This window comes from Nocardioides cynanchi, from assembly GCF_008761635.1.
Classification (GTDB): Bacteria; Actinomycetota; Actinomycetes; order Propionibacteriales; family Nocardioidaceae; genus Nocardioides; species Nocardioides cynanchi.
In genome coordinates, this window is sequence record NZ_CP044344.1 from 331,329 (window position 1) to 387,995 (window position 56,667).

Here is a 56,667-nt window from a genome sequence, read left to right on the forward strand (position 1 = left end):
ACCGCTCGCACCCGACCTTCGCCGGGGTGGCCGGCTTCTTCACCGGCATCGCGTTCGTGATCGCCGTGCCCGGGGTCTACGCCACGCTGCTCAACGCCTTCCTGGGTGAGAAGACCGCCCAGCGCCTGTTCCCCTACGTGCTGATCGCCCTGCTGGTGCCGCTCGGGCTGCTGGTGCCGCGCAAGACGCGCCGCTTCGCTCAGCTGATGCTCGTGGGCATGGTGGCCACCGTGATCGTGGTGGCGGTCACCGCCGGCATGGTGCTGTGGTTCCTGATCTCGCGCGACAACTGAACGCGGTTTTCTCAGGGGCTTCACAGACGCGGCGCTGAACGACCCGCCACCTGCGCGCCGTACTTCTCCTTGCAACCGAACGAGGAGAAGAACCATGAAGATCCCCGCCATGATGGCCGTCGCCGCAGCCTCGCTGCTCACCCTGAGCGCCTGCGGCAGCAGCAGCAACAGCACGACCGCGTCGCCGCCCGCAGGAGGTGCCGGCAACGGCTCGCCCGCCGGGTCGGCCAGCGGCCTCCACGTCGCCTCCACGTCGCTGGGCAAGGTGCTCGTCGACGCCAAGGGTGACACCGTCTACATGCTCACCGCGGACAGTGCGGGGACCTCGACGTGCTCGTCGGCCTGCCTGACCTACTGGCCGCCCGTCGTGCCCGGCGCGGCAGCCTCGACCGTGACCGGCAAGGTCGCCAGCACCACGACCACCACGGGCGGCAAGATCGCCACCGTGGCCGGCTGGCCGCTGTACACGTTCGTCCAGGACCAGAAGCCCGGTGATGTCACCGGTGAGGGCATCTCGAACTTCGGCGGGGTCTGGTACGCCGTGTCCCCGTCCGGGCACCCGGTCAAGGCCGCGGGTGGCAGCTCGTCGAGCTCGACCTCGGGCTCCGGCCCGGCGTACGGCGGTGGCGGGTACTGAGATTCGTGGGGGCCCGCCCGTGGATGGGACACTGGGCGGGCCATGTCCCAGCCACCGACCTCCCCGTCCCCGAAGCAGCTCCCCCTGGTGATGTCCGAGCCGCGCGGCCGGGCCAAGCCGCCGCGCCACCTCGCCGACCTCACCCTCGACGAGCGCACGGCCCTGGCTGCCGAGCTCGGCCTCCCCGCCTACCGCGGCAAGCAGCTGTCCACCCACTACTTCTCGCGGCTGGTCGACGACCCGGCGGCGATGACCGACCTGCCGGCCGTCCAGCGCGACGAGCTGGTCGCCGCGCTGCTCCCGCCGCTGATGACCCCGCTGCGGACCCTCGAGGCCGACAAGGGCACCACCCGGAAGACGCTCTGGAAGCTCTTCGACGGCGCGCTGGTCGAGTCGGTGTTGATGCGCTACCCCGACCGGGTCACGATCTGCGTCTCGTCGCAGGCGGGCTGCGGCATGGCGTGCCCCTTCTGCGCGACCGGTCAGGGCGGCCTCCAGCGCAACATGTCGACCGCCGAGATCGTCGAGCAGGTCGTCGCCGGGGCCCGGTCGCTGGCCCGCGACGAGGTGCCGGGTGGCCCGGGCCGCGTCTCCAACGTTGTGTTCATGGGGATGGGCGAGCCGCTGGCCAACTACAAGGCCGTGATCGGCGCCGTACGCCGTCTCACCGAGCCGGCGCCGGGTGGCCTGGGCATGAGCGCCCGCGGCGTGACCGTCTCGACCGTCGGTCTCGTGCCGCGGATCAACCAGCTGACCGACGAGGGCATCCCGGTCACCCTCGCCCTCTCGCTGCACGCGCCCGACGACGAGCTGCGCAACGAGCTGGTGCCGATCAACACCCGCTACTCGGTCGCCGAGACAGTCGACGCCGCGTGGAACTACGCCCGGGTCACCAAGCGCCGCGTCTCGATCGAGTACGCCATGATGCGCGGCATCAACGACCAGGCCTGGCGTGCCGACCTCCTCGCCGACGTCCTGCTCGCCCGCGGGGACTGGGGCTGGGTGCACGTCAACCTGATCCCGCTCAACCCCACGCCCGGCTCGAAGTGGACCGCCTCCGACCCCGCCGACGAGCGCGAGTTCGTACGCCGCCTCGAGGCGCGCGGCATCCCGACGACGGTCCGCGACACCCGGGGCCGTGAGATCGACGGCGCGTGCGGGCAGCTCGCCGCGACCGAGGTCTGAACGGCTCCCCGGCCGGGCTCGCCGACGGACACCTGGTCGCTCCTACCTCAATGGGGCCGACCGGACCCATTGAGGTAGGAGCGCTCCACGCGCCGTCCGGACCGCACCGACCGATCCCGGTGGTCGACCACCGCTCACCCGCCCACCAGGGCGGCCGCCTCCTCGACGGTGTCGACCAGGTGCACGTGCGGCTCCATCGCCCGGCCGCGGGCCAGCGCCTGGAGCAGCGGCCAGGCCGGGTAGTCGACGGTCCAGTAGGAGCGCCCGACCAGCACCATCGGGGCCACCGACTCCGTGGCGGCGTAGTAGTTCTCGCAGGCATCCTGGAAGATCTCCTGCACCGTGCCGGCCGCGCCGGGCAGGAAGACGATCCCCGCGTCGCACACCTGGAGCAGGATCGCCTCGCGGGTGGCGTTGCGGAAGTACTTCGCGATCGCGGTGGCGAAGACGTTGGGCGGCTCGTGGCCGTAGAACCACGTCGGGATCCCGAGCGTCGGCGCGTCGCCCAGTGCGTTGACCGGCAGGGCGGCAGAGACCCAGGCATCGACGGAGGGTCGGAACGACGGTGTGTCGGCCAACCACGCCAGGGCCTCGTCGAGGGCCTCCGCACCGACGTGGGCCAGTCGCCCACCGAGGTTGGCCGCCTCCATCGCACCGGGGCCGCCGCCGGTGGCCACCGTGTGCGAGGCGCCGAGCAGGGATCCCAGATGGACGGCCTCGGCGTAGGCCCGCTCGCCGCGCATCAGCTCGTGCCCGCCCATCACCCCGACCAGGTGGCGGCCGGCGAGCCACGCGGTGAGGGCCTGGTCCACGGCGTGGTCGTGCAGCGCCTGGGCCAGGGAGTCGGCCGAGGTCGGCGGGCGCAACGACCACGCATAGGTGCGGGCGTCGAGCGAGTCGGCGTAGACCGGGGCGTCGTACAGCTCGGCGGCCGTGTAGAGCGTGGTCCGGTAGGGGTCGACCGGCAGGTCGTCGAGCTCGACCCGCGGCGCATCGGAGGTCGAGCCGACCCGGATCGACCGCCCACGGACCTTGCGCACGCCCAGACTCTAGAACGCGTGCGCCATCAGCTCCCCGAACAGCTCGTGCTCGTCGACCTCGAGACCCTTGCCGCGGAACCAGCCGCAGATGTTGGTGCAGTCCCGCATCAGGAAGTCCATGCCGTTCTGGTTGCCCACCAGATCGACGATCTGGGGCAGGTCGATGATCACCAGTCGCGGTCCTGCGGCCAGGATGTTGTACGCCGAGAGGTCGCCGTGCACGATCCCGGCCTGCACCATCGTGGCCAGAGCGTCCCGCAGCTGGTCGAAGTAGGACTCCAGCAGGGCCCGGTCCGGCCGGGTCTGCGCCAGCCGCGGCGCGGTCTCGCCGTCGTAGGTGATCCACTCCATCAGGATCTCGGTGCCGTCGATCTGCACGGGGTAGGGGACCGGCAGGCCGAGCCCGTGCAGTCGGTTCAGCGCGCCCCACTCCGAGATCGCCCACTCGCCGGCCGCGACCAGGCGGCCGAACGTGCTCTTGCGCTTGAGGGCGCGCTCGTCGCGGGAGCGCTTCATCGAGCGACCCTCGGTGTAGGCGGCCGAGCGGTGGAAGGTGCTGTGCTCCGGTGACCGGTAGCGCTTGGCCGCCATCACCACGGCGCGCTCCGGCTCGAGCGGGTCGGCGCGCTCCAGCAGGAACACGTCGGCCTCCTTGCCGGTCTTGAGGATGCCGAGCTCGGTGTCGATGGCGCCTTGCGAGGTCACCAGCCAGTCCGGGTGCGGCTCCGGGCCGCGGCTCAGCGGCTCGACGGAGAGCCACGTCGAGAAGCGCTGGCCGTCCGGCAGGTCGTCGTCGGGGAAGTAGGCGTGGAAGTCGAAGACGAACGACGGATCGAGGCCGCTGAGCGGGTCGACGTGGGTGTAGGTGTCGGTGAGAAAGCTGTCGAACGCCTCAGCGTTCGGGATGTGCTCCGATGTCATCGGTGACGGTGCTCCAGAGGTGAGAGGGACGGTCTGCGGGCAGGCCGAGGACAGTGATGGTCATGTCACGTCTCCTCTCATCGGGCACCGGAGATCACCGGGCGCTCCGAGTGTGACAGCGCGGGCTGCGGGTCGCAAACGGAATTCGACGTTCCGCTAGGTTGCGCAGGTGCTGACCCGCTGGCTGACCTGCTGGGCCGCCGCGGCGGTCGCCCTGGCCCTCCTCCTCGGCGGCGGGGCAGCCCCGACGGTGGCGACGGCCCCGTCCGCGGTCGCCGGGGCGCCGGGCATCGGTGACCCCTACTTCCCGCTCGACGGCAACGGCGGCATCGACGTGCTGTCCTACGACGTGCACGACGGCTACCGCTTCGGCGACCGGCGGATCCGAGGCTGGACCAGGGTCACGTTGCGCGCCACCGAGCGGTTGTCGTCCTTCGACCTCGACTTCCTGCTGCCGGTCTCGTCGGTCCGCCTCTCGACGGGCCGGGCCACCTTCGCCCAGCCCGACGGGCACGAGCTGGTGATCACCCCGGCGCATCCGATCCCGACCGGGGGCACGGTGCGGGCCCGGATCGCCTACTCCGGCCACCCCGATCGCCAGGGTTGGGAGGGCGAGCACAACTGGGTCGCCGACGACGCCGAGGTGGTCGCGGTCAACGAGCCGCACATGGCCGCCTGGTGGTTCCCCTCCGACGACCATCCGCTCGACAAGGCCCGGATGGACCTGCACCTCACCGTCCCGCGTGCCGACCGGGTGATCGCCAACGGCCGCCTCGTCGGGGTCCGCCGCGACGGCGCCCACACGACGTACCACTGGAGTGGCGGCGGCCCGATGGCGACCTACCTGGCCTTCTTCGCAGCCGGCAGGTTCGAGGTCCGGCACGGGGTCCACCGCGGGCTGCCGTGGTACGTCGCGGTGTCGCGCCAGCTTCCGACCGCCCGACGCCGGGCGGTGCTGCACGGACTGCTCCAGACCCCGCACATCGTGGGCTGGCTCCAGCGGCACCTCGGCCCCTACCCGTTCGCGGAGACCGGCGGCGTGGTCACCGAGCTGAACCCCGGCTTCTCCCTGGAGACGCAGACCCGCCCGACGTACCCGCTGGACGTCTTCGCCACCCTGATGGTCCACGAGCTGGCCCACCAGTGGTTCGGCGACTCGGTGTCGGTCCACCACTGGCGCGACATCTGGCTCAACGAGGGGTTCGCGACTTTCATGGAGGCCCTGTGGACAGAGAGCCACGGCGGTGTCAGCATCCGCCGCTGGCTGCACGAGACGTACGCCGCCAACCCTGACGGAACCGAGCTCTGGAAGCTCCGGATCTCCGACCCGGGGCCGGGGCACCTCTTCGACCAGGCGGTCTACGAGCGGGGGGCCCTGGCCCTGGCCGCCCTCCGAGAGCGGATGGGACACCCTGCGTTCGCCCGGCTGCTCCGCGCCTGGACGCGCCAGCACCGGCACGGCCACGGCACGACCGCGGCGTTCGAGGCGCTCGCCGTCCAGATCCACGGCCCCGGCCTGCGACCCCTGTTCCGGGCCTGGCTCGACGTGACCGGTCGGCCGGCGGACTCCGCCGCGGACGGGCTGTGAGGGACCCGCGCCGCTAGCCGATCAGCGGCGCGACGACCTTGGCGATCCGGCTCTCGCGACCCGTGCGCGCCTCCTCGGAGTCGGCCCAGGTCATCGCGCGCAGGCCGGCGTTGATGCCCAGCCAGCGCAGGGGTTCTGGCTCCCACGAGCGCGACCGGTGGTCGACCCAGGGGAGTCGGGTCAGCTCGGTGTCGCGCCCGAGGACGAGGTCGGCGAGGGTCCGCCCGGCGAGGTTGGTGGTGCTGACGCCGTCGCCGACGTAGCCGCCCGCCCAGCCCACGCCCGTGCTGCGGTCGAGGCCGACCGAGGCCGTCCAGTCGCGGGCGATGCCGAGCGCACCGCCCCAGGCATGGGTGACCCGGGCCGGAGCCACGGCCGGGAAGAGGTCGACCAGGGTGGCGTGCAGCGCCGCGAAGACGTGCTCGTTGCGGTCGAACCCCGGCCGGATCCGGGAGCCGAAGTGGTAGGGCGCCCCGCGCCCGCCGAAGACCAGCCGGTCGTCGGCGGTGCGCTGGCCGTAGATGATCAGGTGCCGGTGGTCGTTGAAGGTCTCGCGCCGGCGCAGCCCGATCTGCTCCCAGGTCGCCTCGGGCAGCGGCTCGGTGGCGATGATCAGCGAGTAGACCGGCACGATCTGACGGCGTTGCCCGGCCAGCGTCCGGGTGTAGCCCTCCGTGGCCCGGATCACGTGCGCGGCCCGGACCGTGCCGTGCCGGGTCTCCACGCGGCCCGGCGCGATCTCGGTGGCCGGGGTCTGCTCGTAGATCGTGCCGCCGCGCCGCTCGACCGCCGCCGCGAGGCCGCGCACGAGGCGGCCGGGGTGGATCGCGGCGCAGTCGGGGGTGTACGTCGCGCCCCGCACCCGGGTGGCGGCCAGCACGCTCGTGGCCTCGGTCTCGCTGAGCAGCCGGACCTGGTCCTCGCCCAGACCCCAGCTGCGGGCGTGCTCGACCTCCGCCTTCGCGCGCGCCAGCTGGGGGCCGCTACGGGCCAGCGCGATGGTGCCGCCCTTGGCCATCTGCGCGTCGATGTCCTCGGCAGTCGCGGCCAGGATCACCTCGTCCACGCTGTGCCGCATCGCGGCGTACTGCGCCAGGGCCGCGCTCCGGGACGACCGGCGGGCCAGGGAGTCCAGGGAGGAGGGGAAGAGGGCCGAGCACCAGCCGCCGTTGCGCCCGCTCGCGCCGAAGCCGGCGGTCTGCGCCTCGACCACCGCGATCCGCAGGGTCGGCTCCGCCCGGGCCAGGTAGAGCGCGGTCCACAGGCCGGTGAAGCCCGCGCCCACGATCGCCACGTCGACCTCGCGGTCACCGGGCAGGGGCGGCCGCGGGGTCCAGTCGTCGCCCGGCGTGGTCTGGTGCCACAGGGACAGGCTGCGCAGGTCGGGGGAGTCGGTGCTCAGCGCACACCCCACGAGTAGGTCTGCTTGCGCAGCTTGAGGTACATGAACGTCTCGGTGCCGACCACGCCGCTGATCCGGCGGATCTTCGACGAGATCACCTCCAGGAGGTGCTCGTCGCTCTCGCAGACGACCTCGACCAGCAGGTCGTAGGCGCCGGCGGTGATCACGACGTAGTCGACCTCGTCGAGGTCGGCGATCGCGTCGGCCACGGGCTCCATCGGCCCGTTGACCCGGACCCCGACCATCGCCTGTCGGGCGAAGCCCAGCTCGAGCGGGTCGGTGACCGCCACGACCTGCATCACGCCCCCGTCCACGAGGCGTTGGACCCGCTGCCGGACGGCGGCCTCGGAGAGACCGACCACCTTGCCGATCGCGGCGTACGAGCGTCGGCCGTCCTGCTGGAGCTGCTCGATGATGGCTTTGGATACATCGTCGAGGGCTGCCCGAGGCTGCTTCTTGGTCATGGACACCTATGCTGTCAGGCACTGGGGTGCGGGTCCAGCACCGTGTTACCGCAGGATTTCGTCGTGTCCGGGCAAATGAAACACGGAATCCCTTGTTACCGATGCCTGCGCATGACACGATCCGAACCGAATCGGCAGGCAGAGGCAGGAGTGCAGATGGCAGGCGGATCCGGGGGCGTCTCTCGCCGTACCGTCGTCCGAGGCGTGGGGGGAGCAGCCTTCGCAGGCGCCAGCCTGGCGGCTCTCAAGCTTCCCTTCTTCGGCGTCGGCGGCTCGCAGCAGGACCCCGCGACGTGCAAGGCGACCGACGTCTCGGCCACCGACAGGCGGTTGATCGTCTCCAACTGGCCGGCCTACATCGACCCCCCGCACAAGGCGGGCTCCACGCTGGCGGTCTTCCAGGACCGGACCGGCATCTCGGTGAAGTACAACGACGACGTCAACGACAACAACGAGTTCTACGCCAAGGTGAAGAACCAGCTCGGCGCCTGCCAGCCGGTGCAGCGCGACATCATGGTGCTCACCGACTGGATGGCGGCCCGGATGATCGGCCTGGGCTGGATCCAGCCGCTGGACGCGAGCAAGGTGCCCAACCTTCACAAGAACCTCATCCCGCGGTTGCAGGGCAAGGCCTGGGACCCGAAGGAGACCTACCACGCGCCGTGGCAGAGCGGCCTGACCGGGATCGCCTACAACGCCTCGAAGACCAGCGAGGTGAAGAGCTTCACCGAGCTGATGACCCGCTCGGACCTCAAGGGCAAGGTCACCCTGCTGACCGAGATGCGCGACACGATGGGCTTCATGCTCCGCACGGTCGGGGCACACCCGGACAACTTCACCGACACGCAGTGGCAGAACGCCATCGACTCCCTGCACAAGGCGGTGTCCGACGGCCAGGTCCGCTCGTTCAACGGCAACGACTACCTCAACGACCTCGCCTCCGGCAACACCCTGGCCTGTGAGGCCTGGTCGGGCGACGTGATCATCGCCCAGCAGGACAACCCCGACATCAAGTTCGTCACGCCCGAGGAAGGCCTCGCGCTCTGGGCGGACAACATGCTGATCCCCAACCTCGCCCAGCACGAGCTGAACGCCGAGGAGTGGATCAACTACTACTACGACCCCGTGGTGGCGGCCAAGCTCGCCGACTGGAACTACTACATCTGCCCGGTGCAGGGCGCGCAGGAGGAGATGTTGAAGCTCGACAAGCCGGCCGCCAAGAGCCCGTTGATCTTCCCCGACGACAAGATGCTGTCGACGACGTGGGGCTTCATGCCGCTCAACGACCAGCAGGAGCTCCAATACGAAAAGGACTGGACCAATGTCACTTCCGGCTGAGACCACCGAGGCGCCAGCGGCGGGATCGGCCGGCGCCGGCCTCGAGCTGCGCGAGCTGACCAAGGACTTCGGGACCTTCAAGGCGGTCGACTCCCTGGACCTCGACGTACCGAGCGGATCGTTCTTCGCGTTGCTCGGCCCCTCGGGCTGCGGCAAGACCACGACCCTGCGGATGGTCGCCGGCCTCGAGACGCCGACGTCCGGCACGATCCGGCTCGGCGAGCGCGACATCACGTTCGAGAAGCCCTATCGGCGTCCGGTCAACACCGTGTTCCAGAACTACGCCCTGTTCCCGCACCTCGACATCTTCGAGAACGTCGCCTTCGGCCCGCGCCGTCGCAAGACCGGCGACGTCGACCGCGAGGTCACCGCGATGCTGGAGCTGGTGGAGCTGACCAGCCAAGCCCGCAAGAAGCCGGCCCAGCTCTCCGGTGGCCAGCAGCAGCGGGTGGCGCTGGCGAGGGCCCTGATCAACAAGCCCGAGGTGCTGCTCCTCGACGAGCCGCTCGGTGCGCTCGACCTCAAGCTCCGCCGGCAGATGCAGATCGAGCTCAAGCGGATCCAGGACGAGGTCGAGACGACGTTCATCCACGTCACGCACGACCAGGAGGAGGCCATGACCATGGCCGACACCATCGCGGTGATGAACGCCGGGATCATCGAGCAGATGGGTGCTCCCGACGAGCTCTACGAGAACCCGCGGACCACGTTCGTGGCCAACTTCCTGGGCCAGTCCAACCTGATCGAGGGCACGATCCAGAGCCGCGACGGCGACCTGACGACGGTCGACATGCACGGCATCGCGATCTCGGTCCCCAAGTCCCGCACCCACGCCGAGGGCGACCAGGGCTGGGTCGGCATCCGGCCGGAGAAGGTCCTGATCGGTGACGAGGGAGAGGCTCTCGACGCGCCGGGCAACACCATCCCCGGTGGCGTGGTCACCGACGTCAGCTTCGTCGGCGTCAGCACGCAGTACCTCGTCCGGATGCCGTGGGGCCAGGAGCTCCAGGTCTTCGAGCAGAACACCGGACGCCGCCGGATCTTCCGGCACGGCGACAAGGTCGAGCTCTCCTGGCGGCCCGAGTACGCCTTCCTGCTCGACCACGACCAGGACGCGTCGGCAGGCTCCCACCTGGACGACGAATGAGCGAGACCGTCCGCAAGAAGGGGATCGTCGGCTACGTCCTGCTGGCGCCCGCCTTCGTCTGGCTGCTGCTGTTCTTCCTGATCCCGTTCTACTCGTTGCTGGCGACCAGCCTGTTCAACGCGAACGGCTCGGACTTCCGCGGCTACACGATGGTCTACCAGTGGAGCAACTTCTCCGGCGTCATCCGCGACTACTGGCCGCAGATGGCGCGGTCCCTGGTGTACGGCGCCATCGCCACCTTCCAGTGCCTGATCCTGGGCTACGTGCTCGCCTACGCGATCGCGTTCAAGGCCGGCCGCTGGAAGAACCTCATGCTGGTGCTGGTGATCGCGCCGTTCTTCACCAGCTTCCTGATCCGGACCCTGTCGTGGAAGCTGATCCTCGCCGACGACGGCGTGGTGGTGAACTCCCTGCATTTCGTGCACATCCTGGGCCCGAACGGCCACCTGCTCTACACGCCGTTCGCGGTCGTGATGGGGCTGACCTACAACTTCCTGCCCTTCATGGTGCTGCCGCTCTTCGCCAGCATCGACAAGATCGACTACCGGCTGATCGAGGCCTCGAACGACCTCTACGCCAACCCGGTGGTCGGGTTCTTCAAGGTCACCTGGCCGCTGTCGTTGCCCGGTGTCGTGTCGGGGACCCTGCTGACGTTCATCCCGGCGGTCGGTGACTACATCAACGACCAGCTGCTGGGGAGCACGCAGACCCGGATGATCGGCAACACGATCCAGGCCCTGTTCACCGAGGCGAACGACTACCCGGCGGCCGGTGCGCTGTCGGTGATCCTGATGGTGATGATCGTGGCGATGGTGCTGTTCTACGTGAAGCGCGCCGGGACGGAGGACCTGCTGTGAGGTGGCTGCGCAGCAGGATCGTGCTGCTCCTCGGCATCCTGGTCCTGGTCTACACGTTCGTGCCGATCTTCATCGTCGTGATGATGAGCTTCAACAAGCTCCCCAGCGAGCAGTCGAAGATCTACAAGTTCTACTCCTTCACCTGGGACAACTGGCTGCACCCCTGCGCCGCGGAGGGCATGTGCCACGGCCTCGTGCTCAGCATCAAGATCGGCCTGCTGGCCACCCTCGGTGCGACCATCCTCGGCACCCTGGCGGCGTTCGCCCTGGTCCGGCACGACTTCGCCGGGCGGTCCGCCACCAACGTGCTGATCTTCCTGCCGATGGCCGCGCCCGAGATCGTGATGGGCTCCTCGCTGCTCGCGCTGTTCGTGGCCGCGGGCTTCGCCGGACAGCTGGGCTTCTGGACCATCCTGATCGCCCACATCATGTTCTGCCTGTCGTTCGTCGTGGTCACCGTGCGCTCGCGGTTGGCCGGCATGAGCGACACCCTCGAACAGGCGGCGATGGATCTGTACGCCACACCGCAGCAGACCTTCTGGAAGGTCACCTTCCCCCTGGTCTTCCCGGGCATCCTCGGAGCGGCCCTGCTGAGCTTCTCGCTCTCCTTCGACGACTTCATCATCACCAACCTCAACGCCGGCACCACCACGACGTTCCCGATGTACGTCTGGGGTGTGGCCCGCAAGACCGTGCCCATGCAGATCAACGTGATCGGCACGATGATGCTGCTGGTCTCGGTGCTGATCGTGGTCGGCAGCGAGCTGCGCAGCCGGGCCCGGCAGAAGGCCCTCGCGGGCTGAGCGGGGCCGCGGCTTTCCCCGGTTCACCGGGGAAACCGTCGCTTCCCAGCCGAAATTTCGGCCGAGAAGCGACGGTTTCGGCCCGGTAGTTCCTCCCGGCAGCCGCCCTCAGACGACCGAGACCCCGCCTCGAAACACTCGGGGCGGGGTCTCGGGGTACGACGTCAGATCAGGTCGCCGGCCTTGGTCAGCACCTCGCGCAGGATCTGCTCCATCTCGTCGAAGTGCTCCTGGTCGCAGATCAGCGGGGGAGCGAGCTGGATCACCGGGTCGCCCCGGTCGTCCGCGCGGCAGTAGAGCCCGGCGTCGTACAACGCCTTCGACAGGAAGCCGCGGAGCAGCTTCTCCGACTCCTCGTCGTTGAAGGTCTCCTTGGTGCCTTTGTCCTTGACCAGCTCGATGCCGAAGAAGTAGCCGTCACCGCGCACGTCGCCGACGATGGGCAGGTCGAGCAGCTTGGTCAGCGTCTCGCGGAACGCGCCCTCGTTGTCGCGGACGTGCTCGTTGATCTTCTCCTTCTCGAAGATGTCGAGGTTGGCCATCGCCACCGCGGTGGAGACCGGGTGGCCGCCGAAGGTGTAGCCGTGCAGGAACGTCGTGTCGCCCTTGAGGAACGGCTCCATCAGGCGGTCGGTCGCGATCATCGCGCCGAGCGGGGCGTAGCCCGAGGTCAGGCCCTTGGCGCAGGTGATGATGTCGGGCTGGTAGCCGTAGCGCTCGGCGCCGAACATGTGACCCAAGCGACCGAAGGCGCAGATGACCTCGTCGCTGACCAGGAGGACGTCGTACTCGTCGCAGATCTCGCGGACCCGGTCGAAGTAGCCCGGCGGCGGCGGGAAGCAGCCGCCGGAGTTCTGCACCGGCTCGAGGAACACCGCAGCGACGGTCTCGGGCCCTTCGTTCTCGATCGCCACCGCGATCTCGTTGGCCGCCCAGAGGCCGAACTTCTTCTCGTCGTCCTCGAAGTACGGCGCGCGGTAGTAGTTGGTGTTCGGGACCCGGAACGTCGAGGGCACCAGCGGCTCGAACATCGCCTTCATGCCGGGCAGACCCGTGATCGACAGCGCCCCGTGGGGGGTGCCGTGGTAGGCGATGGCCCGGCTGATCACCTTGTGCTTGTGCGGCTTGCCTACCAGCTTGAAGTAGTTCTTGGCCAGCTTCCACGCGGTCTCGACGGCCTCGCCGCCACCGGTGGTGAAGAAGATCCGGTTGAGGTCACCGGGCGCGTAGCCGGCGACCCGCTCCGCGAGCTCGATGGCGTTGGGGTGTGCGTAGGACCACAGCGGCATGAAGGCCAGCTTCTCGGCCTGCTTGGCGGCCGCCTCGGCCAGCTCCGCCCGGCCGTGCCCGAGCTGGCTCACGAACAGGCCGGCCAGGCCGTCGAGGTAGCGCTTGCCGTCGGAGTCGTAGATGTAGGCGCCCTCGCCACGCACGATGATCGGCACGTCGGCGGACTGGTAGCCGGAGTGCCGGGTGAAGTGCATCCAGAGGTGGTCACGAGCCGCCTGCTGCAGGTGGGCGTTGTCGTAGACGTGTTCGTCCTGACCGAGCATGAGTATCGGTTCCTCGTCTGGGGGGTGCGGTTACGACCATGATCTAACCCGAACGGAGTTCCGGCAAGCGAATCCGTAGGTCTTGACCAACTTACTGACGGAATCCGAAGGTGTGTCGCCGTGACCCGCCGTACTGGTAGGAAGTTCCCATGACACGCTACGGCGCCCAGTTCGGTCCGGACATCACCTTCCTCGGCGTCCCGGCCGTCGACGTCGACGACACCGCCGCTCTGGCCGCGGCCGACGTGGTCGTCGTGGGGGCGCCGTTCGACGGGGGTACGTCGCACCGGCCCGGCACCCGGTTCGGCCCGATGGCGATCCGGCAGACCGACTACCTGCCGCAGGACGGGTCGCGCCCGCATCTGGCGCTCCGGGTCGACGCGCTCCAGGACGTCACCGTCGTGGACATGGGCGACGTCGAGATGCCGCCGGGCGAGATCGAGCGCGCGCTCCAGGCCCTCGAGGACGCCGTGTACGCCGTCGCCTCGGCCGGCGCGATCCCGCTGGTGCTCGGAGGCGACCACTCGATCGCCCTCCCGGACGCGACCGGGGTGGCCCGGCACCACGGGTTCGGCCGGGTCTCGATGATCCACTTCGACGCGCACGCCGACACCGGTGACATCGAGTTCGGCTCGCTCTACGGGCACGGCCAGCCGATGCGCCGGCTGATCGAGTCCGGTGCGCTGCGTGGCGACCGCTTCCTCCAGATGGGGTTGCGCGGCTACTGGCCCGGCCCCGAGACGATGGCGTGGATGGCCGACCAGGACATGCGGTCCTACGAGATGACCGAGATCGGCAGGCGCGGGCTGGAGGCCTGCCTCGACGAGGCCTTCGAGATCGCCCTCGACGACTGCGACGCGGTCTTCCTCTCGGTCGACATCGACGTCTGCGACCCCGGCCACGCGCCCGGCACCGGCACCCCCGAGCCGGGTGGGCTGTCGTCGCGCGAGCTCCTGGACGCCGTACGCCGGATCTGCCGGGAGCTGCCGGTCGCCGGCATCGACGTGGTCGAGGTGTCCCCGCCCTACGACCACGCCGAGATCACCTCCTACCTCGCCAACCGGGTCTGCCTCGAGGCGCTGTCCGGGCTGGCCGCGAAGAAGGTCGGGATCACCCACGACCCCGCCGGCCCGCTGCTCGAGGGTCGCTGATGTCCACGCTGTTCACCGGCGGCTCGGTCTTCGACGGCCGCCGCCACCTGCCGGGTTACGACCTGCTGGTCGACGACGGCACGGTCGTCGCCGTGCTCGGGCCCGACTCGGCGGGTGAGGACCTGAAGGACCACGACGTCGTCGACCTCGCCGGCGGCCTGGTCGCACCCGGCTTCACCGACGCGCACTGCCACCCGATCCAGGGCGGCCTGGAGCGGAGGCAGTGCGACCTGACCGGCGGGGCGAGCCGGGACGAGTACCTCGCCCTGGTCCGCGCGTACGCCGACCGGCACGACGGGCCGTGGATCCGGGGCGGTGGCTGGGCGATGTCGGCGTTCCCGGGCGGGACGCCGTCGGCCCTCGACCTCGACACCGTGGTGCCGGACCGTCCGGTCTTCCTGCCCAACCGCGACCACCACGGGGCCTGGGTCAACTCGCGTGCCCTCGAGCTCGCCGGCATCACCGCCGAGACGCCCGACCCGCCGGACGGCCGGATCGAGCGGCTCCCCGACGGGCGACCGCAGGGCACACTTCACGAGGGCGCGATGGACCTGGTGGCGAGGCTGCAGCCCGACCTCCCACCCGAGGCGTACGCCGAGGCGCTGGTCGAGGGCCAGCGCTACCTGTTCTCCCTCGGGGTCACGGCCTGGCAGGACGCGATCGTCGGCGCGTACGACGGCATGGCCGACACCGGGTCGACGTACCTGGACGCGGTCGCGAACGGCGACCTGCTCGCCGATGTGGTCGGCGCGCTCTGGTGGGAGCGCGGGCTCGGGCTGACGCAGATCCCCGACCTGGTGGAGCGCCGTCAGCGGCAGACCGGCGGTCGCTTCCGTGCCACCAGCGTGAAGATCATGCAGGACGGCGTTCTCGAGAACGGCACGGCCGCCCTCGGTACGCCGTACCTCGACCGCTGCGGGCACGCCACCGACAACGCCGGGCACTCGTTCGTGGACGGCGCCGAGCTGAAGGAGGTCGTGGCCGCGCTGGCGGCCGAGGGCTTCCAGGTGCACGTGCACGCGATCGGCGATCGCGGGGTGCGCGAGGCGCTCGACGCGTTCGAAGCGGCCCGGGCCGCCGGGCACGGCGAGGACCTGCGGCACCACATCGCCCACCTCCAGCTGGTGCACCCCGACGACGTGCCGCGCTTCGCCGCGGTCGGTGTCGCGGCCAACGCACAGGCGCTCTGGGCGTGCAACGAGGAGCAGATGACCGAGCTCACGATCCCGTTCCTGGGGCCCGAGCGCGCCACCTGGCAGTACCCGTTCGGCGGGCTCCACCGCTCCGGCGCGCGCCTGGTGATGGGCAGCGACTGGCCGGTCACCTCGCCCGACCCGCTCGCCGCGATCCACACCGCCGTCACCCGCACGTCGTACGGCGAGGAGGGGCCGGCCGGGCACGACCCGTTCCTCCCCGAGCAGGGGCTCGATCTGGCCACCGCGTTCGCGGCGTACACCTCGGGCTCGGCCTGGGTGAACGGGCGCGACCGGATCGACGGCGCCGGCGTGCTGGCCCCCGGCAATGTCGCCGACCTGGTCGTCCTCGACCGCGACCCCTTCGCCCACCCGACCGACGAGATCGGCGCGACCAGGGTCGTGTCGACCTGGGTGGTCGGGAAGGCCGTCTACGCGGTCTGAGTGGCCGGGTGCGTCTCCCCCACGAGGTCGGTCAGGACGGCGTGCACGGCGGCCGGGTCGCGGTACACGTCGGCCCAGAGGAACCGCACGACGCGCCAGCCCGCGCGCACCATGGCCGTGTAGCGGCGGACATCACGGTCGAACGGCGACCGGTCGCCGTGGTAGGCCCACGACTCCGCCTCGATCACGATGCCGAGGCGGACGTCGACCAGGTCGGCGGCGCCGATGAACTCCGCGCCCCCGATGTGGACCTGCGGCTCCACCGAGAGCCCCGGGACGTCGAGCGCGATCCCGCGGAGCATCGACTCGAACGGGTTCGCGGCACGCGGGTCCGCTGACTCGGCCACGCGTACGGCGCGCGAGCGGCCGGTCCGGGGCGACGCGCGGGCGGCTGCCACCAATTCGTTGCGGGTCAGCCCGCCCGAGCGGAGAGCGGAGTCTGCGACGGCGAGAGCCTGACCGAACCCCAACGTGCGGGCACAGTCCACGACGGTGCGCGCCGGGCCGGTGACGCCGTTCGCCACCTCCAGGTCGGTGAGGGTGCCCCAGAAGATCCGCACCCTTGCGCGATCGGCGGCGGAGACCTGGCCGGACCGCGGCACCGTGACCATCGGCCGCGTGGGCGGCACCGCGATCGCCCAGCCGTGGTCCAGAGCGGCGCTGAGATGGGAGCGTGCGCCCTGCACTGCGCGCACGGTTGTCTGGGTCGGGTCGAGGGCGGGCAGGGCCACCGTGCCGCGACCGAGTCGCCGCACGACGCCCTGCGCCACGGCGGCGCGCAGGGCCCGACGCGAGGTCAGGGCACGCAGGTCGGCGCTGGTGGAGACGCCGCCCAGCTGGGCCAGCGTCACCGCCACCTCCACCGGCGTCGTCATGAGCCCGAGGCTGCCACTGGTGCGCCCGTGCCGGCGCCCGTTCTCCACAGGCCCGGTGGTCGCCCACGGCGGCAGTTCGGGTGGGGGTTCGACGGCTGCAGCGTGGCACGAGGAACGCCAGGCGTGAACTGCAGCGCACGATGACCACAACAAGGCCCACCGGCGCGCCACGAGCGCGTTCAGCCCGCCGTACGACCCGGGTCTGACGAAATCCGTCGTTTCGTGGACCCGCCTCTACCGATTCCGTCGCCTGCTGGTTAGGCTCCCGCCCATGGCTGACGAGGCGTTCCGCAACATCGTCGACGGTGGTCCGGTCGACAGTGCGTCCGGGCAGACCTACGACATCGTGGACCCGACGACGGGCGAGGTGTACGCGACGGCGCCGCTGTCGGGCGCCGAGGACATCGACCGGGCCTACCGGGCGGCGGCCGACGCCTTCGAGGCGTGGGGTGACACCACCCCGAAGGTCCGGGCCCGCGCCCTGCTGCACATCGCCGACGCGATCGAGGCGCGGATCGACGAGATCAACGCCGTGGAGTGCCGCGACACCGGCAAGCCCCTCGGGCTGACGATGTCGGAGGAGATGCCTTACGCCTCCGACCACTTCCGCTTCTTCGCCGGCGCTTCGCGGGTGCTGGAGGGCAAGTCGGCGGGGGAGTACCTCGAGGATCACACGTCGTGGATCCGGCGCGAGCCGATCGGCGTGGTCGGCCAGGTGACGCCCTGGAACTACCCGCTGATGATGATGATCTGGAAGATCGCACCCGCGCTCGCAGCCGGGAACACGGTCGTGCTCAAGCCCAGCGACACCACCCCGGCAAGCTCCACGCTGCTCGCGGAGCTGTGCCAGGAGTTCCTGCCTCCCGGCGTGCTCAACGTCGTGTGCGGCGACCGGGACACCGGCCGTCTGCTCGTCGAGCACCCGACCCCGCAGATGGTCTCGATCACCGGCTCGGTCCGGGCCGGGATGGAGGTCGCCGGCGCGGCGGCACAGGACCTCAAGCGGGTCCACCTCGAGCTCGGCGGCAAGGCGCCGGTGATCGTCTTCGACGACGCGGACATCGAGAAGGCGGCCGAGGGCATCGCGATGGCCGGCTACTTCAACGCCGGCCAGGACTGCACCGCGGCCACCCGCGTGCTCGCCGGGCCCGGTGTCCACGACGACTTCGTGGCCGCGCTCACCGAGCAGGCGAGGAACACCAGGACCGGGCTCCCCGACGACGAGGACGTCCTGTACGGCGCGCTCAACAACCAGACCCAGCTCGAGCGGGTCGCCGGCATGGTCGACCGGCTGCCCGACCACGCCAGCCTCGAGACCGGCGGCCGTCGCCAGGGCGACCGGGGCTACTTCTACGAGCCGACCGTGCTCTCCGGGCTCCAGCAGGACGACGAGCAGATCCAGAACGAGATCTTCGGTCCGGTGATCACGGTGCAGCGGTTCTCCGACGAGGCCGAGGCGCTGCGCTGGGCGAACGGCGTCGACTACGGCCTGGCCTCCAGCGTGTGGACCCGCGACCACGCCCGCGCACTGCGGATGTCGAGGCACCTCGACTTCGGCGTGGTCTGGATCAACACCCACATCCCGTTCGTCTCGGAGATGCCCCACGGCGGGTTCAAGCACTCGGGCTACGGCAAGGACCTCTCGATGTACGGCCTGGAGGACTACACCCGGGTCAAGCACGTCATGAGCTACCACGGCGAGTGAGGACAGGCACTGTGAGCGCCACCGTCGACGTACTCGTCACCGGGCACGTCGAGGAGACCGACGCCGGCTCGTCGGTGCACCCCACGATCAGCCTGGTCCGTGACGCCGACCTGGTGCTGGTCGTCGACCCCGGCATCCTCTCCGACCCGTCCCTCCTCACCGATGCGCTGCGGGAGCACGGAGTCGGCGCCGAGGACGTCACGCACGTCTTCGTCACCCACCACCACGTCGACCACACCCGCAACGTCGGCATGTTCGCCCGCGCCGTCGTGGTCGACGTCGACTCGGTGTACGACGGGTCGCTGTGGCTCGAGCACGGCGGCGACGGGCATCAGCTCAGCGACCGCGTCCGGGTGATCGAGACGCCGGGGCACGCCGCCGAGTGCGCGGCCCTGGTCGTCGACACCGACGACGGCACCGTCGTGCTGACCCACGCGTGGTGGTTCGCCGACATGACGCCCGTGGAGGATCCTCTGGCGTGGGACCAGTCGGCGCTGGAGAAGAGCCGCGCGCGGATCCTCGAGATCGCGGACGTCGTCGTACCAGGTCACGGGCCGGCCTTCCGGCCGGCAGCCCGGCCGGAGTCACCCCAACCGAACGAAGGGACGTCATGAGGATCCTGCTGATCGGCGCCGGAGGTGTCGGCGGTGCGTTCACGGCGATCGCCGCGCGCCGCGACTTCTTCGAGACGATCGTGGTCGCCGACTACGACGTCGCGAAGGCCGAGCGTGCCGCAGCCACCGACCCGCGCTTCGTCGCCGCCCGGGTGGACGCCTCGGACGCGGCCTCGGTCACGGCGCTGTGTCAGGAGCACGCCATCACCCACGTGATGAACGCGGTCGACCCGGTCTTCAACATGCCGATCTTCGACGGAGCCTTCGCGGCCGGCGTCGACTACCTCGACATGGCGATGTCGCTGTCGAAGCCGCACCCCGAGGCGCCGTACGAGAAGACCGGCGTGATGCTCGGCGACGAGCAGTTCGCGGTCGCCTCCGCGTGGGAGTCGGCCGGCCGGCTGGCCCTGGTCGGGATGGGCGTCGAGCCCGGCCTCTCCGACGTCTTCGCGCGGTACGCCGGCGACCACGACTTCTCCGAGATCGACGAGCTGGGCACCCGCGACGGCGCCAACCTCGTGGTCACCGATGACGACGGCAACGAGATCTTCGCGCCGTCGTTCTCGATGTGGACCACGATCGAGGAGTGCCTGAACCCCCCGGTGATCTGGCAGGACGGCGCGTGGCACACCACGGCGCCGTTCAGCGAGCCCGAGGTCTTCGACTTCCCCGAGGGCATCGGGCCGGTCGAGTGCGTGAACGTCGAGCACGAGGAGGTGCTCCTGATGCCGCGCTGGGTCGACTGCAAGCGGGCGACCTTCAAGTACGGCCTCGGCGACGAGTTCATCAACATCCTCAAGGTGCTGCACACTCTCGGGCTCGACAGCACCGAGAAGATTCGGGTCAAGGGCGTCGAGGTGAGCCCGCGCGACGTCGTGGCCGCGGTGCTGCCCGACCCGGCGACCGTCGGGCCGCGGATGAAGGGCAAGACCTGCGCCGGGCTCTGGGTGACCGGGACCGGCAAGGACGGCCAGCCGCGGTCGACGTACTACTACCACGTGGTCGACAACGAGCAGACGATGGCGGAGTACGGCCACCAGTGCGTCGTCTGGCAGACCGCGATCAACCCGGTTGTCGCGCTCGAGCTGCTGGCCAACGGCACCTGGCAGGGCGCCGGCGTGCTCGGCCCGGAGGCCTTCGACGCCGTACCGTTCCTGGACCTGCTGACCGCGTACGGCTCGCCGTGGGGCGTGCAGGACGTGGGTGCCTGAGTGCCCGCAGCGGTGTCCGCTCGGGGACTGACCAAACACTTCGGTGACGTGCACGCCGTCGACCAGCTCGACCTCGACGTCGAGGACGGCGAGTTCTTCTCGATGCTCGGCCCGTCGGGATCAGGCAAGACCACCGTGCTGCGGCTGATCGCTGGCTTCGAGCGGCCGACCTCGGGCCGGATCCTGCTCGGCGACGACGACGTCACCGACCTGCCCCCGCACCTGCGCAACGTGAACACGGTGTTCCAGGACTACGCGATCTTCCCGCACATGGACGTGATCACGAACGTCGAGTACGGCCTGCGGGTCAAGAAGGTCGACCGCAAGCTGCGCCGCCAGCGGGCCGAGGACGCGCTGGCCTCCGTCCGCCTCGAGGGGTACGGCGGCCGCAAGCCGCACCAGCTCTCCGGTGGGCAGCGACAGCGGGTCGCCCTGGCCCGGGCCCTGGTCAACTGGCCGAAGGTGCTGCTGCTCGACGAGCCGCTCGGCGCCCTCGACCTCAAGCTGCGCCGCGAGATGCAGCTCGAGCTGAAGCTGATCCAGCGCGAGGTCGGCATCACCTTCGTCTTCGTCACCCACGACCAGGAGGAGGCGCTCTCGATGAGCGACCGGGTCGCGGTCTTCAACGAGGGCAGGGTCGAGCAGGTGGCCACGCCGGTCGAGCTCTACGAGCGCCCCGCCAGCTCCTTCGTGGCCGGCTTCGTGGGCACCTCCAACCGGATCGGTGGAGACGCGGCCGTGGCTGTGCTCGGGGTGGCCGGGGAGTACGCCGTACGCCCCGAGAAGCTGCACCTCGCCGGGCCCGGCAGCCCGCACGACTCCGACGAGATCGCCGCCCCCGGCACCGTGCGGGAGGTCGTCTATCTCGGCCCGAGCACGCACACGATCGTGGAGCTCGACGCCGGGCCGCGGCTCACGGTCTCCCGCCCCAACACCGGCGCCAGCGCCCACGACGCGCTCGAGGCCTCCGGCGCCCGCGTCGACGTGGTCTGGAACCGCGGCTCACAGATTTCTCTCTCGGGGCCCCACGATGACAACCAGGAGAAACCATGACCACGCGCATCCGATCCCTCGGCGCCCTGATCGGGGTCGCCGCGCTCGCTCTCGTCGCCGGCTGCGGCAGCCAGGGGAGCTCGACGTCCGGTACTCCCGGCGCCGGGGGCTTCACCCCGCCGAGCATCCCGATGAAGCAGTCCATGGGGAAGATGGAAGGTTCGGTGAACATCCTGGCCTGGCCGGGGTACGCCGAGGACGGCTCCAACGACCCCAAGGTCGACTGGGTCACGCCCTTCGAACAGCAGACCGGCTGCCAGGCCAACGTGAAGTACTTCGGCACCTCCGACGAGGCGGTCAACCTGCTCAAGACCGGCAACTACGACGTGGTCTCGGCCTCCGGCGACGCGTCCCTGCGGCTGATCGCGGGGGGCGACGTGGCCCCGGTGAACACCTCGCTGATCAAGGACTACAACCAGATCGAGCCGTTCCTGAAGGACAAGGCCTGGAACAGCGTCAACGGCCAGATGTACGGCGTGCCGCACGGCTGGGGCGCGAACCTGCTGATGTACCGCACCGACCTGGTCTCGCCGGCCCCGACCAGCTGGGGCGCGGTCTTCGACCAGTCGTCGACCTACAAGGGCAAGGTGACGGCGTACGACTCCCCGATCTACATCGCCGACGCCGCGCTCTACCTGATGAAGACCCAGCCCGACCTGGGGATCAAGAACCCCTACGCGCTGGACCAGACCCAGCTCGACGCCGCGGTCAGCCTGCTGAAGAACCAGCGCGCCAACATCTCGGAGTACTGGTCGGACTACCTCAAGGAGGTCTCGGCGTTCAAGAGCGGCGACTCGGTGATCGGCACGACCTGGAAGGTGATCCAGCAGGTGGCGGCCAGCGAGAAGGCACCGGTCAAGGCGATCCTGCCCACCGAGGGTGCCACCGGCTGGTCGGACACCTGGATGATCGGCGCGCACGCCCAGCACCCGAACTGCGCCTACGCGTGGATGTCCTACATCACCGAGCCGAAGCCGCAGTCGGAGGTGGCGCAGTACTTCGGTGAGGCGCCGGCCAACGGCCAGGCCTGCAAGCTCACCGGTGCCGCGTTCTGCAAGGCCTACCACACCACCGACCAGGCCTTCGCCGACAAGATCTGGTACTGGACCACCCCGATCTCGCAGTGCCTGGACGGCCGCACGAACACCACGTGCACCAACTACGGCGACTGGACCCAGGCCTGGACCGAGATCAAGGGCTGACCTTGGCGGTCACCACGACGGACCCCGCAACCCCCGCCCGGACCGGGCGGGGGTCGGTCCTGGCGCGCTCCTCGGGGCTGCGCACCGGGCTGCTGCTCCTGCCGCCCATGCTGTGGCTCGGGGTCGCCTACCTTGCTGCCCTGGCGGCGCTGTTCATCACGTCGCTGTGGGGGCAGGAGGACTTCACCGGCGCGATCGTGCGGGTCTGGACGCTGCAGAACTACCACGACCTCGTGCACATCTCGGTCTACCGGACCATCGCGTTCCGCACGATCGGGATCGCCGCCCTCGTCACGGTCGTGGACGCGATCGTCGCGTTCCCGATCGCACTCTTCATGGCCAAGGTCGCCTCGCCGCGGGTGCGCCGGCTGCTGGTGATCGCGGTGCTGATGCCGCTGTGGGCGTCGTACCTCGTGAAGGCCTACGCCTGGCGCGGGATGTTCTCGGAGGGTGGTCTGATCGACTGGGTGGGCAAGCCGTTCGGGCTGCACTCGCCCGGCTACGGCCTGGTCGCGACCACCATCACGCTGGCCTACCTGTGGCTGCCCTACATGATCCTGCCGATCTTCGCCGGGCTGGAGCGGGTGCCGAGCTCGCTGTTCGAGGCGTCCGGCGACCTCGGCGCGGGGGCGCTGACCACGATCCGGCGGGTGGTGCTCCCGATGGCGTTCCCGGCGATCGTGGCGGGCTCGATCTTCACCTTCTCGCTGTCGCTGGGCGACTACATCGCCGTGCAGATCGTCGGCGGGGCCAGCCAGCTGCTCGGCAACGTCGTCTACGACAACGTCGGCTCGGCCAACAACCTGCCGTTCGCCTCGGCGCTGGCGACCGTGCCAGTCGTGGTGATGCTGGTCTACCTCGCTGCCGCACGGCGTACCGGCGCCCTGGACAACCTGTGAGCGCCGCATGATCATCTCGCCGCGGCTCAAGGCCGTGCTCCGGATCCTGACCGCGCTGGTCGTGGTGGTGGTCTACGTGCCGCTCCTGCTGGTGATGGTGAACTCCTTCAACGTCGACCGGACGTTCGGCTGGCCCCCGCGCGGGCTCACGCTGCACTGGTGGAACGTCGCCTTCCACAGCTCGGGGGCCCGGCACGCGCTGCTGGTCAGCCTCGAGGTCGCGTCGCTGGCGACCCTGATCTCGCTGGTGCTCGGCACCTGCGGGGCCCTGGCGCTGCGCCGCACGCGGTTCTTCGGGCGCAACACCGTGTCGCTGCTGATCATCCTGCCGATCGCACTGCCCGGCATCGTGACCGGCATCGCGCTGAACAACGCCTTCCGCACGATGCTCGGCCTCCAGCTCGGCTTCCTGACCGTGGTCGTCGCGCACGCGACGTTCTGCATCGTCACCGTCTTCAACAACGTGCAGGCCCGCGTGCAGCGCCTGGGTACGTCGCTCGAGCAGGCCTCCGCGGACCTCGGGGCCGGGCCGTTCCGGACCTTCGCCCTGGTCACCTTCCCGAACCTCCGGTCGGCCCTGCTGGCCGGCGGGTTGCTGTCGTTCGGGCTGTCCTTCGACGAGATCGTGGTGACCACGTTCACCGCGGGCCCGCAGACCCAGACGCTGCCGATCTGGATCTTCCAGAACCTGTTCCGGCCCAACCAGGCGCCGGTGGTCAACGTCGTGGCCGCCGTGCTGGTGCTGGTCTCGGCCGTGCCCATCTATCTGGCGCAGCGGCTCTCCGGCGACACCGTCGCCCCCAGCGCCGCCACGCCCTGACGGGAGCGGCTCAGGGCCGTCGGAGGGCGTGGTCGCCGCGCCACAGGCCGGGCGCCTTCCCGTAGGTTCGCTTGAACGCCCGGCTGAACGCCTCCTCGGCGTCGTACCCGACCCGGCGAGCGACCGCAGCCACGCCGAGGTCGGTGGAGGCCAGGAGGTCCTGGGCGAGATGCATCCGCCACTCGGTGAGGTAGCGGATCGGCGAGCGGCCGAGCACCTGGCGGAAGCGGTCGTCGAAGCCGGACCGCGAGACCGCTGCCACCCGGGCGAGGTCGGTCACCGTCCACTTGCGCTCCGGTGCCGCGTGCAATGCGGACAGCGCCGGGTTGAGCACGGGGTCGTGCAGCGCGGCCAGCCAGCCCTGGTCCACGGCCGGTGCGGTGGCGAGGTGCTGGCGGAGCACCTCCACGAGCAGCATCTCGGGCAGCCGAGTCGGGATGGCGTCGGGTCCGAACGGCGCGACGTCGGCCTGGGCCAATGCGTAGTCGACGTTGGCGCGCACCCACGCGGCGCCGGCCGCACCGCTGGGCCGGACCACGAAGGCGGACGGGAACACCCGCAGGGACGGGTCGAAGAGCACGTCGTCGCTGTGCAGGTAGCCGCACACGACGTCGGTCAGGTCGCCGTCGGCGCCGGCCCGGAGCAGCGGCATCCGCGGCCACGGCGGGGCCGGCATGAAGGTCATGATCGGGACGGTCTCGCTCTCGCCGATGCCGCCCATGCTGTGCTGGTCGCCGTACGGGAGCACGATAACGTCTCCGGCCGAGGCCCAGTGCTTCTCCTGGTCCCCGACCTGGACCCAGCACGTGCCGCCGGCGACCACGTGGAACAGGATCACCCGGTCGGTTCCGGGCCGCAGGATGTGCGCGGTGGCGGGTCCCGGCAACGACTCGTAGGCCCATGGCTCCCGGTATTCGGCGCGCAGGAACACCGCTCCCTCGAGTCGGAGCCGCCGCAGGGCGGCCTCGAAGAGGTCGGGCAGTGGTGGGGTCAGGTCACTTCTGGTTGCCCGGTCAGCCGGCCCGGTCGCCGGGTCATGGCCTGCAGTCTGCTGCTGCACGAGGCTGATGGTGGCACAACGACAGTCGTGGTGCCTTCGAGAAAAGGAGAGCAGACATGGCTCTGTTCATGGATGTGCACACGTTGGACGGCCCGGTCGGCATCGCAGATGTCGCTCAGGCCCATGCGGCGGACGTCGCCACCCAGGGGCGCTACGGCGTCGACTACCAGCGGTACTGGGTGGACCAGGAGGCCGGCAAGATCTTCTGTCTGGTGGAGGCGCCGGACGCCGAGGCAGCGGCGAGCGTCCACCGCGAGGCGCACGGACTGGTGGCCGATGCCATCTTCGCCGTGGCCGAAGGCTCCTGACGGCATCCGCGATGGATCCCCTGCTGGAGCAGCTGGCCGGTGTCCGGCTGAGAGATCGCCTGGCCGAGGCCGAGGGGCTCCGACGAGGCCGTCGCCACGTCGCGGCTCGCCGGCTGGGACGCAAGGCCGAGGACGTCGCCCGTCGGGTGCGCGTCGCGCCGGCCCGCACCCTGTGAGGGCGCGGGCCGGTCACCGGCTCAGGCCAGGGCGTCGGCCAGGAGACGCAGGGTGGCCTCACGCGCCGGCGCCCGGTCGGCCGGGGTGCCGGCCACGGCACCCGCGACCGGGTGCAGCATGACCTCGTCGACGTCGTACGTCGCGGCGAGCTTGGCGACCTGCTCGGCCGCCTCGTCGGGGGTGCCGACGATCCACCTCGCGAGCATCTGGTCGGCCAGCGGGCGATGCTGCTCGGGCAGTCCGCGCTGCTCCGCCTCCTCGACCAGCAGCTGCGCGGCCAGGGTCCCACCGGTCCGCAGCGCGACCATCGACAGCAAGTTGGGCAGCACCAGCCGGTCCGCCTCCGCGCGGGTCGGCGCCACGGCCACGTTGACGGTGAGGAAGGTGCGTGGCTCCGGGTGCACCGCGCTGGGCCGGTACGACGACCGGTACAGGTCGAGCGCCTCGGCGGTGCCGCTGCCGGAGAAGTGGTGGGCGAAGACGTAGGGCAGCCCCTTCTCGGCGGCCAGCCGGGCGGAGTAGTCCGACGAGCCGAGCAGCCAGACCGTGGCCACCGAGGTGGCCCGCGGGGTGGCGTTGAGCGGGTGCATCCGGCCGTTGACCTGGAGGCCCGCTCCGCCCGGGGACATCATGGTCACGATGTTGTCGACGTACGACGGGAACAGCTCGACCGCCTCGTCGGTGACCCCGCCGGCGCCGTGCCGCAGGGCGTACGCCGTCACCGGGTCGGTGCCTGGCGCCCGGCCGATCCCGAGGTCGATCCGTCCGGGGTGCGCCGCCTCGAGCAGCGCGAACTGCTCGGCGATCACCAGGGGTGCGTGGTTGGGCAGCATCACGCCGCCCGAGCCGACCCGGATCCGCTCGGTGGCGGCGGCGACCATCGCGATCAGGACCGGCGGGTTGGTCGCGGCGACGGCCGGCATGTTGTGGTGCTCGGCGAGCCAGTAGCGCCGGAACCCCAGCTCGTCGGCCACCCGGGCCAGGCTCCGGGTCGCCGCGACGGCGTCACCCGTGGTCTGGTCGCTGCGGACGGGGACGAGGTCGAGCACGGACAGGGCGGGAGTGGTCACCCCGGGGAAACACCCCGGTCCCCGCCCCCATTCCTCCGATAGTCCGGCACGCCTGGCACCCACTTGGCCTCGCCGAGGGTGCGTAGCGTGCCGGACTATCGCGCTGTCAGGCGGTGGGGCCCTTGGTCCGGACGTCCGCCACGTGGGTCATCGCCTCGCGGAGCTCGGCCAGCCAGTCGTCCTCGTGCTGGGCGACCAGGCGGACGCACCAGGCGAGAGCATCGGCCCGAGAGCGGGCGACGCCGGCGTCGACGAGGGTGTCGAGCACCTGGCGCTGCGGCTGGCGCAGCCGGGTCATGGTGGGGGAGGCGAGGTGGGTGTAGAGCTCCTCGTGCTCACCGATCCGCACGCCCCAGCTGACGGTGCGCTCGTAGCGGTGCTGCGCCTCGCGGGCGATCGCGATCCGCTGCTCGCGGGTGTCCTCACGGAACGCGCTGGCCCGTCCGGCCCGCGCCCCCTCGGTCTCGGCCTCGGTCTGGCCCGGCTCCACGTCGGGGAGGTGGAGGGTCACGACGATCTCGTCGCGGTCGATGCTGATGTCGGCAGGCTCGGTCTGCCAGTCCTGGGGGAGACGGCCGGAGAACCAGCCCCTCACCCGTTCGAGCGCTTCGTTCGTAATCATGATTACATCATTACACAGCGACTCAAGTGGAGGACTACATCCGCTCCGGAGCCTCGATCCCGAGCAGCCCGAGCCCGGTCTCGAGCACGTCGAGCGTGACCCGGGCCAGCGTGAGCCGGGACGCCCGGGTCGGCTCGTCGGGGGCGCCCAGCACCGGGCAGTTCTCGTAGAACGCCGAGAACGCCTGGGCCACCTCGAAGAGGTAGCCGCACAGGCGGTGCGGCTCGAGCAGGTCGCCGACTTGCACCACCACGTCGCCGAAGCCGAGCAGGGCCAGCGCCAGGGCTCGCTCCGAGGGCTCGTCGAGCCGCACCGGACCGGGTACGGCGTCCCCGGCCGACCGCAGGATCGAGCGCACCCGTGCCGCGGCGTACTGGAGGTAGGGGCCGGTGTTGCCGGTCAGCGCCACCATCCGGTCGAGGTCGAAGACGTACTCGCTGTCGTGAGCCACCGACAGGTCGGCGTACTTCACCGCGCCGATGCCGACCTGCGGGGCGATCGCGGCCCGCAGCGCCTCGTCGAGGTCGGGCCGCGACTCGTCGACCACGGCTCGGGCCGCGGCCACGGCCTCCTCGAGCAGTGCCATCAGCCGCAGCGGGGCACCGGAGCGGGTCTTCAGGATCTTGCGGTCCGCGCCCAGCACGTTGCCGATCTGCACGTGCACCACCTCGACCGTCGGCGGCAGCCAGCCCGCCTTGCGCGCGGTGTCCCACACCATCTGCAAATGCAACGACTGCGGAGCCCCGATCACGTAGAGCATCCGCTCGGCGTGCAGGTCGCGCACCCGGTGCCGGACGGTCGCCAGGTCGGTGGTGCCGTAGCCGTAGCCGCCGTCGGACTTGCGGATGATCAGCGGCACCGGCTTGCCCTCCCGTCCGGTGTACCCGTCGAGGAACACACACAGCGCGCCCTCGCTCATCGTCGCGATCCCGGCGGCCTCGAGCTCGTCGCAGACCGCGGCCAGGTCGTCGTTGTACGACGATTCGCCGGCCAGGTGCTCGTCGCGCAGGCCGACCCCGAGCGTGCTGTAGATCGTGTTGAAGTAGATCTTCGAGAGGTCGACGAGCTCCTGCCAGAGCGTCAGCGTCTCGGGGTCGCCGGCCTGGAGCGCGACCACCCGCCGGCGCGCCCGGTCGGCGAACGCCACGTCGCCCTCGAAGGCCTCACGTGCCGCCTGGTAGAACGCGTTGGGGTCGTTGCGCAGCTGCGCAGCCTCGGGGGAGTCCTCGCCGACGTCGAGCAGGTGCTCGATCAGCATCCCGAACGGCGTACCCCAGTCGCCGACGTGGTTCTGCCGGACCACCTGGTGGCCGAGGTGCTCCAGGGTCCGCGCCAGCGCGTCGCCGACCACGGTGGTCCGCAGATGGCCGACGTGCATCTCCTTGGCCACGTTGGGCGCGGAGTAGTCGATCGGCACGACGAGCCGGTCCTGGGTGGGGACGCCGAGCCGCGGGTCGCGCGACAGGTCGTCGACGGCGCTGCCCAGCCAGGTCTCGTCGAGCCGCAGGTTGACGAACCCCGGGCCGCTCACCTCGGGCTCGTGGCAGACCCCGGTCACGTCGAGGTGCTCGACCAGCAGGTCGGCGACCTCGCGCGGCGGGCGCCCGAGCCGCTTGGCCAGCGCCAACGCGACGTTGGCCTGGAAGTCGGCGAACTGGCTCGGCCGCAGCACCGGGTCGGTGTCGGCGTACTCCTCGCCGAACGCCGCCACGAGGGCGGTCTGGACGAGGTCGTGGAGGGCCGAGGCCGGGCTGGTCACGGTCGTGACGCTACCGACCGGTCAGGCAGTTGCGGCAAACGCCTCCGCCACGACGTCGAACGCCTCCTCGAGCAGGTCGTCGGGGATCGACAGCGGGGGCAGGAAGCGGAACACGTTGCCCCAGGTGCCGCAGGTCAGCACGACGACTCCGTTCTTGTGGCAGTACGCCGCGACGGCAGCCGCGCGGGCGGCGTCGGGCTCCAAGGTGCCGGGCTTGCAGAGCTCGATGGCCATCATCGCGCCGCGGCCGCGGATGTCGGCGATCACCGGGTGGTCGGCGGCGATGGTGTCCAGACGCCGGCGGATCAGCGACTCGACCGCGCGGGCCCGCGCGCGGAGGTCGTGCGACCGCATCTCCTCGATCGCGCCGAGGGCCGCTGCGCAGGCGACCGGGTTGCCGCCGTACGTGCCTCCGAGGCCGCCGACGTGCACGGCGTCCATGAGCTCGGCGCGGCCGGTGACCGCCGCCAGCGGCAGTCCGCCGGCGATGCCCTTGGCGGTGGTGATCAGGTCGGGCACGACGCCCTCGTGGTCGCAGGCGAACCACTCGCCGGTGCGGCAGAAGCCGCTCTGGATCTCGTCGGCGACGAAGACCACATCGTGGTCGCGGCACCACGCGGCCAGGGCCGGCAGGAAGCCCTCGGCCGGTACGACGAAACCGCCCTCGCCGAGGATCGGCTCGATCACCACGCAGGCGAGGTTGTCCGCGCCGACCTGCTTCTCGAGCTGGTCGATCGCCCGGGCGGCGGCGTCCTCGCCCTTGATGCCCGCGGTCTCTCGGAAGGGGTAGGACATCGGCAGCCGGTAGACCTCGCCCGCGAACGGCCCGAAGCCGTTCTTGTACGGCATGTTCTTCGCCGTCATCGCCATGGTCAGGTTGGTGCGCCCGTGGTAGGCGTGGTCGAAGACCGCCACCGCGTCGCGTCCGGTCGCGACCCGCGCGATCTTGACGGCGTTCTCGACGGCCTCGGCGCCGGAGTTGAACAGCGCCGACTTCTTGGCGTGGGCGCCGGGGGTCAGCTCGGCGAGCGCCTCGCAGACGTCGACGTAGCCGTCGTACGGCGTGACCATGAAGCAGGTGTGGGTGAACGCCGCGACCTGCTCCTGCACCCGCCGCACCACCTCGGGCGCCGCGTTGCCGACCGTGGTGACCGCGATCCCGGAGCCGAGGTCGATCAGGGAATTGCCGTCGGCGTCGAGCAGGATGCCGCCCCCGGCGGCCTCGATGAACACCGGCAGCGTCGTGCCGACCCCGTCGGCGACGTACTTCTGCTTGCGCGCCAGCTTCTCGGCCGAGCGCGGGCCGGGGATCTCGGTGACCAGGTTGCGATGCTGGGCCAGGCTGGCGCTGGTCGGGGTCGTGATGCTCATTCCGCCACTCTAGGGGTCGACGTTCTGCGGAACCAGTCGGAGAGAGCGCCGCTCGCAACGGTTTCGGCCATGCGTCAGCGCACCAGCCGGTGCAGCGCCAGCCGGGCCACCGGGAGGTACGACGCGACCAGCGGCGCGAAGCCGGTCACCCGGAGCCAGGTGCGCGAGCCGGACCCCTGCGCTGCGACGCCGTGCGTCATCCGGAGCCGGGCCACGCGGAGGCCGCGGACCAGCGGCGGCTGGGGCTGGACGACCCACGACCACTCCCGGGTGTCCTCGCTCCAGGCGACCACCCGGAAGTCGACGGCGACCCCGAGGGGACCGTGCACCCGGCCCGTCTCGCCACCCGAGAGCCGCTCCACCCCGACCTCGACGCTGCGGATCTGCGGCGCCCACGTGTGCCAGAGCCCGGGTCGCGCGTACCTCTCCCAGGCCTCGTCCGGCGGCAGCGGACCCGAGGCGGAGACTCCCAGCGTCGTCATGTCCCCAGCATGGGGCAGACTTCGGGCCATGGCGCTGGCGACCTACAAGGACCTCTGCATCGACGTCAACGACGCCCGGCTGGAGGGCACGTTCTGGGCCGGGACGCTCGGGTGGCAGCTGGAGATGCACGACGACGGCGACGCACATCTGCGCGACTCCGACGGTCGCATCCAGCTGTGGCTCAACCAGGTGCCGGAGCCCAAGACGGTGAAGAACCGCATCCACATCGACGTGAACGCGACGTCGCTGGAGGAGGTGCTCGACCTCGGCGCCACCGTCGTCCAGGAGCAGGCGCGCTGGACCACCCTGGCCGACCCCGAGGGCCACGAGGTGTGCGTGTTCGTCCGCGAGGCGCCGGTCACCTCCCGCACCTACGAGCTGATCTGGAACTGCGCCGAGGGCGCCCGGGCCAGCCACGACAACGCAGCGTGGTGGGGCGAGGTGCTCGGTGCGGTGGTCGTCGACGACGACCGCGGGTTCTCGTGGATCGAGCAGATCCCGGCCTGCCCCTGGGAGTCCTTCGACTGGGCCGGCGTGGCCGAGCCCAAGACGGTGAAGAACCGCGTGCACATCGACGTCGCGACCGACGACCTCGACGCCCTCGTCGCCCGGGGCGCCACCGTGCTGCGCCCGAAGGGCGACGACGGCCTCCGGTGGACCGTGCTCGCCGACCCCTGGGGCAACGAGTTCTGCGCCTTCACCGACTGACGGGCCTCACCGGTCAGGGTGTGTGGCGCAGTCGCACCGACAGGCAGGTGACGCAGCCCTCGAGCTTCTCGTACTCCGAGATGTCGACCGCGACGACCTCGAGGCCGCGCGCGGTCAACAGCTCTCGGGTGCGCGGGGCGGAGGCACCCATCAGCACGAGGTCGTCGCCGAGCAGGACCACGTGGGCCCCCGGCTCCTCCGGCACCTCGAGGAACGACGGCCACCGGGTCGCGTCGTCCACCAGCGGCGGATAGCCGATCACGGTGCCGTCGGGCAGCGCCGTGACCGCCGACTTGAGGTGCAGGACCTTGCGGACGGGCACACCGACCACGCGCGCGCCGTACGGCCCGAGGTACGCCGCCAGCTGCTCGACCCCGGCCTCGTTGGTGCGCCCGCCGAGCCCGACCCACACGGCGCCTCCGTGCTTCAGCACGTCGCCCCCGTCGAGCGTGCCCGGCGCCTCGATCGCCACCACGTGGTAGCCGAGGTCGCGCAGCACCTGCTCGGTCCCGGCCGTCTCGGGTTTGCGCTCATCGGCCCCGGGCCGGGTGATCACGGCCAGCTCGCCGTACATCACGACGGTGTCCTCGACGAAGACGCTGTCAGGGCAGTCGTCGGCCGGCGGCACCTCGATGGTCTCCCAGCCGGCGTCGTGGAGCGCGCCGACGTAGCCGTCCCACTGGGCCCGGGCGAGGTCGAGGTCGACCGACGTCCGCTCCAGATGGGTGACCAGGCCCTCGGCCAACCGGGGCGAGGGACGGCGGACCAGGGCGCGGTGGGCTTCCATGGCCGGAGTCTAGGAGTTCCCCCTGCCGACGCAGCCCGAGCCGCCGGCCAGGTCCAGGGTGGCCAGGCACGTCATCGTGGAACCATGAGCCCATGACCAGCCGCCGCGACGTCACCGTCCTGGGCTCGACCGGGTCGATCGGCACCCAGGCGCTCGACCTGGTGCGGGCCAACCCCGACCGCTTCCGCGTGGTCGGGCTCACCGCCGGCGGGAGCAACCGCGAGCTCTTCGACGCCCAGGTGGCCGAGTTCGCGCCGGCGTTCAGCGGTCTGGGCGAGGCTGCCTCCAGCGAGGCTGCCTCGCGACCGACGGACGTGGTGCTCAACGGCATCACCGGCGCGGTCGGGCTGCGGCCCACCCTGGCCGCGCTCGACGCCGGCAACACGTTGGCGCTGGCCAACAAGGAGTCGCTGATCATGGGCGGCCCCCTGGTGCTCGAGCGTGCGGAGGCCGGCCAGATCGTGCCGGTCGACAGCGAGCACAGCGCGCTGGCGCAGTGCCTGAGGGCCGGCAGCAGCGACGACGTACGACGGCTCGTGCTGACCGCGTCCGGCGGCCCGTTCCGCGGCCGCAACCGCGCCGATCTCGAGCAGGTGACCGTGGAGGAGGCGCTCCAGCACCCGACGTGGGCGATGGGTCCGGTGATCTCGATCAACTCCGCCACGCTGGTCAACAAGGGGCTCGAGGTGATCGAGGCGCACCTGCTCTTCGGCATCCCGTTCGACCGGATCGAGGTGGTCGTCCACCCGATCTCGGTGGTCCACTCGATGGTGGAGTTCGTGGACGGCTCCACGGTGCTCCAGGCGAGCCCGCCGACCATGCTGATCCCGCTGGCGGTGGGCCTGGCCTGGCCGGACCGGGTCCCGGACGCCGCACCGCCGGTCGACTGGACCTGCAGCAACACGTGGGAGTTCTTCCCCCTCGACGACGAGGCCTTCCCGGCCGTCGGCCTGGCCCGCCGCGCCGGCGAGATGGGAAGCACCGCACCCGCGGTCTTCAACGCCGCCAACGAGGTCGCGGTCGAGGCGTTCCGGACCGGTCGCCTCCGGTTCGTCGACATCGTCGACACGATTGCCGCCGTGGTGGGGAGGCACGACGTACCCTCGGAGCAGACACTGACCGTCGACGACGTGCTCGCCGCCGACGCCTGGGCGCGTGACGAGGCCGTCCGCGTGATCGAAGGGAAAGCATGACCGCCGTCTGGTACGTCGTGGGGGTCGTGGCGTTCTTCGCCGCGATCCTGGCGTCGATCGGCCTGCACGAGCTCGGCCACATGATCCCGGCGAAGGCGTTCGGCGGAAAGGTCACCCAGTACTTCATCGGCTTCGGCCCCACCGTCTGGAGCCGGCAGCGCGGCGAGACCGAGTACGGCGTGAAGGCGATCCCGCTCGGCGGCTACGTCAAGATCGTGGGGATGCTCCCGCCCGACGCGGAGCACCTCGGCGAGGTCGAGTTCGACGCCGACGGCAACCGCGTGATCAAGGTCCGCAAGTCCAACACGGGGTTGTTCGCCCAGCTCGTCTCGGACGCGCGGGCCGCTGAGTGGGAGACGATCACCGCCGCCGACTCCGACCGCCTGTTCTACAAGATGGCCTGGTGGAAGAAGGTCGTGGTGATGGCCGGCGGACCCACGGTCAACATCGCGATCGCGTTCTTCATCTTCCTCGGCCTGTTCATGACCTTCGGAAACCCCCAGGACGAGCACATCCACACCACCGTCGACACGGTCTCGGCGTGCGTGATCCCGGCCACCCGCACCACCGACGTCTGCCGCAAGACCGATCCGGTCAGCCCGGCCCGCCGCGCGGGCCTGGAGCCCGGTGACCGGTTCGTGGCCTTCAACGGGACGCCGGTGACCAGCTGGACCCAGCTGCAGACCCTGATCCGGGGCAACGCCGACGGCACCGCCACGATCGTGGTCGACCGGGCCGGGCAGCAGCTCACGCTGCACACCAACACGCTGGTCACACCCCGGCCCACCGACGTCAACGACCCGACCAAGCTGACCCCGGTCGGCTTCCTCGGGGTGGCACCCACGACCAGCCTCGGGCACGGCGGCCCGCTCTACACGGTGCAGGCGATGGGCGGCTTCGCCCAGAAGTCGCTGAGCGCCCTGGGCACGCTGCCGGTCAAGGTGTGGGGAGTGGGCGAGGCGATCGTCGGGGTCAAGGCGCGCGACGCCAACGGCCCGGTCAGCATCGTCGGCGGCGGCCGGCTGGCCGGCGAGACGGTCTCGGCCAAGGACTTCCCCCTGAAGGCCAAGGTCGTCGACCTGCTGGGCCTGATCGCGGGCTTCAACTTCTTCATCGGCCTGTTCAACTTCGTGCCCCTGCTCCCGCTCGACGGCGGCCACATCGCCGGGGCCCTGTGGGAGGCGGTCCGCCGCGGGATCGCCCGCCTGCGCCGGCGGCCCGACCCCGGGTACGTCGACGTGGCCCGGCTGCTTCCGGTCGCCTACGTCGTCGCCAGCTTCCTGCTGGTGATGGGCGTCGTCCTGATCATCGGCGACCTCGTCGTACCGGTGCACCCTTCCTGACTTCGCCCCACCACCGCACGGCACCTACGCTGGAGACATGACCGCCGTCAGCCTGGGGATGCCCGAGGCACCCCCGCCCGTCCTCGCGCCCCGCCGCAAGACCCGCCAGATCAAGGTGGGCAAGGTGGGCGTCGGCAGCGAGTCGCCGATCTCCGTGCAGTCGATGTGCACGACCCTGACCTCCGACGTCAACACCACGCTCCAGCAGATCGCCGAGCTGACCGCGGCGGGGTGCGACATCGTGCGGGTGGCCTGCCCCAGCCAGGACGACGCCGACGCGCTGCCCGAGATCGCGCAGCACAGCCAGATCCCGGTGATCGCCGACATCCACTTCCAGCCGAAGTACGTCTTCGCCGCGATCGAGGCCGGCTGCGCGGCGGTCCGGGTCAACCCCGGCAACATCCGCAAGTTCGACGACCAGATCAAGGAGATCGCCCAGGCCGCCAAGGACCACGGCACCTCGATCCGGATCGGCGTCAACGCGGGCAGCCTCGACAAGCGGGTGCTGGAGAAGTACGGCAAGGCGACTCCCGAGGCCCTCGTCGAGAGCGCGGTCTGGGAGGCCGGCCTGTTCGAGGAGCACGACTTCCACGACTTCAAGATCTCGGTGAAGCACAACGACCCGGTGGTCATGGTGCGCGCCTACGAGCTGCTCGCCGAGGCGGGGGACTGGCCGCTGCACCTCGGCGTCACCGAGGCCGGCCCGGCGTTCCAGGGGACGATCAAGTCCGGCGTCGCCTTCGGCGCGCTGCTCAGCCAGGGCATCGGCGACACCATCCGGGTCTCGCTCTCCGCGCCCCCGGTCGAGGAGGTCAAGGTCGGCATCCAGATCCTGGAGTCGCTCAACCTCAAGCCACGCCGGCTCGAGATCGTCTCCTGCCCCTCCTGCGGTCGCGCCCAGGTCGACGTCTACAAGCTGGCCGAGGAGGTCACCGCCGGGCTCGACGGCCTCGAGGTCCCGCTCCGGGTCGCCGTGATGGGCTGCGTCGTCAACGGTCCTGGCGAGGCCCGCGAGGCCGACCTCGGCGTGGCGTCCGGCAACGGCAAGGGCCAGATCTTCGTCAAGGGCGAGGTGATCAAGACCGTGCCCGAGTCCCAGATCGTCGAGACCCTGATCGAGGAGGCCATGCGCCTCGCCGAGGGCATGGAGCCCGTCGACGGCGCGGGCGCCAGTGTCTCGGTCAGCTGACCGCCCGCCCACCCGGGCGCGCCTCCTCGGCGTCCTCGGTACGGCGTTCGCGGTGCTGGGCGTCACCCTCACCCTGACGCTGCACCCGGGGCCCGCCGACCGCGCCACCCCGACGGCCTCGGTCACCCCGCCGGTGGGGCACGTCTTCGTGATCAACATCGAGAACAAGAGCTTCGCCCGTACTTGGGGCAGTGGCTCGCCCGCGCCGTACCTCGCGAAGCGGCTGCGCGCCCGCGGTGTGCTGCTGACCCGCTACTACGCCACAGCCCACCACAGCCTGGGCAACTACCTCGCCCAGATCTCGGGCCAGGGCCCGGACCGCGCCACCCAGGGCGACTGCGTCCGTTACACGCCCTTCCGGTCCACGGGGCCCGTCGTGTCCCCGCAGCAGGCGGTCGGCAACGGCTGCGTGTACCCACGCTCGGTCCGGACGCTGCCGCGGCAGCTGACCGCGGCCGGGCTCGGCTGGAAGGGCTACCTCGAGGACAGCTCGCGCCCGTGCCAGCACCCGCAGCCCGGAGCCACCGACCCGTGGTTCCGGGCGACCGCCGCCAGCCAGTACGCCACCCGCCACAACCCGTTCGTCTACTTCGCCTCGATCACCTCCCGACCGGCCTACTGCCGGGCCCACGTGGTCGGCCTCGGCCGGCTGGAGGTGGACCTCCGGGCCGCTTCGATGACCCCGGCGCTGTCCTACATCACCCCCGACCTGTGCCACGACGGCCACGACGCGTCGTGCGCGGACGGCGGCCCGGGAGGGCTGAAGGCGGTCAACGGCTGGTTGAGGACGTGGGTGCCGCGGATCCTGCACTCGCCGGCCTACCAGGCCGACGGCATGCTCGTGATCACCGCCGACGAGTCCGACGGGGTCGACCAGGACTCCTCGGCCTGCTGCGGCGAGGGACCGGGCCCCAACGCCGCGCGGCCCGGCATCAAGGGGCCCGGGGGCGGCCGGGTCGGGGCGCTCGTCCTCTCGCCGTACGTCGTACCGGGGACGACCAGCAAGCTCGGCTACAACCACTACGCCCTGCTGGCCACCATCGAGGACCTCTTCGGGCTCGACCGGATCGGCTACGCCCGCACCGTGCCGCGGACCTTCGGCAGCGACGTCTTCGGCGCCCCGTGAGCCCCCGGTGAGCGGGCGGAGCCGGCGGGCGTGACCAGATGGCGCGTCGACGGGTGACTTATCGGCGCCGCTGACCGATAGTTCACCTGTGACCGTTTCCCGAAGGACCCTCCTGGGCGCCGCTGGCGCCGCCGGTGCGCTGACGGCGACGGGCGGCTACCGGCTGCTCGGCGACAGCGCGGACGCCGCCACCGCCCTGCCGCTGCCCGGCGACTCGGGCATCGAGCACGTCGTGGTGCTGATGATGGAGAACCGCTCGTTCGACCACTTCCTGGGCTGGCTCCCGGGGGCGGACGGCCAGCAGGCCGGTCTCACCTACGTGGACCGCTACCGCGTGCCGCACGACACCCACCACCTGACGGTCACCTCGAGCTGCGGCTTCCAGGACCCCGACCACAGCTACGAGGGCGGCCGGATCGAGCTGAACAAGGGCGCGTGCAACGGCTGGCTGCGGGCCGGCCTCAACGACAGCATGTCGATCGGCTACTACGAGCAGGCCGACCTCCAGTTCCTGGGCCAGGCGGCTCCGGACTGGACCACCTGCGACCGCTACTTCGCCGCCACCATGGCCGAGACCTACCCCAACCGTTTCTACATGCACTGCGCGCAGACCGACCGGCTCCACAACAACACGACGTTCTCCTCGATGCCGACGATCTGGGACCGGCTCAAGGCCAAGGGCGTCTCGGGCACCTACTACTACAGCGACGCCCCGTTCGCGATCCTGCTCGGCGCCCACTCGCCGGCCCGCTCCCTGGTCGGCGACCCGCTGGTCTCCGCGGTGCCGGGCACATTCTTCGGTGACGCCGCGACCGGCAACCTGCCGGCGGTGTCCTTCGTCGACCCGTCGTTCAACGGCGAGGACAACGGCACCTCGAACGACGACCACCCGCACGCCGACATCCGGGCCGGCGAGGCGTTCATGAACCAGGTCTACAACGCGGTCCGCAACGGCCCCGACTGGGCGAGCACGGTGCTGGTGATCACCTACGACGAGTGGGGCGGCTTCTTCGACCACGTGCCGCCGTCCCACACGTGGGACGTCTCCAAGAAGACCAGCCTGCGTGGTTTCCGGGTCCCCACCGTGGTGGTCTCCCCGTTCGCCCAGCGCAACCACGTCGCCCACGAGACCCTCGACCACACCTCGATCCTGAAGATGATCGAGTGGCGCTGGGGGCTCGCGCCGCTCACGGTGCGCGACGCCCACGCGATCAACCTGGCCCGGGTGCTCGACTTCACCCGAGACCCGGCGGCCGCCACACCGTCCTACACCGTGGCGCCCTTCGACCCCGTCACCGGCGGCTGCGCGACCGCGGCAGCCGAGTCGGGCGTCGAGGCCCGGGAGTGGAAGCCGTTGATCAAGCTCGCCAAGGCACACGGATGGAAGGTCGGTTGATGAGGTCTCGTCGGACCATGGCCCTGCGCTGGATCCCGGCCGTCCTGGCGCTCGGGGTCGGCGTCGGGCTGAGCCCGTCCGTCGCCTCGCAGGGCGCCCCGGTGACCGCGTCGAAGGGCCAGGCCGCGCCGAGGCTGCCGCGACCGACGTACGTCCCCCCGGTCAAGCACGTCTTCGTGGTCAACATCGAGAACAAGGGGTACGACGAGACCTGGGGACCCACCAGCACCGCGCCCTACCTCGCGCACAAGCTGCGCAAGAAGGGGGTGCTCCTCAACTCCTACTACGGCACCGCGCACAACAGCCTGCCCAACTACCTGGCCCAGATCTCCGGCCAGGCCCCGAACGCCGCCACCCAGGGTGACTGCCAGACCTACACGCCGTTCGTGGCGAGCGGGCCGGTCCAGGCGCCGCAGCAGCAGGTCGGGGCCGGCTGCGTCTACCCGCGGAGCGTGCGCACCCTCCCGCGCCAGCTGACCAACCACGGGCTGACCTGGAAGGGCTACATGCAGCAGGCGCGCGGCAACTGCGTGCACCCCAAGCTGGGGGCGGTCGACACCACCCAGCACGCGACCAAGGGGCACAACTACGCCGTGCGGCACAACCCGTTCATGTACTTCCGGTCGATCACGAGCCGGAGCTACTACTGCCGGCACCACGTGCGCCGCCTCGGTGACTTGAAGGCCGATCTGAAGCACGTGCGGACCACCCCCAACCTGACCTACATCACCCCCGACCTGTGTGCGGACGGCCACGACAACCCGTGCGCCAACGGCCAGCCCGGCGGCCTGGTCCAGGTCAACGCCTTCCTGAAGACCTGGGTCCCGCGGATCCTCGCGTCACCGGCGTTCCGGAAGAACGGCATGCTGGTGATCACCGCCGACGAGTCGGACGGTCCGGTGCAGGACTCCACGTCGTGCTGCGGCGAGCCGAGCGGTCCCAACACCACCGCTCCCGGGATCCTCGGGCCGGGTGGGGGCCGGGTCGGCGCGCTGGTGGTCTCGCAGTGGTCGTCGCCCAACACGTTCAGCTCCACGCCGTACAACCACTACGCGCTGCTGGCGTCGCTGGAGGAGATCTTCGGTCTCGCCAAGCTCGGCCTGGCCGGTCAGGCGGGTCTGGACCGCTTCGGGCTCGACGTCTACAACACCACCTGGTGGACCCCCTGATCCGGCTGCCGTCGGGTCCGGCTCGCGCGTAGGCTCCTGACGTGTCGTTGTCCCGGTCCCGCGCGCGACAGGGCGTGAATGTGCTGGGTCCCACGGACCTGGCCGACTTCGTCGCGCTGGCCGGTCGCCACCCCGTGGTCAACGCCTTCGCCGAGTACCGCGCGCGCAGCACCCACCTCGAGCCGCGTCTGCTGGCCGGCGAGATCTGGGGACGGTACGACGCCGGGGAGCTGGTCGCCGCCTGCCACGTCGGGGCCAACCTGGTGCCGGTCGAGTGCACCGAGGACGACGCCCACGCCTTCGCGGAGCGGGCCCTGACCCGGCCGCGCTCGGTGGTCACCATCGTCGGCCTCCAGGACCAGGTCTGGCCGATGTGGGACTGTCTGTCGGACACCTGGGGTCCCTCGCGCGAGGCCCGCTGGGACCAGCCGCACCTCGAGCTGGCCCGGGCGCCGCTGGTCGCCCCCGACCCGCTGGTCCGCCAGACCACGCCCGACGACTTCGACGCCCTCTACCCGGCCTGCGTGGCGATGTACACCGAGGAGGTCGGCGTCGACCCCGAGGCCGAGGGCGGTGCCCCGATCTACCGGTCCCGGGTGCGGCAGCTGATCGGGCTCGGCTGGTCGTTCGCCCGGATCGAGCAGGGCCGGGTGGTGTTCAAGGCCGAGATCGCGCACGCGACGCCACGGGCCGCCCAGATCCAGGGCGTCTGGGTGGCGCCCGAACGCCGCGGCCAGGGGCTCGCCGCCGCCGGTGTGGCCGCCGTCGCAGCGGCGTGCCGGCGCGAGATCGCCCCGGTGGCCTCGCTCTACGTCAACGTGTGGAACGAGCCCGCCCAGCGGGCCTACGCCAGGGTCGGCTTCGAGCAGACCGGCACCTTCGCCACTATCATGTTCTGATCTCGGAACCAGGTCGCCCAGAGGTTTCACCGCACGTTCACCGGGCACGCCGCTCCGAGCCATCTCGGACCCGGAGGTTGTGCACATGACCACGAAACCCTTCTCTCGTCTCGCGCTGGCAGCGGTCTCGGCGGCCGGCCTGGCCCTCGCCGTGGCGCCGACCGTCCAGGCCGCGTCCCGGCCCGCCGCGCCGGCATCGGCCCACCCGGCATCGGCCCACCCGGCGCCGGGCCGACCCTCGACGCTGCCCGGCGGCTACCAGCACCTGGTGGTGATCTACGAGGAGAACCACTCCTTCGACAACCTCTACGGCCACTGGGGTAACGTCCGCGGCCAGCACGTCGACGGCAGCAGCGACGCGACCACCGCGCAGCAGACCCAGGTCGGCCAGGACCGTACGCCGTACACCTGCCTGCCCCAGGACGACGTCAACCTGACCTCGCCGCCGCTGACCAGCACCTGCTCGGACGCGACGCACGGCATCGCCGCGAGCCACTTCGCGAACTCGCCGTTCTCGATCGACGACTACATCCACCCGTCCGACACCACCTGTCCGGCGCCGGGTGTCTTCGCCCCGAACGGCGTCCTCAAGGGGTCCGGCGACCCGGGCGGCTGCACCCGCGACCTGGTGCACCGCTTCTACCAGGAGCAGTTCCAGATCGACGGCGGCCGGCAGGACCGCTACGTCACCGGCTCGGACGCGGTGGGGCTGAGCATGGGCTCCTACGACACCACCCGGCTCCCGATCTACTCCTACCTGCACGGCAAGGGCGCCCCGAAGTACGTCCTGGCCGACCACTTCTTCCAGGCGGCCTTCGGCGGCTCGTTCCTCAACCACCAGTGGCTGATCGCGGCGCGCAGCCCGCTCGACACCGACAAGACCGCCACCTACAACAAGCTCCCGGACGGGACGCCGGATCCGGCGTCGTTCGCCAAGAACGCCGTGCTGGACAGCAACGGGATGCCCACGTCCTACCCGCAGTACCACGCGACCGGCCCGGTCGTGGACGGCGCGCTCACGCAGAAGTGCGCGGACGGCCAGAACCACTACGCCCAGGCCTGCGGCGACTACGCGGTGAACACCATTCAGCCGGGCTCGGCGCCGCACGGGGGTGGCGCGTACCTGCCCCTCATCGACGACACGGCGTACCCCAACATCGGCGACGAGCTGAGCGCCCAGGGCATCAGCTGGAACTGGTACTCCGGCGGCTGGGACGCCGCCGCGTCGGGCCACCCGGGGCCGCTGTTCCAGTACCACCACCAGCCGTTCAACTACTTCGCGAACTATGCTCCCGGCCAGCCGGGCCGCGCGCACCTCCAGGACGAGACGAAGTTCATCTCCGCCGCCAGGTCCGGGAACCTGCCGACCGTCTCGTTCGTCAAGCCGTACGGCGCGGAGAACGAGCACCCCGGCTACGCGAGCGAGTCCGACGGCTCCGACCACCTGGTCGACCTGCTGAAGACGATCGAGAACGGGCCGCAGGCGGGCAACACCCTGGTGGTGGTGACCTATGACGAGTTCGGCGGGCAGTGGGACCACGTCGCGCCGCCCACCGTCGACGCGTGGGGGCCGGGTACCCGGATCCCGGCGCTGGTGATCAGCCGCTCGCTGAAGCACTCGGGCGTCGACCACACATCGTACGACACGACGTCGATCCTGGCCACGATCGAGCGCAGTTATGGCCTCGCGCCGCTCTCGTCGCGGGACGCGCAGGTCAACGACCTGTCGCACGCCGTCGCCGTGGGCGGCCGCTGAGCCCATCCCGGGCCGAGCCCGCCCCGGTCACGCACCGGGGCGGGCTCGGCTGCAGCGCGGCTGCGTCGCGAGGGTTCCGGCTGGCTACGCTGAGCCGGTGAAGCTGCCTCGCGACGTCGCTGCCCTGGTCGGGATCTTCGCCGTCAGCGGGGTGGTCCACCTGGTCAGGCCCCAGGTCTACGAGCCGCTGATGCCCTCGTGGGTGCCGCGCCATCGAGAGGTGATCCTGGGCAGCGGGGTGGCCGAGCTGGCGTGCGCCGCCGGGCTCGCCGTCCCCGCCTCCCGTCGTACGGCGGGCTGGGCGAGCGCCGCGCTGCTGCTCGGGGTGTTCCCGGGGAACGTGAAGATGGCGCTCGACGCCCAGCGCTCCCGCCGTCCGGGACGCCGGACGACGGCGCTGAAGATCGGCACGCTGCTCCGGCTGCCGCTGCAGTGGCCGATGATCCGGGCGGCCCTGCGCGCGGCGCGGAACTGATCCGAAACCGCTTCGCGGAGCTCGGAGACCCGCCCGTAGGCTGACGCCCATGACCGGCACCGTGCTCCGCATGTCCAGCCTCTTCGTCCGCACGTTGCGCGACGACCCGGCGGACGCCGAGGTGCCCAGCCACCGGCTCCTGCTGCGGGCCGGCTACATCCGCCGCGCCGCGCCGGGGATCTACACGTGGCTGCCCCTCGGGCTGCGGGTGCTGCGCCGGATCGAGGAGATCATCCGCGACGAGATGGACGCGATCGGATCGCAGGAGCTGCTGTTCCCCGCGCTCCTTCCCCGCGAGCCGTACGACGCCTCCGGGCGCTGGACCCAGTACGGCGCCGGGATCTTCCGGCTCAAGGACCGCAAGGGCGGCGACTACCTCCTCGGCCCCACCCACGAGGAGATGTTCACCCTCGTCGTGAAGGACCTGTACTCCTCCTACAAGGACCTCCCGCTGTCGATCTACCAGATCCAGACCAAGTACCGCGACGAGGCGCGGCCCCGGGCCGGGCTGCTGCGCGGGCGCGAGTTCGTCATGAAGGACGCCTACACCTTCGACATCGACGACGCCGGCCTCGACGCGTCGTACCAGAAGTTCCGCGACGCCTACATCAGGGTCTTCGACCGTCTGGGCTTCGACTACGTCATCGTCAAGGCGCAGTCGGGGGCGATGGGAGGCTCGAAGTCCGAGGAGTTCCTGGCCACCGCGGCGGTCGGCGAGGACACCTACGTGCGCTGCACGAACTGTGACTACGCCGCCAACGTGGAGGCGGTGTCGGTGCCGGTGCCCGCCCCGGTGGCCTACGACGACGCGCCCGCGGCGCATGCCGAGCAGACACCGGACACCCCGACCATCGAGACCCTGGTCGACCACCTGAACGAGAAATACCCCCGCGACGACCGGCCCTGGCACGCCGGCGACACGCTGAAGAACGTGGTCTTCTCGGTCCGCCGGCCCGACGGCACGGTCCAGGCACTGGCGATCGGGTTGCCCGGCGACCGCGAGGTCGACGAGAAGCGGCTCGAGTCGCAGCTCGGTGAGGGCGCCGTGTTCGAGCCCTTCGGCGAGGCCGACTTCGCCGCCCGCCCCACGCTGAGCAAGGGCTACATCGGGCCCGGTGCGCTGGGGGAGGACAAGCCCGCCGGGGTGCGCTACCTGGTCGACCCGCGGGTCGTGGAGGGGACCCGCTGGGTGACCGGCGCGGACGTGTCCGGCAGCCACGTGCTCGACCTCGTGGCCGGTCGTGACTTCACCGCGGACGGCGTGATCGAGGTCGCCGAGGTGCGCGACGGCGACCCCTGCCCCAACTGCGACGGCGGGACCCTCGAGTCCGCCCGCGGCATCGAGATGGGCCACATCTTCCAGCTCGGCCGGCTCTACGCCGACGCGCTCGGGCTCCAGGTGCTCGACGAGAACGGCAAGCTGGTCACGGTCACGATGGGGTCCTACGGCATCGGGCCCTCACGGGCGGTCGCGGCGATCGCCGAGGGAACGCTCGACGACATCGGGCTGTGCTGGCCGCGCAACGTCTCGCCCGCCGACGTGCACATCGTCGCCACCGGTAAGGACGACGCGATCTTCGAGGCCGCATCGACCCTGGCCGACGACCTGCGCGACCGTGGCCTCACGGTGCTGTACGACGACCGGCCCAAGGTCAGCCCGGGCGTGAAGTTCAAGGACGCCGAGCTGATCGGCGTCCCGACGATCGTCACCGTCGGCCGCGGTCTCGCGGACGGGGTCGTCGAGGTCAAGGACCGCCGCAGCGGCGACCGGAACGACGTACCCCTCGCCGAGGCCGCCGCCCACCTCGCCGCCCTCACAGGCCGCTGAGTCGGCACAAACAGACACCGGCACGACGCCGAGTCGGCAGAAACAGGCAGCAGTACGAAGCCCAGTCGGCACAAACAGACAGCCGTAAGACGCCGAGTCGGCACAAACAGACAGCTGTACGACGCCGAGTCGGCACAAACAGTCTCCAACCACTGCTTCGTGGCGCCGACTCAGCGGCTTCGGCGCGCCCCTTTGCGCCGACTCGGCACCATTGGCGCGCCCGTTCGCGCCGACTCGGCACCATTGGCGCGCCTGTTTGCGCCGACTCAGCGGCTTGGGCGTGCCTGTTTGCGCCGACTCGGCGGGGGAGGGTGAGGTGAGGCTACGGTCGGGGCGTGGACCTGGATGCGGTGATCTTCGACTGGGGCGGGACGCTGACCCGCTGGCACGACGTCGACTTCCATGCGGAGTCGATGGCCCTGGCCGCGGCGGCGGTCGACCACGGGCTCGACGTGGCGGCGGCGAGCGCCCGGCTGCACCAGGCCGGCCAGGTGGTGTGGGGTCGTTCGCGCGACCACCAGCAGAGCGCCACGGTGGCCGACCTGTTCGACGAGGCGGGGCTCGGTCACGACCCCGAGCTGCTGACGGCCTACCGCGAGTTCTGGGAGCCGCACACCCTGACCGATCCCGAGGTCGGACCGATGTTCGAGCGGCTCCACGCGGCCGGGCTCCGCATCGGAGTGCTCTCCAACACGATCTGGCCGCGCGCCTGGCACGTCGAGTTCTTCCGGCGGGACGGGGTCTACGACCTGATCGACGGCGACGTCTACACCAGCGAGATCCCGTGGACCAAGCCGTCCACGCACGCCTTCGGGGCAGCTCTGGACGCGGTCGGGGTGACCGACCCAGCGCGGGCCGTCTACGTCGGCGACCGGTTGTACGACGACATCTGGGGAGCTCACCAGGCGGGCCTGCGCGCGGTCCACATCCCGCTCAGCACCATCCCGGCCGAGCAGGTCGGCCACACCGAGGGAACCCCCGACGGAGTGGTCCACTCGCTCGCCGAACTACCCGCTCTGCTGGAAAGTGCAACCTTTCGCATTGCAAGAACATGAGGCACGAAGGATCAGACAGGCACCCGATGCTCGTTGCATGATTGTGCACAGATGGTCGCGGGGCACCCCCCTTGCTCTCCGACCGTGGTCGATTCCCCCCAATCGGCCTCAGCGATCTGGTGCTCCGGGGGATGTCTCGGGAGTTCCTCGGAGCACCAGACGCCCACCTCGGCGGTGGGTGTCTCTCGATCAGCTGCCGGGGAACTCGGTGTCCATCCCCGGCAGCGGTTCGGGTGAACCCCCGAAGCCCAGCTCGGACGTGGCCGTCTCGACGAGCGCGTCGACCGCCCAGGTGCGGTTCGTCCCGGTGCTCGCGGCGACCAGCACGCCGTACGACGTGAGGCAGGCGCGCTCGACGCGCAGCGCCTCGGCCGAGATCTCCGTCGGGGTGGTGAGGGCGCGGCTCACCCGATAGGCGGGCTCGGCCGGCACCGGGTCGGCACCGGTCGAGGTGATGGTGGCGGTCAGGTCGTCGCGACGCCCCGCATGGACGGCGTACGCCGTGCTGATGGCGGCCCGCAGGACCGGGGCGGGCAGGCCGGCCGCACGGCCGCCGAGCACCCCGAACACGTACACCGCGGCATGCTCGGCGGCCAACGTCTGCTGGAGGGCGTCGAGCTCGCTCATGCTGCGGCCTGGAGCTCGGGCTGCATCCGGATGCCGGCGGCCACCGAGGCGAGCACCCGAGCCAGGTCGCCGTCGCGGCACGTCTCGGCCCAGTGCGTGAAGCGGACCACCGCCCGACGCTCCCGGAGCACGGTCTCGGTCGTGGTCAGCGGGTGGGTCCGTCGCGTCGACGGGGGCTGCCCGCCCAGGGCGAGCAGCTGGGTCCGGTGGCAGGCGACGAGGGAGGCGGCGCGTCGGGAGCCCGAGAGCCCGATGATCAGCGAGGCCAGCTCGGCCCGGGCAGCGGCCAGCACGGAGGCGTCGGGATCGGGGGTCGAGGACGCGGCCGGACGGGTCGGCGGTGCCGGGTCGAACCGGCAGCCGGCCAGCAGGCTCGCGGCGCCGACGGTGGCGGTCAGGCCGGCTCCCGACAGCAGCCCGCGACGCGACAGCGGGATCCCGGACACGTCCGCGACCCTATCTCCGCGGGCAGTCCGGGCGTCCGGGCGGCGCCCCGAGCCGGTGGTCCGGGGTCGCCCGTGTCACCCGCTATCGTGAAGGCCGACAACAGCACAAGGAGGCCGCGACGTGAGCCCGCTCAACCCGGACAGCTCCCGGATCAACGACGTGCTCCGCGACCCCCTGGCCACCCTCGACCTCGACCTCGAAGCGGTGGAGCTCAGCCCGGCCGGCAAGTTCCGGATGCTCCGCATCGCCGTCGACAAGGACGGCGGGGTCACCCTCGACGACATCGCCGAAGCGACGAAGGCGGTCTCCGCGGCCCTCGACGAGTCCGACCTGATGGGCGAGACGGCGTACACCCTCGAGGTCACCTCCCGCGGGGTCGACCGCCCGCTCAGCGAGCCGCGCCACTGGCGGCGCAACCACGACCGGCTGGTCAAGGCGACGCTGGCCGACGGCTCGCAGCTGACCGGTCGGGTGGGAGCCAGCGACCACGACGGGGTCACCCTGGACGTGTCCGGTGTCGAGCGCCGGCTGGCGTACGACGACATCGCCAAGGCCCTGGTCCAGGTCGAGTTCAACCGGAAGACGAAGGAGTCCTGATGGACATCGACCTGAGCGTCCTGAGGATGCTGGAGCGCGAGAAGGAGATCTCCTTCGACGTGCTCGTGGGGGCCATCGAGCAGGCGCTCCTCACGGCGTACCTCAAGACCCCCGGCGCGCAGGAGAAGGCCCGAGTGGTGCTCGACCGGCACAGCGGGCACGTCACGGTGTTCGCCGCCGAGCTCGACGACGAGGGCAACCAGATCGCGGAGTACGACGACACCCCCGACGGCTTCGGGCGGATCGCCGCGACCACCGCGAAGCAGATCATGCTCCAGCGCCTGCGCGACGCCGAGGACGACATCCGGTACGGCGAGTTCTCCGGCAAGGAGGGCGACCTGATCTCGGGTGTCATCCAGCAGGGCCGCAACCCCGACGACGTGATGGTCGACCTCGGCAAGCTCGAGGCGCTCCTGCCCCTGGGGGAGCGGGTCCCGGGGGAGAAGTATCTCCACGGCGAGCGGATCAAGTGCCTGGTGATCTCGGTGCGCAAGGGCATGCGCGGACCGCAGATCACGCTCTCGCGCTCGCACCCCAATCTGGTGAAGAAGCTGTTCGCGCTCGAGGTGCCCGAGATCGCCGACGGCACCGTCGAGATCGCCGCCATCGCCCGCGAGGCCGGTCACCGCACCAAGATCGCGGTGACCACCCAGGCGCCGGGCGTCAACGCCAAGGGCTCCTGCATCGGGCCGATGGGCCAGCGCGTGCGCCAGGTGATGTCGGAGCTGCACGGCGAGAAGATCGACATCGTCGACTGGTCCGAGGACCCCGCCGAGATGGTCGCCCACGCCCTGTCGCCGGCCCGCGTCTCCCGCGTCGAGATCGTCGACGCGGAGGCGCGCTCGGCCCGGGTGATCGTGCCGGACTTCCAGCTCTCGCTGGCGATCGGCAAGGAAGGTCAGAACGCCCGGCTCGCCGCCCGCCTCACCGGCTGGCGCATCGACATCCGCTCCGACGATGAGCCGGCCAGCGAGGCGTGAGCGTGTCGAGACCCGGTGAACGTGCGCAGGCGGGCCGGCGCGTGGTCTCGACTCCGCTCGACCACCGGGGCGGCGGGGTCACGACTCCGCTCGACCACCGAGGCGGCGCGGTCACGACCCGGCTCGACCACCGAGGTCGGGTGGACGACCGACCGGGCGTCCTCCGATGAGGCTGCTCGGCGTCCTCGGCGGCATGAGCTGGACCAGCACCGAGGCCTACTACCGGCTGCTCAACCTCGGCGTCGGCGAGCGCCTCGGGGGTCTGCACTCGGCGCGGATCGTCCTGCACAGCGTCGACTTCGACGAGATCGCGGTCCGGCAGCACGCCGGCGACTGGGAGGGTACGGCGCAGGTGCTGGCCGAGGCCGCTGCCGGGCTGGCCGCGGCCGGTGCCGACGGTCTGCTGCTCGCGACGAACACGATGCACAAGGTGGCCGACGTGGTGCAGGAGGCGTCCGGGCTCGAGCTGCTGCACATCGCCGACGCCACCGCTGCCGCGATCTCGGCGCGGGGGCTGACCCGGGTCGGGCTGCTGGCCACCGCCTTCACCATGGAGGAGACGTTCTACGTCGAACGCCTGGCCCGGCACGGCATCGAGGCGCTGGTGCCTGACCCGGTCGGGCGGGCCGACGTGCACCGGGTCATCTACGACGAGCTGGTGCGCGACGTCGTACGACCGGAGTCGCGGGAGCGCTACCGCGAGGTGATGGCCGACCTGGTCGGCCGTGGCGCCGAGGGGATGATCCTGGGCTGCACCGAGGTGGGGCTGCTGGTCGGCCCGGACGACACGACCGTGCCGACGTTCGACACCTGTCGCCTGCACGCGGCTGCGGCCGTCGACTGGATGCTGGCCGAGACCTCAGCCTGACTCGCCACCGATCCAGTCCACCTCGAGGGCCGGCACCGACGCGACGCCCGGCCAGTCGGGGAAGTCGAAGACCGCGACCATCACCTGGAGCGGGTACGTCGGGGGGTTGCGGCAGGTGCGGACCAGCTCGCCGTCGACGGAGAACTCCGCGACCTGCTCGTCCCAGCGCACGGCGTACTCGTGCCACTGGCCGACGTCGACGGGCAGGCGCGGCGCCTCGAAGTCGTGCACCAGCCGTGGGTCGTTGAGCCGCTTGATGCCCATGCCGACCTGTGCCGACCGACGCGGCTCGCGGTCCTTGCCGAAGACCTCGACCAGGCACAGCTCGCCGGAGTCCTCCGGGGACTCCTCGAAGCCACTGAGCCAGACCGCCGCCATCGACCGGTCCGAGAGCTCCATCCGGCAGACCACGGCCAGGGACCCGCTCCGCGGCAGCCAGCCCTCGAGGCGCGGCTGCTCCTCGCGGACCTGCTGCGTCTCGAGGAACCGCTGCCCACCGACCGGGCTGCCCACCGGGCCGGAGTGTGCTCCCGAGGCGATGCCCGAGACGCGAAGCGGGGTCGGGTGCAGGTCGGGGCACCACAACGGCTGGTCGGGAGGGATCCACAGGCGCAGCCGGCCGCCCGCGACCCGGTGCCGGGCCCGCGTCGCCGCCCGGGAGCTCCAGTGCGGGAGGTAGTGGGGGTCCCACACGCCCGGATCGAGCTCCGTGCCGTCGAAGTCGTCCCGGAAGGGGCCCATGGGCGAGACCCTAGGGGCAGCACCGGGGCGCCGCCACCAGCCGGTTCGGGGAATAGCCGTGCGGCGCGGTAGGGTTCTGCCCAGTGGTTCGCGCAACGATTCCTCCTGCCGTCACGGCCCCCAGTGGTCCGGTCCGCACGTGCATCGGGTGTCGGGAGCGGGCCGCGAAGAGCGAGTTGTTGCGGGTGACCGCCGGCTCGGATGCCTCCGGCCGACCAGCCGTGGTGCCCGATCCAGCAGCCACCCGGCCCGGACGAGGGGCGCATCTGCACCCCACGACCGTGTGTTACGACCTCGCCGTACGTCGTCGAGCTTTCGGCAGGGCCCTCCGGGCCACCGTCGGGTTGGACAGCGCACCGGTGGCGTCGTACCTCGCCTCGCTGGACACACCAACCGACCGATGACCGACTGATCAGGACTGGAGCATCAGCTCATGAGCACTCGATGAGTAACTCCCGATGAGTTTGCAACACCCACCAACGGTCTGAGATCCACCCCCGGACATCCCCGGGGAAGCGGGTCTGGGGCCAGAAGGAGAAACGTGGCCAAGACCCGAGTACACGAGCTCGCCAAAGAGTTCGGTGTCGAGAGCAAGTTCGTTCTCGAGAAGTTCAAGGAGATGGGGGAGTTCGTCAAGTCGGCGAGCTCCACTGTCGAGCTGCCCGCCGAGATGCGCTTCCGCAAGGAGTACGGCGACGGCCTGAAGGCCCAGCAGGCCAAGGCCGCGCCTCCCGCGAAGCCCGCCGAGGCCCCCGCAGCCACCACGACGCCGACCACGTCCGAGGCGCCCGCCGCGTCGGTCGACGGCGCCCAGGTCGCGCAGACCGCGGCCGAGTCCGCCCCGGCGCCCGCCGCCGGTGGCCCGAAGCCCGGCCCGAAGGCGGCCCCCGCCCCGGCCGAGCCCGAGGCGCCTGCGGCGTCCTCCGAGGCCGAGACCCCGACCGCGCCGGCACCCCGCCCGGCCGCCCGCCCCGGCGCCCCGCGCCCGGGCAACAACCCGTTCGCGTCCAGCCAGGGCATGGGCCGACGCCCCGCCCCCGCACCGCGCGAGACCGAGGACGACGACACCCGTGCTCCGCGTCCGCCGGCTGCCGGCGGACGGCCCGGGATGCCGCGCCCCAACCCGGCGATGATGAACCGCTCTCCCGGCGCGTTCGGGACCGGCCCCGGTGGCCGTGGCCCGGCCGGTGCCGGTGGTCCGGGTCGTCCCGGTGCTCCCGGCCGCGGTGCCCCCGCTCGTGGCGGTGCTCCCGCTCGTGGCGGTGCCCCCGGCCGTGGTGGCCCGGGCGCCGGCGCTCCGGCCGGTGCCGGTGCTCCCGGCCGCAGTGGTCCCGGCTTCGGCGGTGGCCCCGGTGGTGGCCGCGGTCGCCCCGGTCAGCGTGGACAGACCCAGGGCGCCTTCGGTCGCCCGGGCGGGCCGTCGCGCCGTGGTCGCAAGTCGAAGCGGGCTCGTCGTCAAGAGTTCGAGCAGATGGAGGCCCCGACGATCGGCGGCGTGCGTGTCCGCAAGGGCAACGGCGAGACCGTTCGCCTGGCCCGCGGCGCCTCGCTGACCGACTTCGCCGAGAAGATCAACGTCGACGCCGCGTCACTGGTGCAGATGCTCTTCTCGCTCGGCGAGATGGTCACCGCGACCGAGTCGGTCAACGACGAGACGCTCGAGCTGATCGGCGAGGAGCTGAACTACGTCGTCCAGGTCGTCTCGCCCGAGGACGAGGACCGCGAGCTCCTGGAGGGCTTCGACCTCGAGTTCGGTGCCGACGAGGGTGACGAGGACGACCTGGTCGTCCGCCCTCCGGTCGTGACCGTGATGGGTCACGTCGACCACGGCAAGACCAAGCTCCTCGACGCCCTCCGCTCGGCCAACGTCGTCGACAAGGAGGCCGGTGGGATCACCCAGCACATCGGTGCCTACCAGGTCGAGACCGAGGTCGAGGGCAACGAGCGCTGGATCACCTTCCTCGACACCCCGGGTCACGAGGCGTTCACCGCCATGCGTGCGCGTGGTTCGCAGTCGTCGGACATCGCGGTCCTCGTGGTCGCCGCCGACGACGGCGTGATGCCGCAGACGGTGGAGGCGCTCAACCACGCCCGCGCCGCCGGCGTGCCGATCGTGGTCGCGGTGAACAAGATCGACAAGGAGGACGCCGACCCCACCAAGGTGCGTGGCCAGCTCAGCGAGTACGGCCTCGTCCCCGAGGAGTACGGCGGCGACTCGATGTTCGTCGACGTGTCGGCCAAGTCCGAGCTCAACCTCGACAAGCTGCTCGAGGCGATCGTGCTGACCGCCGACGCGGCACTGGACCTGCGGGCCAACCCCACGCAGGACGCCCAGGGCCTCGTGGTCGAGGCACACCTCGACCGCGGTCGTGGTCCGGTGGCGACCGTGCTGGTCCAGCGCGGCACGCTGCGGGTCGGCGACTCGATCGTGGCCGGTCCGGCCCACGGCCGGGTCCGGGCGCTGCTCGACGAGCACGGCACGGCGATGGACGAGATCTTCCCGGGTCAGCCCGCGATGGTGCTCGGCCTCTCGGCCGTGCCCGGTGCGGGTCAGAACTTCCTGGTCGTCGAGGACGACCGGATGGCCCGTCAGATCGCCGAGAAGCGTGAGGCTCGCGAGCGCGCCGCCATGCAGGCCCAGCGCCGCGTGCGTCGTACCCTCGAGGACTTCATGGCCTCCATGGAGAAGGGCGAGAGCCAGGAGCTCAACCTGATCCTCAAGGGCGACGTGTCCGGTTCGGTCGAGGCCCTCGAGGACTCGCTGGCCAAGATCGACGTCGGCGACGAGGTGTCGCTGCGCGTCATCGACCGCGGGGTCGGTGCGATCACGGAGACCAACGTCATGCTGGCGGCGGCCTCCGATGCGATCATCATCGGCTTCAACGTGCGGCCGCAGGGCAAGGCGACCGAGCTGGCGGACAAGGAAGGCGTCGAGATCCGCTACTACTCGGTCATCTACAACGCGATCGAGGAGATCGAGGCGGCCCTCAAGGGCATGCTCAAGCCGGAGTTCGAGGAGTCGACCCTGGGGCAGGCGGAGATCCGTGCGATCTTCCGCTCCTCGCGGCTCGGCAACATCGCCGGCTGCATGGTCACCAGCGGTGTCATCCGGCGCAACGCCAAGGTGCGCCTGATCCGCGACGGTGCGGTCGTGGCCGACAACCTCGACCTGGCCTCGCTGAAGCGGGAGAAGGACGACGCCTCCGAGGTCCGCGAGGGCTTCGAGTGTGGTCTGGTGCTGCGCAACTACCAGGACATCAAGGAGGGCGACGTCGTGGAGGCCTTCGAGATGAAGGAGATCCCGCGCGCCTGACGTCCCTGGGTGTTCGCCCCCGATCCGCTCACGCGGGTCGGGGGCGTTCCCGTTGTGCGGTGGGGACGACGTCAGCCGACGAGGGCCCGGTTCAGCAGGCTGACGATCGGCCAGGCGCCGTCGGACCAGTTCGAGAGCACGGTCCAGGTGTCGCCGGAGACGGGGTCGTGGTGGCTGAGCATGGAGACGCCGGCGTCGTAGCCCTCGAGCCAGACGGACTCGCCGGTCTCGTGCAGGTGCAGACCGAGCCCGTAGCGCTCGTGCTCCTCGGGCCAGTCGCTGCGGGGCCTGGTCATCTGGGCGACCCGCTCGAGGGGGAGGATCCGGCCCGCGAACAGGGCGGCCCACAGCGCGTGGAGGTCCGCGGCCGTCGTGTAGGCCCCGCCGTCCCCGCTGCCCAGGACCGGTAGGTGCAGCACGTTCGTCCGCAGCCCGTCGCGGCCCAGGTAGTGCCGCGCGGCCCGACCGGGCAGCTCGTCGGAGCGCAGGAAGGCGGTGTCGGCCAGCCCGGCCGGCTCCCACACCAGCGTCCGGACCAGGTCGTGGAAGCCGACCGCAGCCGCGCGCTCAGCGATCAGGGCGAGCACGACGTACCCACCGTTGCAGTAGGCGAAGCGGGCGTCTGCTGCGAACGCCGTCGGGTGTCCGTCCAGCACCGCGAGGTACTGCTCGGTGGTCTCCAGCTCGTGCACCGGGACCCGCAGCACGTAGTCGGTGATGTGGTTCCCCGCGACCCCCTCGTCGAGGTAGTCACCGATCCCGGAGCGATGGGCCAGCAGGTGCTCGACGGTCACGTCGTCGGCGATCAGCGGCAGGTCGTCGCCGAGCACCGACCGCGCGGTGGTCGACAGCTCCAGGGTGCCGCGCTCGACCAGCGCCATCACGGCCAGCGCCGTGAACCCCTTGGTCCCGCTCGCCGTCGCGAACGGGGTGTCCACGGTGTTCGCGATCTCGTGCGCCCGGTCCGCGAAACCGTAGGCGCGGGCCAGCTCGGTGGTCCCGGCCCGGTCGACGCGGATGACCCCGGTGAACCCGCAGCGGGCGACCTCGGCGTCCAGCACATCGTCGAGCGAAGGCATGGTCGCCAACCTAGTGGGCGCCGGGACGGTGCGGAGAAGTAGGTTTGCCCCATGGCCAACCCACGCGTCCGCAAAGTCGCCGACCGGATCCAGGTGATCGTGGCCGAGATGCTCGAGCGACGGATCAAGGACCCCCGGGTCGGGTTCGTCACGATCACCGACGTCCGGGTCACCGGTGACACCCAGCAGGCCACCGTCTTCTACACGGTGCTCGGCGCCGAGACCGACCTGGCCAGCACCGCGGCGGCGCTGGAGTCGGCCAAGGGGCTGCTGCGCTCCGAGGTCGCCAAGCAGCTCGGGATGCGGCACTCGCCGAGCCTGACGTTCGTCCCCGACGTCGTGCCCGAGAACGCGCGCCAGATCGACGAGGTGCTGGCCCGGGCCAAGGCCCTCGACGCGGAGGCCGCGGCGCAGCGTGGCGCGTCGTACGCCGGTGAGCCCGACCCTTACAAGAAGCCGCGCGAGGACGACGCCGCGGAGCCCTCGGGCGAGGGCGCGGGTGCCGTTCCGGCGGCCGAGCCCGATGCCTGAGCCGGCCTCCGGGCTGCTCGTCGTCGACAAGCAGGCCGGGATGACGTCGCACGACGTCGTGGCGCGCGTACGCCGGCTGGCCGGGACCCGCAAGGTCGGCCACGCCGGCACTCTCGACCCGATGGCGACCGGAGTCCTGGTGCTCGGGCTGAACCGGGCGACCCGGCTGCTCGGCCACCTGACGCTGACCGACAAGCGCTACGTCGCCACGATCCGCCTCGGCGCAGCCACCACCACCGACGACGCGGAGGGCGAGGTGACCGCGACGGCGTCGACCGACGGGTTGACCGAGAGCTCCGTGCGCGAGGCGCTGACGGCCTTCGCCGGCGAGATCGACCAGGTGCCCAACGCGGTCTCGGCGATCAAGATCGCCGGCAAGCGCGCCTATGCCCGCGTGCGCGAGGGCGAGGTGGTCGAGATCCCGGCGCGGCGGGTGACCGTGCACTCGCTCGAGGTGACGGCGGTCGACCTGCCCGACGTCGAGATCGCGGTGCACTGCTCCAGCGGCACCTACATCCGGGCGATCGCCCGCGACCTCGGCGAGGCGCTCGGTGTCGGTGGCCACCTCACCGCCCTGCGCCGGACCGCGGTCGGGCCGTTCGGCATCGACTCGGCCCGGACGCTCGACGACCTCGAGGCCTCCTTCACGATCACCCCGATCTCCGATGCCGTGCGGGCGTGGTTCCCCGCGCACGAGCTCGATGCAGCGGGCGCCGCCGCGGTCCGTGTCGGTCGCACCCTCGACCTCTCGCTGGACGTGCTGACGGGCGTCTTCGCACCCGACGGCACGTTCCTCGCGCTCTACGAGCCGAGCGGCGAGACCGCCCGCCCGGTGGCCGTGTTCGTCTGAACGACGGACCACCGGGGAGGGTGAGGACCCCCGCTCGCGGGCATGGCAGGGTTCGGGTGGTGAACGCCGTCCTCTGGCTCCGCCGCGACCTGCGTCGCCGCGACCTCCCGGCGCTGGGCGCCGCCGCCGACGTGGCCGGCGACGGCGAGGTCCACGTGCTGTTCGTGATCGACCCGGTCCTCTGGGACGGCTGCGGGCCGGCCCGGCGCGGCTGGCTGGCCGCCAGCCTGCGCGCCGCCGCGGCGTCGTACGACGGCCGGCTGACGGTGCGCGTGGGCGACCCGGTGACCAAGGTGGCCGCGTTCGCCGCAGACGTCGGCGCCGGCTCGGTGCACGTCAGCGCCGAGACCACGCCGTACGGCGCGCGGCGCGACGAGCGGGTCCGGGCCCGACTCGCCGAGCGTGGGCTCGACTGGGTCCCGACCGGCTCGCCGTACGCCGTGGGGCCGGGCCGGGTGCTGACCA

Annotated in this window: 56 protein-coding genes (2 of these 56 running past the window's edge); 39 read left to right on the top strand and 17 right to left on the bottom strand. The window is 71.1% G+C overall.

Going from position 1 to position 56,667, the window contains the following annotated elements:
* From E3N83_RS01780 to rlmN, 3 genes are all read left to right on the top strand, one after another.
* Positions 1–293: the 3' portion of a hypothetical protein gene (locus E3N83_RS01780; protein ID WP_238343017.1), read on the top strand. Its footprint begins 139 nt before the window's first position; 293 of the gene's 432 nt are visible here — the last part of the coding sequence; its start codon lies off the left edge, out of view; its stop codon occupies positions 291–293.
* Between the two features lie 94 nt (positions 294–387).
* A complete protein-coding gene (locus E3N83_RS01785; protein WP_151081704.1) occupies positions 388–930 on the top strand; it encodes a COG4315 family predicted lipoprotein in 543 nt (180 codons plus the stop codon).
* Positions 931–972: 42 nt separating this feature from the next.
* Positions 973–2,115, top strand: a complete 1,143-nt coding sequence (gene rlmN / locus E3N83_RS01790; protein ID WP_151081705.1) for a dual-specificity RNA methyltransferase RlmN — start codon at positions 973–975, stop codon at positions 2,113–2,115.
* Positions 2,116–2,249: 134 nt separating this feature from the next.
* On the opposite strand, the gene E3N83_RS01795 is transcribed toward rlmN, so the two are convergent.
* Together E3N83_RS01795 and E3N83_RS01800 are read right to left on the bottom strand one after the other, a co-directional pair.
* Complete coding sequence (locus E3N83_RS01795; protein ID WP_238343018.1) at positions 2,250–3,155, bottom strand: LOG family protein; 906 nt, start codon at positions 3,153–3,155, stop codon at positions 2,250–2,252.
* 9 nt (positions 3,156–3,164) lie between these two features.
* Complete coding sequence (locus E3N83_RS01800) at positions 3,165–4,076, bottom strand: serine protein kinase RIO (protein ID WP_151081707.1); 912 nt, start codon at positions 4,074–4,076, stop codon at positions 3,165–3,167.
* A 169-nt stretch (positions 4,077–4,245) separates the two neighbouring features.
* Here E3N83_RS01800 and E3N83_RS01805 point away from each other — a divergent pair, with 169 nt between their 5' ends.
* Positions 4,246–5,664, top strand: a complete 1,419-nt coding sequence (locus E3N83_RS01805) for a M1 family metallopeptidase (RefSeq protein ID WP_151081708.1) — start codon at positions 4,246–4,248, stop codon at positions 5,662–5,664.
* 13 nt (positions 5,665–5,677) lie between these two features.
* Here the strand turns inward: E3N83_RS01805 and E3N83_RS01810 are convergent, their stop codons facing one another.
* Entirely contained in the window at positions 5,678–7,078 is a 1,401-nt protein-coding gene (locus E3N83_RS01810) for an NAD(P)/FAD-dependent oxidoreductase (protein ID WP_151081709.1), read from the bottom strand.
* On the bottom strand, positions 7,063–7,530 hold the full coding sequence (locus tag E3N83_RS01815) for an Lrp/AsnC family transcriptional regulator (RefSeq protein WP_151081710.1): 468 nt from the start codon (positions 7,528–7,530) through the stop codon (positions 7,063–7,065). The genes E3N83_RS01810 and E3N83_RS01815 overlap by 16 nt, the downstream gene beginning before the upstream one ends.
* Before the next feature lie 204 nt (positions 7,531–7,734).
* Between E3N83_RS01815 and E3N83_RS01820 the strand changes: the two genes are divergently transcribed.
* The 4 genes from E3N83_RS01820 to E3N83_RS01835 are packed head-to-tail and all read left to right on the top strand — an operon-like array spanning position 7,735 to position 11,675.
* Positions 7,735–8,868: a polyamine ABC transporter substrate-binding protein gene (locus E3N83_RS01820; protein WP_238343019.1), complete on the top strand. Its 1,134-nt coding sequence runs from the start codon at positions 7,735–7,737 to the stop codon at positions 8,866–8,868.
* Positions 8,852–10,015, top strand: coding sequence for an ABC transporter ATP-binding protein (locus E3N83_RS01825; protein WP_151081712.1), 1,164 nt, complete (start codon positions 8,852–8,854; stop codon positions 10,013–10,015). The genes E3N83_RS01820 and E3N83_RS01825 overlap by 17 nt, the downstream gene beginning before the upstream one ends.
* Positions 10,012–10,872: an ABC transporter permease gene (locus E3N83_RS01830; protein WP_151081713.1), complete on the top strand. Its 861-nt coding sequence runs from the start codon at positions 10,012–10,014 to the stop codon at positions 10,870–10,872. Before E3N83_RS01825 ends, E3N83_RS01830 begins: the two co-directional genes overlap by 4 nt.
* The gene (locus E3N83_RS01835) at positions 10,869–11,675 is read left to right on the top strand and encodes an ABC transporter permease (RefSeq protein WP_238343020.1); all 807 of its coding nucleotides are present in this window, start codon (positions 10,869–10,871) and stop codon (positions 11,673–11,675) included. Before E3N83_RS01830 ends, E3N83_RS01835 begins: the two co-directional genes overlap by 4 nt.
* Before the next feature lie 164 nt (positions 11,676–11,839).
* Here E3N83_RS01835 and E3N83_RS01840 read toward each other — a convergent pair whose 3' ends face one another.
* Positions 11,840–13,228 carry an aspartate aminotransferase family protein gene (locus tag E3N83_RS01840; protein WP_151081714.1) on the bottom strand — a complete coding sequence of 463 codons (1,389 nt, stop codon included), beginning with the start codon at positions 13,226–13,228 and terminating at the stop codon, positions 11,840–11,842.
* A gap of 149 nt (positions 13,229–13,377) precedes the next feature.
* Between E3N83_RS01840 and speB the strand changes: the two genes are divergently transcribed.
* Positions 13,378–14,379 carry an agmatinase gene (gene speB, locus E3N83_RS01845; RefSeq protein WP_151081715.1) on the top strand — a complete coding sequence of 334 codons (1,002 nt, stop codon included), beginning with the start codon at positions 13,378–13,380 and terminating at the stop codon, positions 14,377–14,379.
* The gene (locus E3N83_RS01850; protein ID WP_151081716.1) at positions 14,379–16,016 is read left to right on the top strand and encodes an amidohydrolase; all 1,638 of its coding nucleotides are present in this window, start codon (positions 14,379–14,381) and stop codon (positions 16,014–16,016) included. The genes speB and E3N83_RS01850 overlap by 1 nt, the downstream gene beginning before the upstream one ends.
* Here E3N83_RS01850 and E3N83_RS01855 read toward each other — a convergent pair.
* Positions 16,004–16,891 carry a hypothetical protein gene (locus tag E3N83_RS01855; protein WP_151081717.1) on the bottom strand — a complete coding sequence of 296 codons (888 nt, stop codon included), beginning with the start codon at positions 16,889–16,891 and terminating at the stop codon, positions 16,004–16,006. The genes E3N83_RS01850 and E3N83_RS01855 overlap by 13 nt on opposite strands.
* 271 nt (positions 16,892–17,162) lie before the next feature.
* Between E3N83_RS01855 and E3N83_RS01860 the strand changes: the two genes are divergently transcribed.
* The 7 genes from E3N83_RS01860 to E3N83_RS01890 are packed head-to-tail and all read left to right on the top strand — an operon-like array spanning position 17,163 to position 24,395.
* Entirely contained in the window at positions 17,163–18,596 is a 1,434-nt protein-coding gene (locus E3N83_RS01860; protein WP_151081718.1) for a gamma-aminobutyraldehyde dehydrogenase, read from the top strand.
* 11 nt (positions 18,597–18,607) lie between these two features.
* Positions 18,608–19,210 (top strand): MBL fold metallo-hydrolase, encoded by a 603-nt coding sequence (locus E3N83_RS01865; RefSeq protein WP_191907906.1) that lies wholly within the window; start codon positions 18,608–18,610, stop codon positions 19,208–19,210.
* Entirely contained in the window at positions 19,207–20,421 is a 1,215-nt protein-coding gene (locus E3N83_RS01870) for a saccharopine dehydrogenase family protein (RefSeq protein WP_151081720.1), read from the top strand. Before E3N83_RS01865 ends, E3N83_RS01870 begins: the two co-directional genes overlap by 4 nt.
* 48 nt (positions 20,422–20,469) lie before the next feature.
* Complete coding sequence (locus tag E3N83_RS01875; protein ID WP_238343021.1) at positions 20,470–21,474, top strand: ABC transporter ATP-binding protein; 1,005 nt, start codon at positions 20,470–20,472, stop codon at positions 21,472–21,474.
* A complete protein-coding gene (locus E3N83_RS01880) occupies positions 21,471–22,676 on the top strand; it encodes an ABC transporter substrate-binding protein (protein ID WP_151081722.1) in 1,206 nt (401 codons plus the stop codon). Before E3N83_RS01875 ends, E3N83_RS01880 begins: the two co-directional genes overlap by 4 nt.
* A gap of 2 nt (positions 22,677–22,678) precedes the next feature.
* The gene (locus E3N83_RS01885; RefSeq protein WP_238343022.1) at positions 22,679–23,575 is read left to right on the top strand and encodes an ABC transporter permease; all 897 of its coding nucleotides are present in this window, start codon (positions 22,679–22,681) and stop codon (positions 23,573–23,575) included.
* Positions 23,576–23,582: 7 nt separating this feature from the next.
* The gene (locus tag E3N83_RS01890; protein WP_151081723.1) at positions 23,583–24,395 is read left to right on the top strand and encodes an ABC transporter permease; all 813 of its coding nucleotides are present in this window, start codon (positions 23,583–23,585) and stop codon (positions 24,393–24,395) included.
* Between the two features lie 10 nt (positions 24,396–24,405).
* Here the strand turns inward: E3N83_RS01890 and E3N83_RS01895 are convergent, their stop codons facing one another.
* Entirely contained in the window at positions 24,406–25,455 is a 1,050-nt protein-coding gene (locus E3N83_RS01895; RefSeq protein WP_238343023.1) for an AraC family transcriptional regulator, read from the bottom strand.
* A gap of 56 nt (positions 25,456–25,511) precedes the next feature.
* Here E3N83_RS01895 and E3N83_RS01900 point away from each other — a divergent pair, with 56 nt between their 5' ends.
* Both E3N83_RS01900 and E3N83_RS19390 read left to right on the top strand, forming a co-directional pair.
* Positions 25,512–25,763, top strand: a complete 252-nt coding sequence (locus tag E3N83_RS01900) for a DUF4242 domain-containing protein (protein ID WP_151081724.1) — start codon at positions 25,512–25,514, stop codon at positions 25,761–25,763.
* 11 nt (positions 25,764–25,774) lie between these two features.
* Complete coding sequence (locus tag E3N83_RS19390) at positions 25,775–25,939, top strand: hypothetical protein (RefSeq protein WP_191907907.1); 165 nt, start codon at positions 25,775–25,777, stop codon at positions 25,937–25,939.
* Positions 25,940–25,960: 21 nt separating this feature from the next.
* On the opposite strand, the gene E3N83_RS01905 is transcribed toward E3N83_RS19390, so the two are convergent.
* From E3N83_RS01905 to E3N83_RS01925, 5 genes are all read right to left on the bottom strand, one after another.
* A complete protein-coding gene (locus E3N83_RS01905) occupies positions 25,961–27,010 on the bottom strand; it encodes an LLM class flavin-dependent oxidoreductase (protein ID WP_202879296.1) in 1,050 nt (349 codons plus the stop codon).
* 106 nt (positions 27,011–27,116) lie between these two features.
* Positions 27,117–27,632, bottom strand: coding sequence for a hypothetical protein (locus E3N83_RS01910; RefSeq protein ID WP_191907908.1), 516 nt, complete (start codon positions 27,630–27,632; stop codon positions 27,117–27,119).
* A gap of 34 nt (positions 27,633–27,666) precedes the next feature.
* Entirely contained in the window at positions 27,667–29,391 is a 1,725-nt protein-coding gene (gene argS, locus E3N83_RS01915; protein ID WP_151081725.1) for an arginine--tRNA ligase, read from the bottom strand.
* A 21-nt stretch (positions 29,392–29,412) separates the two neighbouring features.
* The gene (gene gabT / locus E3N83_RS01920) at positions 29,413–30,762 is read right to left on the bottom strand and encodes a 4-aminobutyrate--2-oxoglutarate transaminase (RefSeq protein WP_151081726.1); all 1,350 of its coding nucleotides are present in this window, start codon (positions 30,760–30,762) and stop codon (positions 29,413–29,415) included.
* Positions 30,763–30,836: 74 nt separating this feature from the next.
* The gene (locus tag E3N83_RS01925) at positions 30,837–31,244 is read right to left on the bottom strand and encodes an SRPBCC family protein (RefSeq protein ID WP_151081727.1); all 408 of its coding nucleotides are present in this window, start codon (positions 31,242–31,244) and stop codon (positions 30,837–30,839) included.
* A gap of 28 nt (positions 31,245–31,272) precedes the next feature.
* Here E3N83_RS01925 and E3N83_RS19885 point away from each other — a divergent pair, with 28 nt between their 5' ends.
* Positions 31,273–31,953: a VOC family protein gene (locus tag E3N83_RS19885; protein WP_151081728.1), complete on the top strand. Its 681-nt coding sequence runs from the start codon at positions 31,273–31,275 to the stop codon at positions 31,951–31,953.
* Between the two features lie 13 nt (positions 31,954–31,966).
* Here the strand turns inward: E3N83_RS19885 and ddaH are convergent, their stop codons facing one another.
* On the bottom strand, positions 31,967–32,740 hold the full coding sequence (gene ddaH, locus E3N83_RS01935; RefSeq protein WP_151081729.1) for a dimethylargininase: 774 nt from the start codon (positions 32,738–32,740) through the stop codon (positions 31,967–31,969).
* A 92-nt stretch (positions 32,741–32,832) separates the two neighbouring features.
* Here ddaH and E3N83_RS01940 point away from each other — a divergent pair, with 92 nt between their 5' ends.
* The 11 genes from E3N83_RS01940 to E3N83_RS01990 all read left to right on the top strand — a co-directional run bounded on the left by E3N83_RS01940 (position 32,833) and on the right by E3N83_RS01990 (position 46,169).
* Positions 32,833–33,933, top strand: a complete 1,101-nt coding sequence (locus tag E3N83_RS01940; protein WP_151081730.1) for a 1-deoxy-D-xylulose-5-phosphate reductoisomerase — start codon at positions 32,833–32,835, stop codon at positions 33,931–33,933.
* Positions 33,930–35,276, top strand: a complete 1,347-nt coding sequence (locus E3N83_RS01945) for a M50 family metallopeptidase (RefSeq protein ID WP_151081731.1) — start codon at positions 33,930–33,932, stop codon at positions 35,274–35,276. The genes E3N83_RS01940 and E3N83_RS01945 overlap by 4 nt, the downstream gene beginning before the upstream one ends.
* Before the next feature lie 37 nt (positions 35,277–35,313).
* Positions 35,314–36,465 carry a flavodoxin-dependent (E)-4-hydroxy-3-methylbut-2-enyl-diphosphate synthase gene (ispG, locus tag E3N83_RS01950; RefSeq protein ID WP_151081732.1) on the top strand — a complete coding sequence of 384 codons (1,152 nt, stop codon included), beginning with the start codon at positions 35,314–35,316 and terminating at the stop codon, positions 36,463–36,465.
* A complete protein-coding gene (locus tag E3N83_RS01955; RefSeq protein ID WP_238343024.1) occupies positions 36,449–37,591 on the top strand; it encodes an alkaline phosphatase family protein in 1,143 nt (380 codons plus the stop codon). Before ispG ends, E3N83_RS01955 begins: the two co-directional genes overlap by 17 nt.
* An 88-nt stretch (positions 37,592–37,679) precedes the next feature.
* Positions 37,680–38,987 carry an alkaline phosphatase family protein gene (locus E3N83_RS01960; protein ID WP_238343025.1) on the top strand — a complete coding sequence of 436 codons (1,308 nt, stop codon included), beginning with the start codon at positions 37,680–37,682 and terminating at the stop codon, positions 38,985–38,987.
* A gap of 17 nt (positions 38,988–39,004) precedes the next feature.
* Positions 39,005–40,156 (top strand): alkaline phosphatase family protein, encoded by a 1,152-nt coding sequence (locus E3N83_RS01965; RefSeq protein ID WP_151081733.1) that lies wholly within the window; start codon positions 39,005–39,007, stop codon positions 40,154–40,156.
* An 80-nt stretch (positions 40,157–40,236) separates the two neighbouring features.
* Positions 40,237–41,055: a GNAT family N-acetyltransferase gene (locus E3N83_RS01970; protein ID WP_238343026.1), complete on the top strand. Its 819-nt coding sequence runs from the start codon at positions 40,237–40,239 to the stop codon at positions 41,053–41,055.
* Positions 41,056–41,140: 85 nt separating this feature from the next.
* Positions 41,141–42,811 (top strand): acid phosphatase, encoded by a 1,671-nt coding sequence (gene acpA, locus E3N83_RS01975; RefSeq protein ID WP_151081734.1) that lies wholly within the window; start codon positions 41,141–41,143, stop codon positions 42,809–42,811.
* Positions 42,812–42,908: 97 nt separating this feature from the next.
* Positions 42,909–43,286 (top strand): DoxX family protein, encoded by a 378-nt coding sequence (locus E3N83_RS01980; RefSeq protein WP_151081735.1) that lies wholly within the window; start codon positions 42,909–42,911, stop codon positions 43,284–43,286.
* 49 nt (positions 43,287–43,335) lie between these two features.
* Positions 43,336–45,114 (top strand): proline--tRNA ligase, encoded by a 1,779-nt coding sequence (locus tag E3N83_RS01985; RefSeq protein ID WP_238343027.1) that lies wholly within the window; start codon positions 43,336–43,338, stop codon positions 45,112–45,114.
* A 335-nt stretch (positions 45,115–45,449) separates the two neighbouring features.
* Positions 45,450–46,169: an HAD family hydrolase gene (locus E3N83_RS01990; RefSeq protein WP_151081736.1), complete on the top strand. Its 720-nt coding sequence runs from the start codon at positions 45,450–45,452 to the stop codon at positions 46,167–46,169.
* 189 nt (positions 46,170–46,358) lie between these two features.
* On the opposite strand, the gene E3N83_RS01995 is transcribed toward E3N83_RS01990, so the two are convergent.
* On the bottom strand, positions 46,359–46,796 hold the full coding sequence (locus tag E3N83_RS01995; protein ID WP_151081737.1) for a ferritin-like domain-containing protein: 438 nt from the start codon (positions 46,794–46,796) through the stop codon (positions 46,359–46,361).
* The gene (locus E3N83_RS02000; protein WP_151081738.1) at positions 46,793–47,242 is read right to left on the bottom strand and encodes a hypothetical protein; all 450 of its coding nucleotides are present in this window, start codon (positions 47,240–47,242) and stop codon (positions 46,793–46,795) included. Before E3N83_RS02000 ends, E3N83_RS01995 begins: the two co-directional genes overlap by 4 nt.
* A 121-nt stretch (positions 47,243–47,363) precedes the next feature.
* On the opposite strand from E3N83_RS02000, the gene rimP reads away from it, so the two are divergent.
* The 3 genes from rimP (at position 47,364) to E3N83_RS02015 (ending at position 49,688) form a co-directional block, all read left to right on the top strand.
* On the top strand, positions 47,364–47,840 hold the full coding sequence (rimP, locus tag E3N83_RS02005) for a ribosome maturation factor RimP (protein WP_151081739.1): 477 nt from the start codon (positions 47,364–47,366) through the stop codon (positions 47,838–47,840).
* Positions 47,840–48,820 (top strand): transcription termination factor NusA, encoded by a 981-nt coding sequence (nusA, locus tag E3N83_RS02010; RefSeq protein ID WP_151081740.1) that lies wholly within the window; start codon positions 47,840–47,842, stop codon positions 48,818–48,820. Before rimP ends, nusA begins: the two co-directional genes overlap by 1 nt.
* Positions 48,821–48,986: 166 nt before the next feature.
* On the top strand, positions 48,987–49,688 hold the full coding sequence (locus E3N83_RS02015) for an aspartate/glutamate racemase family protein (RefSeq protein WP_151081741.1): 702 nt from the start codon (positions 48,987–48,989) through the stop codon (positions 49,686–49,688).
* On the opposite strand, the gene E3N83_RS02020 is transcribed toward E3N83_RS02015, so the two are convergent.
* Positions 49,680–50,429 (bottom strand): glycoside hydrolase family 16 protein, encoded by a 750-nt coding sequence (locus tag E3N83_RS02020; protein WP_151081742.1) that lies wholly within the window; start codon positions 50,427–50,429, stop codon positions 49,680–49,682. The two genes, E3N83_RS02015 and E3N83_RS02020, sit on opposite strands and share 9 nt — an antisense overlap.
* 83 nt (positions 50,430–50,512) lie before the next feature.
* On the opposite strand from E3N83_RS02020, the gene E3N83_RS02025 reads away from it, so the two are divergent.
* Positions 50,513–50,833, top strand: a complete 321-nt coding sequence (locus E3N83_RS02025; protein ID WP_272950281.1) for a YlxR family protein — start codon at positions 50,513–50,515, stop codon at positions 50,831–50,833.
* 137 nt (positions 50,834–50,970) lie between these two features.
* Positions 50,971–53,742, top strand: coding sequence for a translation initiation factor IF-2 (gene infB / locus E3N83_RS02030; protein WP_151081743.1), 2,772 nt, complete (start codon positions 50,971–50,973; stop codon positions 53,740–53,742).
* Between the two features lie 71 nt (positions 53,743–53,813).
* Here the strand turns inward: infB and E3N83_RS02035 are convergent, their stop codons facing one another.
* Positions 53,814–54,821 (bottom strand): serine hydrolase domain-containing protein, encoded by a 1,008-nt coding sequence (locus tag E3N83_RS02035; protein WP_151081744.1) that lies wholly within the window; start codon positions 54,819–54,821, stop codon positions 53,814–53,816.
* A gap of 51 nt (positions 54,822–54,872) precedes the next feature.
* Here E3N83_RS02035 and rbfA point away from each other — a divergent pair, with 51 nt between their 5' ends.
* The 3 genes in view from rbfA to E3N83_RS02050 are tightly spaced (at most 59 nt apart) and all read left to right on the top strand, a layout consistent with a single transcriptional unit that may run on beyond the window.
* Positions 54,873–55,352, top strand: coding sequence for a 30S ribosome-binding factor RbfA (gene rbfA, locus E3N83_RS02040; protein WP_151081745.1), 480 nt, complete (start codon positions 54,873–54,875; stop codon positions 55,350–55,352).
* Complete coding sequence (gene truB / locus E3N83_RS02045; protein ID WP_151081746.1) at positions 55,345–56,202, top strand: tRNA pseudouridine(55) synthase TruB; 858 nt, start codon at positions 55,345–55,347, stop codon at positions 56,200–56,202. The genes rbfA and truB overlap by 8 nt, the downstream gene beginning before the upstream one ends.
* A gap of 59 nt (positions 56,203–56,261) precedes the next feature.
* Positions 56,262–56,667, top strand: the 5' end (the start) of a protein-coding gene (locus tag E3N83_RS02050; RefSeq protein WP_151081747.1) for an FAD-binding domain-containing protein. It continues 959 nt past the right edge of the window; 406 of the gene's 1,365 nt are visible here — the first part of the coding sequence; its start codon is at positions 56,262–56,264; the stop codon falls past the right edge of the window.

Bases quoted from the DNA above. Each gene is read 5' to 3' on its own strand.
- E3N83_RS01785 (WP_151081704.1), top strand. From the start codon at position 388: ATGAAGATCCCCGCCATGATGGCCGTCGCCGCAGCCTCGCTGCTCACC.
- rlmN (WP_151081705.1), top strand. From the start codon at position 973: ATGTCCCAGCCACCGACCTCCCCGTCCCCGAAGCAGCTCCCCCTGGTG.
- E3N83_RS01800 (WP_151081707.1), bottom strand. From the start codon at position 4,076: ATGACATCGGAGCACATCCCGAACGCTGAGGCGTTCGACAGCTTTCTC.
- E3N83_RS01815 (WP_151081710.1), bottom strand. From the start codon at position 7,530: ATGACCAAGAAGCAGCCTCGGGCAGCCCTCGACGATGTATCCAAAGCC.
- E3N83_RS01825 (WP_151081712.1), top strand. From the start codon at position 8,852: ATGTCACTTCCGGCTGAGACCACCGAGGCGCCAGCGGCGGGATCGGCC.
- E3N83_RS01830 (WP_151081713.1), top strand. From the start codon at position 10,012: ATGAGCGAGACCGTCCGCAAGAAGGGGATCGTCGGCTACGTCCTGCTG.
- E3N83_RS01840 (WP_151081714.1), bottom strand. From the start codon at position 13,228: ATGCTCGGTCAGGACGAACACGTCTACGACAACGCCCACCTGCAGCAG.
- speB (WP_151081715.1), top strand. From the start codon at position 13,378: ATGACACGCTACGGCGCCCAGTTCGGTCCGGACATCACCTTCCTCGGC.
- E3N83_RS01850 (WP_151081716.1), top strand. From the start codon at position 14,379: ATGTCCACGCTGTTCACCGGCGGCTCGGTCTTCGACGGCCGCCGCCAC.
- E3N83_RS01855 (WP_151081717.1), bottom strand. From the start codon at position 16,891: ATGACGACGCCGGTGGAGGTGGCGGTGACGCTGGCCCAGCTGGGCGGC.
- E3N83_RS01860 (WP_151081718.1), top strand. From the start codon at position 17,163: ATGGCTGACGAGGCGTTCCGCAACATCGTCGACGGTGGTCCGGTCGAC.
- E3N83_RS01870 (WP_151081720.1), top strand. From the start codon at position 19,207: ATGAGGATCCTGCTGATCGGCGCCGGAGGTGTCGGCGGTGCGTTCACG.
- E3N83_RS01880 (WP_151081722.1), top strand. From the start codon at position 21,471: ATGACCACGCGCATCCGATCCCTCGGCGCCCTGATCGGGGTCGCCGCG.
- E3N83_RS01890 (WP_151081723.1), top strand. From the start codon at position 23,583: ATGATCATCTCGCCGCGGCTCAAGGCCGTGCTCCGGATCCTGACCGCG.
- E3N83_RS01900 (WP_151081724.1), top strand. From the start codon at position 25,512: ATGGCTCTGTTCATGGATGTGCACACGTTGGACGGCCCGGTCGGCATC.
- E3N83_RS19390 (WP_191907907.1), top strand. From the start codon at position 25,775: ATGGATCCCCTGCTGGAGCAGCTGGCCGGTGTCCGGCTGAGAGATCGC.
- E3N83_RS01910 (WP_191907908.1), bottom strand. From the start codon at position 27,632: ATGATTACGAACGAAGCGCTCGAACGGGTGAGGGGCTGGTTCTCCGGC.
- gabT (WP_151081726.1), bottom strand. From the start codon at position 30,762: ATGAGCATCACGACCCCGACCAGCGCCAGCCTGGCCCAGCATCGCAAC.
- E3N83_RS01925 (WP_151081727.1), bottom strand. From the start codon at position 31,244: ATGACGACGCTGGGAGTCTCCGCCTCGGGTCCGCTGCCGCCGGACGAG.
- E3N83_RS19885 (WP_151081728.1), top strand. From the start codon at position 31,273: ATGGCGCTGGCGACCTACAAGGACCTCTGCATCGACGTCAACGACGCC.
- ddaH (WP_151081729.1), bottom strand. From the start codon at position 32,740: ATGGAAGCCCACCGCGCCCTGGTCCGCCGTCCCTCGCCCCGGTTGGCC.
- E3N83_RS01940 (WP_151081730.1), top strand. From the start codon at position 32,833: ATGACCAGCCGCCGCGACGTCACCGTCCTGGGCTCGACCGGGTCGATC.
- E3N83_RS01945 (WP_151081731.1), top strand. From the start codon at position 33,930: ATGACCGCCGTCTGGTACGTCGTGGGGGTCGTGGCGTTCTTCGCCGCG.
- ispG (WP_151081732.1), top strand. From the start codon at position 35,314: ATGACCGCCGTCAGCCTGGGGATGCCCGAGGCACCCCCGCCCGTCCTC.
- E3N83_RS01965 (WP_151081733.1), top strand. From the start codon at position 39,005: ATGGCCCTGCGCTGGATCCCGGCCGTCCTGGCGCTCGGGGTCGGCGTC.
- acpA (WP_151081734.1), top strand. From the start codon at position 41,141: ATGACCACGAAACCCTTCTCTCGTCTCGCGCTGGCAGCGGTCTCGGCG.
- E3N83_RS01985 (WP_238343027.1), top strand. From the start codon at position 43,336: ATGACCGGCACCGTGCTCCGCATGTCCAGCCTCTTCGTCCGCACGTTG.
- E3N83_RS01995 (WP_151081737.1), bottom strand. From the start codon at position 46,796: ATGAGCGAGCTCGACGCCCTCCAGCAGACGTTGGCCGCCGAGCATGCC.
- nusA (WP_151081740.1), top strand. From the start codon at position 47,840: ATGGACATCGACCTGAGCGTCCTGAGGATGCTGGAGCGCGAGAAGGAG.
- E3N83_RS02015 (WP_151081741.1), top strand. From the start codon at position 48,987: ATGAGGCTGCTCGGCGTCCTCGGCGGCATGAGCTGGACCAGCACCGAG.
- E3N83_RS02020 (WP_151081742.1), bottom strand. From the start codon at position 50,429: ATGGGCCCCTTCCGGGACGACTTCGACGGCACGGAGCTCGATCCGGGC.
- E3N83_RS02035 (WP_151081744.1), bottom strand. From the start codon at position 54,821: ATGCCTTCGCTCGACGATGTGCTGGACGCCGAGGTCGCCCGCTGCGGG.
- rbfA (WP_151081745.1), top strand. From the start codon at position 54,873: ATGGCCAACCCACGCGTCCGCAAAGTCGCCGACCGGATCCAGGTGATC.
- truB (WP_151081746.1), top strand. From the start codon at position 55,345: ATGCCTGAGCCGGCCTCCGGGCTGCTCGTCGTCGACAAGCAGGCCGGG.